This window comes from Limibacillus halophilus, from assembly GCF_014191775.1.
In the GTDB taxonomy this organism is placed as follows: domain Bacteria; phylum Pseudomonadota; class Alphaproteobacteria; order Kiloniellales; family CECT-8803; genus Limibacillus; species Limibacillus halophilus.
The window spans coordinates 173015-228971 of sequence record NZ_JACHXA010000002.1 but is presented as its reverse complement, the minus strand read 5'-3'; the positions used below and the strand labels follow the sequence as shown (position 1 = coordinate 228971).

Sequence of the window (55957 nt, the reverse complement as noted above, 5' to 3'; positions counted from 1 at the left end):
CATGGGCGAGTTCTTCGGGGCGTTGAACCGCACCAGCGGCGCGACGCTAGCCAGTGCTCCGGTCGGCGCAGAGGGACTTGGCAATCTGCTCGACCTGATCGCCGATGGTACGGTTTCCGGCCGTATCGCCAAGGAGGTCTTCGAGGAGATGTGGGACAGCGGCAAGAGTGCGGCGAACATTGTCGAGGAAAAGGGCCTCAAGCAGATTTCCGACACCGGTGCATTGGAAGCCATCGTCGAAGGTTTAATCGCTGAGAACCCGGAACAGGTTCAGCAAATCAGGGACGGTAATCCCAAGGTGGTCGGCTGGTTCGTCGGCCAGGTCATGAAAGCAACGCAAGGCAAAGCTAATCCCGGTCTCGTAAATCAGATTCTGCGCCAGAAACTGGAATTATAGGCCATGGCCGCGGAGGTCGCGCCGACAGGGGCGGTCGAGCCAGGACCGCAGGTGGGGCGTGAAAACCCCTGGTCCGCCGTCCTTTGGATGGTGGGTGCGTTGCTGTCCTTTTCGGCCATGGCCATTGCTGGTCGGGAGATATCCAAGGAGCTGACCACGAGCCAGCTCATGTTTTATCGCTCGATCATCGGCTTTGCGATGATTCTGATCGTCGCTCTGGGCACCCGGCGCGGGCTTGCGCAGTTCAGGACGCGTCATCTAAAGACTCACCTTCTGCGCAACCTACTGCACTTCGTCGGGCAGTACGGCTGGTTTTTCGCGATTGTTTATATTCCGCTCGCGGAAGTCTTCGCCATCGAGTTCACCTCTCCACTGTGGGTCGCTATTTTGGCGCCCTTCGTGTTGGGGGAGCGGTTTTCGGCGCTCCGTGGGGTTGGAATTGTTGTGGGATTCGCGGGCATCCTGGTTATCACTCGACCGGGGTTGGAGTCCGTCAATCAGGGAACAATTGCCATGGTGATCGGCGCCATAGGCTTTGCCGCCTCGACTCTCGCCACCAAGAAGCTCTCTGGGTCCGAGACAGCACTGACGATCCTGTTCTATATGGCTTTGATCCAGGCGCCCATTGGCCTGGTGTTGTCGCTGGATGGTTTTGCGTTCCCGAGCACGCTGGTTTGGGCTTGGTTGGTCGTCGTGACTTTCTTCGGCCTTTCAGCCCATTTTTGCCTCACCCGCGCCTATCGACTTGCGGAAGTCACCTTCGTGGCGCCCATGGATTATCTGCGCCTGCCGTTAATCGCTCTGGTGGGAATGCTGCTGTACGGTGAGCCGGTCGAAATCTGGCTGCTGATCGGCGGCGTGTTGATCCTGGCGGGCAATTATCTCAACCTCCGGGCACGGCGGAACGGGCGATAGGATAGCTTGGCGATGTCGGACCATACCAAGGGGTACTTGCTGGGTGTTCTGGCGGTGATTGCCTTTAGCATCACGTTGCCGGTTACGCGCCACGCCGTGCAGTGGATGGATCCTTTTTTCATCGGCCCTGGCCGGGCGACTCTGGCGGCACTTCCGGCAGGCTTGCTTTTGCTGTTGACCCGGCAACGGTGGCCACGCGGGCGGCAGTGGCCCTTGCTTGTCGTGACGTCGCTCGGCGTCGTCGTTGGATTTCCTTACCTAAGCGCTTGGGCCATGGAGCGCGTACCCTCCGCTCATGGTGGCGTGGTGTTGGGCATCCTACCGCTGGCGACAGCGGTATTCGGCGCGCTTTTCGCGCGTGAGCGACCGTCTTTTGGCTTCTGGTTCTTCGCGTTGCTGGGCAGCATCCTGGTGGTGTTCTTTTCGCTCAAAGAGGGCGGTTGGAATTTCCAGTGGGCAGACCTGGCTCTGTTGGGTTGTGTGGTTTCCGCCAGCGTCGGCTATACGCTTGGTGCCCAGTTGTCCCGTACCATGGGCGGATGGCAGGTCATTTCCTGGTCGCTGGTCATTGCTCTGCCGGTGATGGCGCCCCTGGTCGGCATTCAGAGTGGTTGGCGCTTACCGCAAGCGCCTTTGAGTGCCTGGGCCAGCTTCTTCTACGTGACATTTATCAGCCAGTTCCTGACGTTCTTCATTTGGTATCGGGCGCTGGCCTTGGGTGGGATTGGCCGCGTCGGCCAGATTCAACTGTTGCAGGCGTTCTTCACGTTATTCTTTGCCTGGCTGTTCCTGGGCGAGCGGATTGGCCTCGATGTCATTGGTTTTGCCCTTGCCGTTGTCGTCTGTGTTTATGCCGGCAAGAAAATGCCGGTGCGCGAAGAAAAGGCCGTCTCGCACGATCTTTTAGAAGTCTCAGGCGGGCACGACGCAAAAGAGAAGGCGTGAGAGTCCTGAGACCCCCACGCCCTCTGTCTTGAAGCAGCGGACTACTGTGGTGGTCGCGCCTTTACCATCAGCAGGCTGCCCAGCAAATGCACGCTGCCGATCTGCTTGGAGAAGGAATTTTTGATCGTCAGCGTCTCCAATCCCGGCACCGCATCCTCCAAGCGCTCGAAGTTAAGCGCCAGAACATTCATGGCACGGGTTTGCTGATTGCTTTCCAATCCAACGCCTTCGGCGATACCGCCGCTGGGAACCAGGACGATACCTGCTTTAGCGCCGGCGCCGTCCGATTGGGCGTTGAGCCAGGGTTTTAACTTCAACCGATCGCCATTGCTCTTGGCGCCTCTTGGCTCGCTGTCCCTGATATCAAGGACGATGGTTTCATCGTTCAGATAGGCGGTACCCACCTCGTTTTCCGCCGTAGCCGCGGACATATCGACAGGCCATGCGATCAGGCCCGCGTCCTGGAACAAAACTCCATAGAGCACATCCTGGCCGATTATGACGATACCGGTTGCGCCAAGAAATGCGTCTTGCTCGGCCGCTGCGGAGGCATCGGATCCGCTGCTGCTGCCGTCGGTGCCGTTCGATCCGCTGCTACCCGAACCCTTCCCGGAGCCTCCGCCATCAGGCGGTGGTGGCGGCGGTGGCGGCGGTGGTGGCGGCGGATTCCCTGGTGGTGCCGGTGGCGTACCCGTTGGTTGATTGGGCGCTTCGGGCGGTGTCGAGGTGGTCGGCGTACCGCCATTGGACTCCGGCGTGCTCTCGCCGTCCTCGGTTTTGCGCAGAGATTCAAAAGGGTTCGTTGTATCTCCACCACCGCCGCCGCCATCGCCCCATGCCAAGGGCGGCAAGCTCAGTGATAAAGCAAGCAAAAGAAATGGCACAAGTAGCCACGTTCGTTTCATAGGAATGACCCCCCAATACAGGTTAGAAATGACCGCTTTTTGCGGCTCTTCACCTTTTGGTAGGGGCAGTATAGCCCAATTTTCCCCTTGCACAGAATCCGGGCCCCCTCACAAGCGGTGAGCCAATCACGCTCTTGTCAGACAAAGAGGTTCTTTGATCTCTCGGATAGTGACCCTATATGCCACCGTGACGTTGGAAACAAAATGATCCGGAAGGGACGAAGAATGATCGATCTCTACACTTGGCCGACTCCCAACGGCCATAAAGTGCACATTATGCTCGAGGAAACGGGGCTGCCCTACAAGGTCCACCCGATCGACATCGGCGCGGGCGCCCAGTTCGATCCCGAGTTCTTGAAAATTAGCCCGAACAACAAGATGCCGGCGATGGTGGATCCGCAAGGGCCCGATGGCCTTCCGATCAGCCTGTTTGAATCGGGAGCCATGCTCATTTATCTAGCCGATAAGTCTGGGCAGTTTCTCTCCCATGAGCCCCGTAAGCGCTATGAAGCACTTAGCTGGTTGATGTTCCAAATGGGTGGTGTTGGTCCGATGTTGGGCCAAGCGCACCACTTCCTCCAATATGCCCCGGAAGACTTGCCGTACGCCAAGCAGCGCTATGCCAACGAGGCTAATCGTCTCTACGGCGTGATGGATCGTCGTTTGGCTGAAGCCCCCTACATAGCGGGTGCCGAGTACAGCATAGCCGATATCGCGATTTGGCCCTGGACGCGTTTCCCCGAGCGCCAGAACGTCGATCGCAATGATTACCCGAATTTCCGTCGTTGGTTCGACGAGATTGCCGAACGGCCCGCCGTACAGCGCGGCGTGCAAGTGCTGTCCGAAAGCCGTCGGGAAGGGTTTGACGACAAGGCGCGTCAAAACCTGTTTGGGGCTGCACAGTACCAACGCCGTTAGGTGTCTTTAAGGGGCGTCACGACAAGGCGTGTCGATTGCCCGGCGCGATCAGGCCTGAAATCGCTTTGCGTTGTGCCGTGCTTATAGGGCGCCCCAAAAAGACCTGCAGGTCGTCGATAAAAATCTCGCGGTTGCGCGTCGCCTTCTCGTAGCTCACCCAGTATTGCGGATGAGGCACGTCAACCAGAAGGTTGATCATACGCTGCTGATAGGCGAGCACCTTGCCCAGCACGGTGTCCATTGACGGCATGTCGCGCCTGGAACCGCCACCCAGTCCGGTTCTTGATAGTTTGTAACGGCTTACCGTCGTTGCCACTACGTCGCGAAAGAGGGCAATAATCAGCGGGTTCCCAATTTCCGGCAAAACCGCATCAAGGTAAAAGGCGGACATGGGATCTTTCCATCCCCAGTGTTCGTGCTCGCGGTCACGTCGCCGAACAAGCTGGCGTATCGTCTCCAGCCTTTGGGCCCGCTCGGGATGGGCCTTCTTACGTAAAACGGAGATGGGGCGCGAAGCCTCCAGGAAATCCTGGTCCTCGTGGTTTGCCGGATCGAGGCGGCGGCCCATATTGTAGCCGAGTTGACCGAGGATCGCGGACATCATCGACGTGCCGCTGCGTCCAGGACCTAGCACGATCACGCACTGCTGTGCCGTTTGCCGGTCCGGCAGGTTGTGCCGGATGCCGACGTCTGAAATGCAGGCTTCCCCAGTCGCGCCCATGGCGCCCCCCCACGGATTACTTGACGAGATTGTTGCTTCTTTATGTCGCTGAAAAGCCTAGCGGTCCTGTCTTGGCTTCGTCAATGTGCGGAGGCAAACTGCAAGCTGCGCCGATCCTCCAAGAAAAGGCTTCTAGTAAATGAGCACCGGTCGTGACGCGGCCTTGTGGTCATCCTCGCCCTATCAGAAAATAGGCCGCCGATTTTGAATGAAAGCGAGTCCCATGCCCGGATCCAAGTCCTATGACACTGAAACCCTCGTCGTCCACGCCTTGAACAGTGTTGATCCGGCAACCCGGTCGGTCGTGCCGGCCTGGCAACCGAGCACGACTTTCGTCAGGGACGAGGCCTACGAACCGCTGAATAACCGCGTTTACGGACGTGATCAGGGCGTAACGCTGCAACAGGCCGAAGCCGTCCTGGCTCGTTTGGAAGAGGGGGCGGACGCTATGCTCTTCGCTTCAGGAATGGGCGCTGCGACGGCGGTGCTGCAGACCTTGCAACGCGGGGACCGGCTTTTGGTGCAACGAGTCATGTACTGGACACTGCGTGACTGGCTATTGGACCTGGGCGAGCAGTGGGGCTTCGAAGTCGATTTCTTTGACGCAGCGGGTGGACTAGACGCTTTGGAAGCCGCGCTGCGTCCCGGCGAGACCAAGCTCGTATGGCTTGAGGTGCCCGCCAACCCGACCTGGGATATTGTCGATATCGCCGGAGCGGCAAGGCTCGCACACGAAGCTGGAGCGAGGCTGGCGGTTGATTCAACCATTGCGACACCGGTTCTGACACGTCCGCTCGGCCTCGGCGCGGATATCGTCATGCACTCGGCGACAAAGTACCTGGGAGGGCACAGTGATATCCTGGCGGGTTTGCTGGTAACGGCGAAGAAGGATGACCAGTGGAGCCGCATGCGCAGATTGCGCCTGCTCGGTGGTTCGCAACTGGGAAGTTTTGATGCCTGGCTGCTGATCCGCAGCCTGCGCACCCTTTTCGTGCGCGTGCGCCAAAGTAGTGCAAACGCTTTGGCCGTGGCGCGGCACTTCGACGGCGACCCGCGTTTGGAGGATGTGCTCTATCCAGGCCTACAAAGGCACCCGCAGCACGAAATTGCCAAGCGCCAGATGGATGGCGGGTTTGGTGGAATGCTGTCACTGCGCGTCCGGGGCGGGTTCGAAGGCGCACAGCGCGTCGCGGCGAACTGCAAGCTGATATTACGGGCAACCTCGCTTGGTGGCGTTGAAAGCCTGATCGAGCACCGGGCCGCGGTCGAAGGACCTGATAGCCCGATCCCGCAGGACCTGTTGCGCATCTCTATCGGTATCGAGCGGGTCGAGGATCTTATTTCGGACCTGGATCAAGCATTGTAGGACTTGAACCGTAATTGCTTGATCGTCTTTGTAGTCACTCGATAGGGTGCTTTGGGGATTTTGCAATCTTGAGGGCCTTATGGCGTTGTTGTCCGTTTCGGACCTGGCTTTCTTGGGTCATGGCCTCCAGCGGCCCGAGTGCGTATTGGCGCATAGTTCGGGCCTTTTGGTCGCGCCTGACTGGACGGACGGCGGGGGTATCACGCTGTTGACTCCCGATGGGCGCCAAGCCCGCCATTTGGCGAGGGACCGCGCGGACAACCCTTTGCGGCCCAACGGCATCGCTTTGGAGGCCGGCGGCAACATCCTGATTGCTCATTTGGGGCAGGAAGAGGGAGGTGTGTACCGCTTGCGGCCCGATGGTTGCAGCGAGCCAGTTCTAGTGGAACTAGACGGAAAGGTTCTGCCGCCGACCAACTTCGTGACCCGCGATCATCTAGGAAGGCTTTGGGTCACGGTCAGCACGCGTGTAACACCGCGCGCGGCCGACTACCGCGCGACGGCGGCAACGGGCTTCATTGTGCTGCTGGATGACAAGGGGGCCAGGATCGTCGCCGATGGTTTGGGGTACGCCAACGAATGCTTGTTGTCGCCGGATGGAACGCGCCTCTATGTGAACGAGACCTTCGGTCGCCGCTTGACAGCTTTCGATGTCACCGAGGACGGCGTCTTAACCAATCGTCGTTGCCTAGTTGAGTTTGGAGATGGCACCTTCCCCGACGGTCTGGCCTTGGACGAGGCAGGCGGCATCTGGATTGTGAGTATCGTATCCAACCGGGTGATGCGCCTGACGCCCGACGGAAAGCTGGAGACCATCCTGGAAGACAGCGACCCGAATCATTTGAACTGGGTAGAGGCGGCCTATCGATCGGCAAACATGGATCGACCGCATCTGGATGGCGTTGTCAGCAAGCGGCTGCGCAACATCTCCAACCTCGCATTTGGTGGCAGGGATCGCCGGCATGCCTACCTCGGTTGCCTGCTGGGTCAGTCGATTGCCTGTTTTCGCTCGCCTTTTGCCGGCATCGCGCCGCCGCACTGGGACCTGCCGCTAGGGCAGCTTGCGAGTTTGTTGCCGACCACGGGAGCCGCCGATGGGTAGTCCGACTAAAGTTGCTGTCATTGGCGCGGGCTATTTTGCCCGGTTTCACTACGAGGCTTGGAGCCGAATGGCGGATGTCGAACTCGTCGGTCTTTGCGAGAAGGACGCCCAAAAGGGCGCGGAAGTCGCGGCGGCCTATGGCGTTTCAGGCAGCTACGGCGACCTGGACGTTCTCCTGTCGCAAGCGCGACCTGATCTCGTCGACATCGTCGTGCCGCCGTCGGCTCATCTCGAGGTGATAGCGAGGTTGGTCGAGGAAGACTTGGCCATCTCGTGCCAGAAACCCTTTTGCGGTGGCCTTGAAGGAGCACGGAAGGCCGTGGCGCTGGCCCGGAACAGGGGTAGAGTGCTTGCGGTGCACGAAAATTTCCGCTTTCAGCCCTGGTACCGGGAGATCAAGCGTCTCTTGGATGACGGGTTGCTTGGTGACGTCTATCAGGTGAGCTTTCGTCTGCGTCCAGGGGACGGGCAGGGACCGGAAGCCTACTTGGACAGGCAACCTTATTTCCAGCGGATGAAGCGCTTTCTAATCCATGAGACAGCCATCCATCTGATTGATTGCTTTCGCTTCTTGCTGGGTGAGCCAAGCGGCCTCTTTGCGCGTTTGGCACAGCTCAATCCCGCTATTGCTGGGGAAGATGCCGGGTTCATCGTCTTTGAATTCGGGGACCGCGTTCGGGGCTTGTTCGATGGCAATCGACTGGCAGACCACATTGCCGAAAATCGCCGCCGGACAATGGGGGACCTTTCGATCGAAGGCGCGAAGGCCAGTCTGCGTCTGGACGGCGACGGCCGTATATGGCTCCGCAGCTTCGGAAGCAATCGAGAACAAGAGCACGGTTACGCTTGGGATGATCGCGGCTTCGCTGGAGATTGCGTTTATGCCTGCCACCGTCACTTGCTAAACCACCTACGCGAGGGCACACCCTTGGAAACGGCGGCCGAGCATTACCTTATCAACCAGGCGATCGAGGAAGCCGTCTACCGCTCCCACGAGGAAGGGCGCTGGATCAAGGCGCGGGAGTGGCAGAGCATCAGATAGCGGGAGTCAGGATTAAGGGGTCGATGCAGAATTGCCAACCTCGCCAGTGCTCCCCGGAAATCGCTGTCACTGACCACCTGTTTCTCCGCAGATACACGAGGCTGCAATCGCCGGATGAAATGCAAGACGACCGGTTCGGTGAACCGCAAAGGTGGCTGATGGATCTGATTAGGTTTACGGATTAAACCGTGAAGGCCAGGATTCGGCTGATATGGGCAAAGGGGCGCTGGCTCTGGGCGCGCCAAGTGTTGAAGGCCTCCTGCGCTGCGTGCCGCTCCCGTTTGGACGTGCCTTTTCCGGTAATCACCCGCTCCCTTTGGAGGGCGGTCAGGACGTCCTTGGACAGAATGAAGCCATCCTTGCCGATATCGCGCAGGAATATCTGCAGCGTGACGCCGCCGAGCCGCGAACCGTTCTTCTCGAAGTAATCGAGCAGTGCGATGTACTCCTCGTCCGGCGTGGCCGCTATGAAGCGAGCGGCACTGCCGTGCTCCCTGGCAAGGGCGACCAGTAGATTCGCATTGTCGCGAACCGACTGTATCTTCTTGAAATGACGGACGACACGTGGGTCTCGGGTTAGTGCGTCCAGGTCCTCATCGGATAGAAATGCGCAGTGATTGATGTTGAAATCGTTGAAAGCTGCTTCGTGGTCGGGCCATTTCTTATCGACCACGGACCAGTTAAAGCCGGCCTGGAACACGCGGCGGCTCATGGCGGACAGCAACCGTGAATCCTGTGTTTCCTCCAATGCGTCACGTGGTGTTGGCGGCGGCAATAGCGCCTCTAGCGCTTCGGCGCCGCCCTTGCGGTTGGCGGCGGCGTCCCAAAGGTCGTTAAATGACTGCATGGTCTCGTTCTCCTGGCCCCGATTCACAGGCGGTCAATGCTTTTGCTGCATACTTTGAGTGCCGTCTGCCTCGCGGCAATATAATAAGCGGCGTATCAGGGGGAAGGAACTATGTTCGTCAAACTCGCTTTAACTTGGCGGGCAAGAACTCGTTCGCGGTACCAGACATAAACACCGCTGGAAACCACGACGCCGGCGCCTACGAAAACCCAAATGTCGGGTCGATCATTGAAGAACAGGTAGCCCGCCAGCGTCATGGGAATGAGCTGAAGGTAAGTGAGCGGTGCGATGGTTGAAGCGGGCGCCAGACGGTAGGCGATCGTCAGCAACTGATGGCCAAGCCAGCCCCAAAATCCGATGGAAATGAAAAGCGCCCAGTCGAGGTTGGTCTGCGGCCATTCCCACTGCAGCAGGGCGAAGGGGGCTATCATAACCGTTGCCAGCATGGCGGCATAAAACTGCTGCGTTGCTGTTGCGTCGACCCCCGCCAAGCGCCGCGTCTCGATCATATAGAGCCCCGCGCACACAGCCGTGCCGAGTGATAGGAAAGCGGCCCAGTGAAAGCTCTCAAAACCCGGGCGAACCACGATTAAAACGCCGCCAAACCCAACGATTATGGCCACCCATCGACGCAGGCCGACCTTCTCGCCGAGTAGGGGAATAGAAAGTGCGCAAACCCAAAGCGGTAATGTGAATGCGATGGATGCTGTGGTTGCCAGCGGAAGGTACTGAACAGCGGTAAAGTTAAAAAGCGTGCTGCCAAGCAGCATGGCTGCTCGCCAAAATTCACGCTTAGGCGCTTTGCTTTTCCAGAGTGCCGAGCCGTAGACAGGCAAAAACAAAACGACCACGATGACGAAGTGTCCGAGGTAGCGCACGAAGGCGACCTCGATAGGTGGCAATGTTTGCACCAGCCATTTGGCCGAGGAATCGATCCCTGTGAAGCAGGTGATGGCGGCAACGAGAAGAAGCATTCCGAGGAAGCGTTTCTCTTCGCGTGGTGCAATGGTGAGCGCGCGCATCCGTTAGCTCGGAAAGACGCGATTTAACTCGCCGACCTGCGCGGCGGTCAACAGGCGGGTTGGCCGGCCTTCCAGCAGGAAATGCAATTTGGCCGTTTCCTCAAGTTCCTCCAGGGCCCAGATGGCGTCCTCAAGTGAGCGTCCTGCGACAACCGGACCATGGTTTGCAAGTAAGACGGCACTGTGATCAGTAGCGGTTTCCTGGACGGCTGCAGCCAGTGCCGGATCACCGGGACGGTAGTAGGGAACCAGCGGTAGCTTGCCAATTTTCATCACGCCGTAGGCCGTGATAGGCGGCAAAAGGTCGGTTGGATCGGCGGCCTGGAGGCATGACAGGGCAACCGAGTGCGTCGAGTGACTATGCACGACTGCTTGGGAATTGGACCGGGCCTGGTAAACGCTGACGTGCAGGAACGCTTCCTTGGAGGGCTTGTCCCCGGACAAATGCCGACCGCTCAGGTCGAGCTTTGCTATGGCGCCGGGGTCCAGGAAGCCCAGGCAGGAGTTGGTCGGTGTGACGAGGAAACCATCCTCCAGGCGCACGGAAATGTTCCCTGAACTGCCATGCAGATACCCGCGGTCGTAAAGCGACTTTCCGAAGATCGCCATTCTTTCGCGCAGCAAAGACTCAGTCATGGCATGACCTCAAAGGCTTTCTCGAAGAAATTAGGTCCGCCAAAATTGCCGGACTTGAGCGCAACAGCCAAAGGGGGGTCCGTCAAGCTAACCGTGGCAGGTACGCCAGGCGCTATCTCCGGACCGATACGCAAGGCTTTCAATCCCAGTGCGCTGACGACGGCGCCAGAAGTCTCGCCGCCAGCCACGACAAGCCTGCGTAGTCCGCGTTCGACGAGACCTTGCGCAATCTTGCCCAGAGCTTTCTCTACCAACTCTCCCGCCTCCATACGCCCAAGCTTTTCCTGTGCCGCCTTGACGGTCGCCGGTTCGGCGCTCGCGGCAAAGACGATGGGGACATCTCCCAGCTTGTCTTCTGCCCAGTTCAGCGCCCGCCCGACCAATTCTTGGCCTCTGGCCAAAGCGAGAGGGTCGATGCGGAAAAACGGATAGCGCCCGCTAACATACTGCAGTTGGCCCAAGGTTGCCTCGGAACAGCTTCCCGAAAGGATCGCCTGAGGTCCAGAAACGGCCGGGAGAGACGAAGTGGAGTCCGGAAGGCTCAATCCCGCTGCCCGGAAGTTGTCGGCCAAGCCCATAGCAATCCCCGATCCGCCCGTCAGTAACCGACAGCCCGCTTGAGCGTGACCCAAGGTGATCAGGTCCTCATCGGTGAGGGCGTCGCAAATGATAAACTCGATGCCTTGCTGTCTGAGCTCTCGGAGTGTGTCCCTAACGGCCTTGCTGCCCGCGCGGACAGTCTGGTGCGCCAAAAGCCCAACCTTGCGCTTGGTCTGCAGCTGCAAGAATCGCACGAGATTTGCGTCGGTCATCGGTGTCAGCGGGTGGTTCCGCATCGAGGACTCTGACAACAGGGTATCCCAGATGAAGAGGTGTCCTTGGTAGAGGGTGCGTCCGGCGCCGGGGAAGACCGGGCAAAATGTCGTGAAGTCGGCATCCAACCGATCCATCAGAGCTTCGGCGACCGGGCCGATGTTGCCGAGCGGCGTGGAATCAAAAGTGGAGCAATACTTGAAAAGGATCTGGCGCGCGCCGCCGGCTGTCAACCAAGTCTGTGCAGCGAGGCTGTCAGCCACAGCTTGTTCCGCCGGCTGGGTGCGCGACTTTAGCGCTACCACGATTGCTTCCGCATCAGCGGGGGCCGCACTGTCAGGGCCGGGCAGGCCGTTGATCTGGACGGTTCTCATGCCGCTTTTGACGAGCGTATTGGCCAGATCCGTCGCGCCAGTGAAATCATCCGCAATGCAGCCTAGGAGGAGCGGCATAACTATTGAGCTCCAACTTGTTGCAGCCAGCGTAATCCGGTCAGCGTATCGGCTCTGGGTTTATACTCGCAGCCGATCCAACCGTCGTATCCAAGGCGATCGATCAAGGCGAAAAGGTAACCATAGTTGATTTCGCCAACGGTCGGCTCATGACGTTCCGGCACCCCGGCAATCTGTATATGCCGGATTAGATCAAGGTTGGCTTCAAAACTCCTGGAGAGATCTCCGCCCATGATCTGGGCGTGGTAAAAATCGAACTGCAAGCCTAAGTTCCCGGCGCCTGCCGCATTGATTACCTGTCTGGCGTCGGCCGGGCGTGGGATTAGATAGTTCGGTACATCCCGGTTGTTCAGGGGCTCCACCACGACGGTTATGCCCTCCTTGCCCAACATCTCGGCGGCAAAACGCAGATTGCCGGCATAGGTCTCCAAGTAATGCGCCCGGTCCGCGTCCGGTGGGCAAATTCCCGACATGACATGCAGCGTCTTGCAATTGAGCGCTTTTGCGTAATCCAGAGCCAGGCCGACGCTATCTTGAAATTCCTGTTCGCGGCCCGGAAGCCCTGCGATCCCGCGCTCACCGGCAGCCCAATCGCCCGGGGGCAGATTGAAGAGCGCCTGGGTCAGCCCGCGTCCATGAAGCATATCTGCGACCTGCTGGGGCGAGTGGTCGTAGGGAAAGAGAAATTCCACTGCTTCAAAACCCGCATCCGCTGCCGCGGTGAAGCGGTCGAGAAAAGGATGCTCATTGAACAGCATTGTTAGGTTTGCGGCGAAGCGGGGCATGGCCTCTCCTCAGCATTTAAAACGATTTAAATTCAGCTTTGGAGGATAACCTGTAAGCCCTCCAAAGCAGAGTTTCTTTTTCAGGAACCTGCCTTGTGCAGTTTGCGTATCAACGTATCCAACGCGCCAAGAAATCGCGAGCGGTCAGCCTTGGTGAAACTACGCCCGCTCCCCATGGCCGCGAGTGGGTTTGCGGCGCGGAGGTCGGCCATCAGGTCGCGCATTGCCATCGCATTGCCGATGTTGTTCTGAGTAAAAGGCTCACCGTTGGCACGCAGGGCGCTGCCGCCTTTGCCTATGCAGACCGCCGCAAGCGGTGTGTCCTGCGTGACGCAAATATCTCCCGGTTCAATCCGGTCGGCAATCCAACGATCTGCTGCATCCGGGTCAGCTGGAACGATGATCGTCTCGACCAGCGGCGAGGGGTCGGGCCGGATACCGCCATTGGATACCATGAACACCTGCAGTCCATGGCGTTCGGCGATACGCAGCGCTTCGCGTTTTACCGGACAGGCGTCGGCGTCGATGAAGAGTCTGGTCATCAGTCAGTTGGATCCTTTCGGCGTGTTGCAGGCTTCCTGTAGTGCTTTGTTTTCTATGTTCTCGCAGAGCGCCTTGTCCATGCCTTGTTCGAGTACCAGAAACGAATAGCAGGTGTCCTTGACCAAGGGCTGTTCCACCGTCGCGCAGAGCGCCGGGTTTCTGTTGGCTACTGCCACACCCGACACACAGGCTGCGCGCAGATGGGGCCGCTGCGCTTCTTCAGCCTCGATCAGGCTGCAGGCTGCCGGCGCCTCGTTGTGTTCGGCGTACAGACTGATGCAGTTGAATCGGATTGAAGGCTCAGGACTTTCCAGGCAGACCGCGGGGTTGCCTGCCGCTTCCGCTGCCTGAATATAACAGGAAAGCCGTTGCGTCAGCATGGCGCCGCTTTCGCACTGGGTCTTGCCTCTGCCGGACATCGGGAGAAGCAGACTGGTAAGGGCAAAGATAACGGCCCATGTCCTCAAGACACGCATGCCGTCAATACTAGCAGGGCATCTCAATGCCTCAACTTCGGATCATGCCTTTGTGATCTTACGACGCCTTTTGAATTCCCGGCTTTATTGCATAGGATGGATGATGATTTGCGACGATGATTTTATCCGCGGCCTACCGAAAGCCGAGTTGCATCTGCACCTGGAAGGCAGCCTTGAACCAGACCTCTTGTTTCAACTCGCTGCGCGCAATGGCGTGGAGATCGGCTATGACACTGTTGAGTCCCTGCGGGCTGCCTACAGTTTTGAAAGCCTGCAGGACTTCCTGGACCTCTATTATCAGGGTATGTCGGTTCTGCTGACACAAGAGGACTTTCACGATCTGACCCTTGCCTACATGACGCGGGCCGCTGAGGACGGCGTCCGGCATGTTGAAGTTTTTTTTGACCCGCAGGCACACCTTGACCGAGGTGTAGCGTTGAAAACAGTCCTTGATGGGATCGAGTCCGGTTTGGCTGAGGGGAAGCGTGCTTTTGGAATTTCCAGCGGCTTGATCCTCTGTTTTTTGCGGCACTTGGACGAGGCAAGCGCTCTGGCGGTTCTGGAGCAGGCCGCGCCCTATAGCCATCGTCTGTTAGGGGTCGGGCTTGATTCTTCGGAGAACGGGCATCCGCCGAGCAAGTTCAGCCGTGTTTTCGCGCGCGCAGGGGCTATGGGACTCAAGCGTGTTGCCCATGCCGGAGAGGAGGGGCCTCCGGACTATGTTTGGCAAGCTCTGGATCAGTTGGGGATCGACCGGATCGACCACGGCAATCGGGCGCTGGAGGATCCGCTGTTGGTGGAGCGTCTGCGCCGAGACCAGATGGCGCTGACGGTTTGCCCGCTGTCCAACCTGAAGCTCAAGGTGGTGCGCGATATGGCGGAGCACCCCTTGCGGCGGATGCTTGATCTTGACCTTCAGGCAACCGTAAATTCCGACGATCCGGCTTATTTTGGGGGGTATGTCGCCGACAACTACCGAGCGGTCCAGCAGGCGCTTGGTCTAAGCCGGGAGCATCTGGCCAAGTTGGCCAGGAACTCCTTTACCGCGTCATTCTTGGACAGAGCGGAAAAAGCCTCGGCAATCGCGTCGTTGGAAGCCTATTGCCGGGCACATGGTGTCCGGTAGCGCCCTAGACCAACGCCTGCAGCGCATCATCGTCACCAAAAGAAGCGTCCATCCGGGACAAAGAAGCCGGGGGGGTGTAACTCGCCAGGGCAATGCTGTTACTGCCTTGATAGTCCGAAGCGGCCACGGTCGTATCGTTGAACTGCAGGAACTCGACCCATACCAACGTGTCGGTACCGTCACTGCCATCCAATACATCGGTGACCGTGAGCGTATTTCCGCTACCGGCGATTGAGTACTCCGCGATGTTGCCTTCGAAGATGGCTGTATCAATGCCGGAGCCACCGTCAATAAAGTCGTTTCCACCGCCGCCCATGATCAGATCATCGCCGGAATAGGCATAGAGATTGTCATTGCCGTCGCCGCCGGACAGCAGATCGTTGCCGGAGTCCGAATGAATGGTATCGAGCCCGATGCCGCCATAGAGATCGTCGTTGCCCGTCAAGCCGAAGAGCATGTCATTGCCGTTGTTGCCGACAAGCAGATTGTCTGCGCCGTTGCCTACGAGGCTGTCCGCACCGGAGCCGCCTTCCGCGCCCTCTATCAAGACGTTTGCAGCGATTGTGAAGCCGCCGACGATTCCTTGCGCCGCGGAAACGTAACCGCCTGCGTTTTCTCCGCTCAACGGTGCCGGGCGCAAATCAATCACGACATTGAGGTTTGTGCCGTTGGCGGTAATCGTGTCAAAGCCGCCGGTATCCCAGATCGCAGCCCAGAAGGTGCCGGACGCATTGACGGTTGGCAGCGTGTAGATATCGGAGCCGGAGGCGTAGGTGGTGTTGGCACCATAGATCGCCTGAACAGCGGCGATGTCGAGCGCCATGGGCGTGCCCTCGTAGCCGTAGTTCAGGTTTGAATGGAACGGGAAGCGCGTCTCGAAGCCGGTGTTATAGGACATCGTCGTGAAGACGCCCTGGTTCAGGTCGTAGAGCCCATAATCGCCAAAGGGTGACGAAACGCCCGGGAACACCGTGCCGTCAGCCGCGGGGCCGCCGTCATGAGGGTGTGCCAGGCCTAGCCCGTGGCCAATCTCATGGATGTAGGTCACAAAACCATAGCCGCCCTGTGCGAGGCCTAATTCGGTCCAACCGGTGCCCTGATAATTGAAAACGCCGTAAAGCGGCTCGCCCACATCGAAGCCGGGAATCTCATGCCAGCCCAGGGTTCCGCTCGCTCCTTGGTTGTCTGTGACCCAGTACCAGATATCGGAATTGGCCGAACCTCCATTTTCAACAAAATCAATATTTGCGACGGCTTCCCAAAGCGAGAAAGCAAGTTCGATGCCGGCGATCTCGTAACTGTCCCAGACCTTGCCGGTGCTTGGGAACACGTTAAACGGATCGTTACCGCTTTGCAGGTAGTAGGTGATGCTCACAGTGCCGCCATCGCCGTCGCTCCAGGCGCCACCAGCGATCAAACTATCCAGCCAGGGGTTCCCCGTGGGCGCGCCGTCGATGTTGCCGGTAAAAGCCATTCTGATCCAACTCCATCAATATCTATTCCGAATTGTGCATTTATCGGCATCTATTTTTGGGTATTTTGCCACGTATTAAGCGGCGCGTGGCAGAAAGAAAATTTAAAATCGGAATTTTTCTTATTGTTCAATGCTTAGAGAGAGATCAACAGGCAGTTGCCATGAAACGCGGGCTGTCAGTATCCCAGGGTTTGGGTAGGGACAAAAATCTCATGTTCGCCAGGAAGGCCACGCAGTGGGAAAGATCCGATGGATTGCAGGGGTACGTGGCTGCTTTTGGCAAACTCGATTGAGGTGAGCACGCGATGTTCAACTTCCTTCGTCAGGCTTTCAATGCGTGCGGCCTTGTTTGCGGCAGAACCGATCACGGTGAACTCCAGGCGTTCTGGTATGCCGATGTTGCCGTAGGTAAGCTGTCCCAAGTGGAGTCCTATGCCGTAGTCTAAGGGTGCACCTCCAGCCGCTACCCGCTTGTCGTTATAGGCTTTCATGCGAACCTCGGCTTCGGCCGCAGCCATCAAGGCTTCTTCGCAAACCCTCTGCTCGTCGGCTTTGTCATTGGCCAAAGGGAAAACTCCGAGCACCGCATCGCCAATGAAATTAAGCACCTCTCCACCGTATTCGACGATGGGGCGCACCATGCATTCGAAAAAGTTGTTGAGTATCTCCAAGAATTCCTCGGCGGGCATGGACTCGGCCAGCGACGTGGATTGCCGTAAATCACAGAACCAGATGGCGGCGGTTATCAGTTCCGCGTCACCGCGCTTCACCAAACCTCTCATCACACGCTCTCCGGTGTGGCGGCCCAGATAGGTTTGAAGGAGGGTATTTGCCATGCTCCTGGCCGCATAGACTTCGAACAGCCTGCTAAGGACCGGCAGAATTTCGTGCAACATACCAAGATGAGCAGTTGAAAAACCGCCCACTTCTCGGGTCGAAAGGGTCAGTACATTGATCTGACCATCCGAAAACAACATGGGCATCGCAGCGTAGTCGGTCATGCCTTCCTTATGCAATTGGTGCAAAATGCCAAAATCAAGCATCGGATTGGCGCCTTCAAGGCGCCTTCGAATGCCGCCGGCGCCGTTAAAAATCGGCACCAAAGGGCTGTCGAGAAAGACCGGGCTGGAGAGCGTATCATGGGTTAGTACAAAAGAATTGATGTCTGGCTTGTCGTCACGCCAAACAAATGCACTCCCGATGAGAAGTGGGTGTAGTGTTCTGAGAAAGACGGAGAGGCGAGAGATGGGCATCCCGTTAGCACGCATCATCTCCGCCAACGACCGCGTTAATCGACCAGGACCGCCAGCGTCCCAACCTTCGTGCAGAACCCAATCAATGAAGGGTGTGCCATGGCTTTCACGTACATTGGGTACGTTCTGAAAATCGCCATCCTCGCTGTAACTGGCGCCCAGCTTTTGCAGATAGAATGACAGGTATCCCTTTATGGCGTCGGCTTCCGGCAGCGGATTTTCGTAGCTCCAGACAGCGTTCTCGACCTCCTTGTTTCCGACGACCAAGGTCCAGTACGACGCGTTTCCTTTGAAAGGACAATGAGTGCGATGGCGGCTCCGCTTCATCAAGTCCATGCGGACGTCGTCGCGTGGAAAATAATAAACTGGAGAAAAATGCGCTTCCCGATAGCGAATCGCACGGTCGCTTTCGGCGACTACCACGCCGTTGAATTCGAGCTTGATTATGTGTCCTGCTGGTTCGGCGACGATGGCATAGTCGTGCTTGCCACCCTTTGGGCCGCCTTCACTGGGAGGCATTGCGCCCTCCTAACCTAATCGCAGGTTAACTGTAGCGTGAGGTCTTTATCTTAGCCAGTCGAATTGGGAGAAGGACAAGGAGGCATTTGGGTCCAGGCATTGAACATAAATACCGTTATCTCTAACTTACGCGCCCACCAAACCTGCTTGTCTTGCCTCAAGTAACGGGCTTCGCTTTATGTATGAGTATTCACTCTTGGCGCTGGCCGCTTTTTTTGCTGGAGTCCTCAATACCGTTGCTGGTGGGGGCACTTTCCTGACGTTCCCGGCACTCGTCTATGTCGGAGTTCCGCCGGTTGCCGCCAATGCAACCAGCGCTGTTGCCGTCTTCCCCGGATACCTTGGTGGCGCGTTGGGCTTCATCCGCGAGTTGAAGGCGGTGGATCGTCGTCTCCTCCTGAAGTTTGTCGGCATGACCTTGCTCGGCGGGTTAGGGGGCTCGCTTCTGCTTCTTGTTTCATCGAACGAGGCCTTTTCGATCGTGGTGCCTTTTTTGCTGCTGCTGGCCACAGGGGCCTTTGCATTTGGTGACAGAGTTCAGGATTGGTCGCGGAGCGCCAAGTTTGCTTTGCGCCCGAACGGCGGCGTTGCAATGACCTTGGTGTCAATCTACGGCGGGTACTTCAACGGCGGCCTGGGTATTGTGCTGTTGGCGCTCTTCTCGTTATGGGGAATGCGGGACCTAAATCAGATGAATGGCTTGAAAAATGGCCTTTCATTCGTCCTTTCGGCAATCTCGGTCACGACTTTCGCCGCCGCAGGTATTGTCGCCTGGCCGCAGGCCTTGGTCATGATGGCGGCGGCAATCGCAGGCGGTTACGCGGGCGCACCCCTGGCACGGGCTTTGCCCAAGGCGGTCGTGCGCGGCGGCGTTATCTTAATTGGTCTCGTGATGAGCGGTGTTTTCTTTTTTCGGCTGCTTTTGGCTTAGGAGTGACGGTGGAAGCCGCGGCTGTCGCTGGGGGCTTCGTCGCGATCCTGCAAGCCATAATCGCGAACAACCGAAGCGATGCGCAGACGATAATCCTTGAAGATGCGAGCGCGACCCTTGGCCTGCGCCATCCGGTGCTCACCCATGTTACGCCAAGCCGAAAGCGCCGCCTCGTCGCGCCAGAACGACAGGGACAAAACCTTGTCCGGCGTTGTCAGACTTTGAAACCTTTCGATGGAGATAAAGCCATCGATGCCGTCCAGCAATGGGCGCAGTTCGCCCGCGATATCCAGATACTCCTGCCGATAGTCCGGGTGGGGGAGAACTTCGAAAATAACCGCAAGCATGAATCACAATCCCTTTCGTATCCGGTTCCAGATTACCGATGAGAATAGCAGCTTGTTGTACGTCAATGGTACGTTTATGATTGAACTATGAAAGAAGGTCCCGATATTTCCCGCGTCGCGGCGCTGATAGGTGACCCAGGGCGGGCGAACATGCTGACGGCTCTCATGGACGGCCGGGCGCTGACGGCCAGTGAACTGGCTTTCCAGGCAGGTATCTCCAAACAGACGGCAAGTGCACACCTGAGCAAGCTCCTGGATGGAGGATTGCTGGCACGGGAGATACAGGGCCGCCATCACTACTATCGCCTTCAGGGGCCTGAGGTTGCAGGCGCCATTGAAGCCCTGATGGGCGTGGCGCAGAAGCATTCCGGCAGGCGTGTAAGAACCGGTCCCAGAGACCCGGCACTTAGGAAGTCCAGAGTTTGCTACGACCATCTGGCGGGGGAGATGGGCGTTTTCTTACACGATACAATGATGGAGCGGGGGTGGCTGGTCACGGACGGCGATGCCTTGAACGTGACCGCATCCGGCCGCGCGGCCTTTGCTCGCTTTGGAATCGATATTCAGGGTTTGTCGGCGCAGCGGCGGACGATGACTCTCAGTTGTCTCGATTGGAGCATGCGTCGGCATCATCTCGGCGGCAGCTTGGGGCAGGCCTTGCTGGCGGGCATTCGCGCCAGAGGCTGGGCCGAGCGCATCGAAGGCACCAGGATCATGCAGTTCTCTCAAACAGGAGAACGTAACCTCAAGCACTGGCTCAGGTCCGGCTGAAAAGGCGTTAGGGTTGTTCCGAGCCTGGGGCCTTGGTTGCCCAAATCGCACCGATGAAGAGTGCCTTTGCGCGCGGGAGAACCAACAGTGCGAGGACAAGCGCAAAAGCGGGCCAAAGTGCCATCGAAACCCAGTCGGGCCACGTTCTGTCGCTTTCAAACGCTAAAATGACCGGCCCAGCGATATGGCCCACGATCAGAATCGTCAGCCATGGTGCTGCATCATCCGACCTGATATGCCCGAAGGCCTCGTGACATACCGAACAGGATTCCACCGGTTTCAAGTAGGTTGCGAGCAGCCTTCCCTGCCCGCAGTTGGGGCAACGGCCGATTAGGGAACGCCAAAGTGCGGGAAACAATCTTGGCCGATGGCGATCATGGGTCTGTCGTAACAAGGAGTAGGACTTTCAACAGAAGTAAGTGAGAGCGGCATTATAGGCTCCAGGAGCGCTGGCGCTATCGCTATTGCCGCAATTTGCCCGTTGCTTCTAGGTGCATGGTCTTTCCAGGCATTGCTGGTTATTCTCCTGCTGGGAGGAGATCCATGGGGCGTCGGCTTGCAGCCATCTTTGCTGGTGATGTGGTGGGATTTTCGCGCCTGATGGGCCTGGACGAAACCGGGACGCTTGCGCGTCTCAAGCAGGTACGCAAGACAGTCGTGCAGCCAAAAATCGATCAACATCACGGGCGGGTCGTCAAGTTGATGGGCGATGGATTGCTGGTCGAGTTTGGCAGCGTTGTTGATGCGGTTACCTGCGCGATCGAAATCCAGCAGACTCTTACAACCCAGGAGCAATCGCAGCCGGATGAACGGCAGATTCGCCTGCGTATTGGCGTTAACCTGGGGGATATCATCCTGGAAGGGTCCGATATCTATGGCGACGGCGTGAACATCGCCGCACGCCTCGAAACGCTCTCCAATCCCGGTGGCGTTTGTATTTCAGGCGCGGTTTACGAGCAGGTCCATCGTCAACTGCCCTTTGGCTTTGAGGACGGTGGTGAACAGGCACTGAAGAATATTGACCGGCCTATCCGGGTTTGGCGGTGGCTTCCCGATGCAGCTTCGATTGCAGCTGCGCTTCCCCTATCGGCTGGGCTCGCAAAGCGGCCAGATAAACCTTCGATAGCCGTCTTGCCTTTCGACAATATGTCCGGCGACCCAGAGCAGGAGTTTTTTGCCGATGGCATGACGGAAGATATCATCACGGCCCTATCGCGGATGCCTTGGTTCTTTGTCATCGCGCGCAATTCCAGCTTTACCTACAAGGGTCGCTCGATGGACGTGAAGCAGGTATCCGCCGAGCTTGGCGTCAAATATCTGCTGGAGGGTAGCGTCCGCAAGGCGGGTGAACGTCTCCGGATCACCGCCCAGCTTATCGACGCGACGACGGGTAATCATGTCTGGGCCGAGCGATTCGACCGGATGCTTGCCGATATCTTCGATGTGCAAGACGAGGTGACGGCATCTATCGTCGGCGCGATTGCGCCGGAGTTCCTTTTGGTCGAAGCACAGCAAGCCAAGCGCAAGGACGCCTCCCAGCTTGATGCCTGGGAATGCGTGATGCGCGGGCGTGCGCACCTCTGGAAACTGGGGCGTCGAGATGCTAACGAGGCGCGATTGTTGTTTGAGCGGGCGATATCCCTTGTTCCAAGTGGCGAGTTTGGCATGAGCGATCTAGCTCTCGTCCATTTTCTCGAATCCTATTACCGCTGGAGCGATGATCCCGCGACATCGTTGCAGGCTATGGCATCGACAGCCAAAGATGCCGTTGCTATCGATGATACGGATCCCTGGGCGCTGACAATCCTATCCTGGTCAAATGTGGTGACGCACCAATGGGACGAGGTGTTGCCGCCGGTCGAGCGGGCCATAGACTTGAGCCCCAACTTTGCCTCGGCAATTGGGATCAGAGGGGCGGCGCTTGCCCTGCTTGGAGAGGCCGAGAAGGGAATTGATTCTATTTCCCAGGCTATCCGCCTCAGTCCCCGCGACGGGATGGTGGTATTCTGGCTTATGGGACTTTTTTGGGCCTACATGAGCCTTGAGCGTCACGGGGAAGCAGCGAGTACCGCCAGGCAAGCAATTCGGCTAGCACCTCGAAACCCAACCTTTCGCCGGCAGTTGGCTTCGGCACTGGCTTGGCAGGATCGCATGGAGGAAGCACGACAAGCGGTTGAGGATTATCGCACCCTCGAACCCACTCATACGACCGCTGATGCCGCGATGGTGCCTAGCAAGATTCCCGCTGATATCGAGCGTTTCGTGGAAGGGTTGCGACGGGCGGGTTTACCAGATTCCTTATCTTGAGCATCTTAGATTTGAATCAAAGCGCGTCGGTTTAATTCCCTGCACGATCGTCAGACCTAAACTTTGCGCCAGGTTCTAGGCGCGAAGCATTTGATGGGTTTCATCCTAATTGATCAGGCCCTCCTCAGCGGCTGGAAATAGCCGCCAGGTCCGGGCGCTTTCGTTGGATGGACGCCAAAATCAAAGGTATGCAAGCCGCGGTGACCGCCACCCAGACTGCGGAAAGCAACATGACCCGATCCATTGAAATCCCCTGGTCTAAAAGGAGCCCCATCATAGCGGGCCCCAATGCAGTCGAGAAAACCATGAACGATGAGGTGAGTGCCCTGATCGATCCCAGATGGGCGAGGCCGTAGAGTTCTGCCCAAAGGGCCGTTCCAATTGTGTGATTGAAGCCGACAGTAATACCGACGAGGAGCATCAATGCGTGGACGATCCACGGGTTGCCCGATAGCGAAACCAACAAAAAGCCAAGCGCCATCGGCCAAAGAGAAAAGTTCAGTAACCAGCGCGCGTTACGTCCGTCGATCAATCTTCCACCGATCAGACCGAAAGTCGTGGTCGCAATGGCGAAGGTCGTGAAGCCGGAGGCAAAAGCGCTTAGCTCCCAACCCTTCTCATTGACGAGGACGACTTGGTGGAAAAATAGCCCGGTCCCCAAGCAGGGGGCTGCGAACACCACGGGCAGAAGTAGGTAAAAGCCGGAATCTCGAATGACCTGCGTGCGAGTCCAGCCCTGGCTTTCTGCCAAGCGTTCCGCATCGCTTGGTTGCGGCTCTGCGCCACTGCGGGGCTGCCGCGGCTTTGTTGCAAGCCATGATGAGAGCGGTAAGACGACGAAGAGGCAGACAAGGGCATAGGCAAGCCAAGACTCGCGCCATCCGATCCAGGCCATCAAGCCGACGGCGATCAATGGGAAGAAGGCTTCGCCAGGGGCGTGCCCCATAGCCGCGATGGAAAGTGCCTTTCCTCTGTTGCGATTGAAGTCGCGTGCCATTGCCGTCATCGACGCATGGCTCATTAGACCCTGGCCGAACAACCTTAGAAGGAGCAGCGTCAGGTATAGAAACAGCATTGACTGGATATAGGCTTGGGCATACATCGCCAGACAGGCAACGGCCATTCCGACCAGCACGGCGCCTGTAAAAAGTACCCGGGGCAAATCGTCGACCAGCTTTCCGACCTGTATCATGAGGGCGGCACTGGAAAGCGTGGCAAGCATGTAAAGCAGGCCGTATTCACCCGGCGTCATGTTGTACAGAACCAAGATCTGACCGCCGTAGACAGCGATAAAAGCGGTCTGTCCGAAGGTGGAAAACAGCGACAACATGAAGCCGTAGGAAAGGCTGCGATAGTTGCCGATGATGAATTGCAGATAAGCCAAAGTGATTCGGTCCGAAAAAGATCAATTAGGTAATGTCGCCAACAAATTCTGCCCCAAAGTCACATAGCGGCGCGACAGATTGGCGCTATAGGAGGGCGCTGGCAAGCCGGAAGCGCAGCCCTTCACTAAACGGCGATTACCGATTGCGGGCCGCAAGGATTCTTTTGATCAGGTATCCAGCCACAACCATGGCCACAACGATAACCAACGTAATTGCGACGCCCGCGCCATCGATCTCCCGTACCGACATTCCCAGATGCGCAAGCAGGAAACTCATTGGCACGATGCCGACCAGTGTCGCTATGAAAAAGCGGTTGAACTCCAAAATCGAGAGCCCAGCCGCATAGCTGATAAGATCAAATGACAGGAACGGCAGTATCCGCGATACGAGAACCGTAGCCATCAAGGTGTTTTGGTTTCCCAAAAGTGGCAGAGTTTCTGCCTTGCTGACAAAGGGGTGGAGAACGCCGTTTCGGAAATGGCGCGCGACCAGAAAAGCGATGGTTGCTCCTAGTTGCGCCCCGAGCACGATATAAAATGTACCCCAGTACATTCCATAGAGCGCCCCTGCAGCAAGGGCAACGGGCGCGCTGGGAAGAGGGGTTATGACCACGGCGACGGCGATTCCGAAGACAATCAGCGCGGGTCCCCCCGCGCCCAGTTCCTTCACGGCGCTCTCGACGCCTTCGCTACGCACGAAGAAATCTACAATTCCGCTATGGTCCAGGATGTACCAGCCGAGCAGGAGAAGTCCCAACACAAGGGCATGCTTGAGCCAAAGCAGCCCTTTTGACGATTGGCGACTTTCATTGCTCGGCGTCGGGTCGGACGTGCTCATGAGATGAGCCTGTCTTTTGTGCAATCGGTCACTTGCGACGAAGCGAGATGTCGGTTGGTAAAGAGAGTGACCTGACTGCGGGCCTAAACCTTCCGCTTACCGGAAGATAGGGAAGCAACAATTATACATGAAAACCCCTTGACCTTCCAGTTAGTGGAAGGTCCATGTTCAAGCGTAACTGACGTATGAGCAACCCTTTTGATCGCGCTATCACGGCGATCACACTAGAGGCGGAACATGCAAGAGCACAACCAACACCACGCCCATCACACCCATCAGGGCGACTGCTGTCACAGCAAAACCGAGGGTGAGGCGCCAAGCGTTATCGATCCCGTCTGCGGTATGAAAGTTGCATTGGGAAAGGGCAAACCGAGCTTTACCCATGAAGCGCAGGACTATCATTTCTGCTCGCAGCGTTGCCATGACAAGTTCTCGGCTGATCCAGAGCACTTCCTTTCGGGTGCTCATAAAAAGGCCGCGGCAGAGGCCCCTAAGGGCACGCAATTTACCTGCCCGATGCACCCGGAGATCGTTCAGGATAAGCCGGGAGATTGCCCGATCTGTGGCATGGCGCTTGAACCTATGGGTATTCCCACCGGCGAGGAGGGTCCCAATCCGGAGTTGGTCGACTTCAAGCGGCGCTTCATTGTCGGCGCGGTTCTGACGCTGCCGATCCTTTTGCTGACCATGGGTCCGATGCTCGGACTGGGGTTCCTACGAGACATGCTCGGCGAACGCCCGGCTCTGTGGGTGGAACTCGTGCTGGCCACACCGGTGGTGCTCTGGTCTGGATGGCCATTCTTCGTGCGGGCCGTCAAATCCCTCATTAGCCGTAATCTCAACATGTTCACGCTTATCGGGATGGGCGTGGCCGCCGCTTATGGCTTCAGTATCGTGGCGGTGTTGGCACCGGGAATCTTTCCGGCTGGCTTTCAGGACGCCCATGGAAACGTCGGGGTCTACTTCGAGGCCGGCGCGGTTATCGTCGTGCTTGTCCTGTTAGGGCAGTTGCTGGAACTGGGCGCGCGCGAACGAACCGGCACGGCCATTCGGGCCTTACTGGATCTGGCCGCCAAGACCGCGCGCATCATCCGGGAGGACGGCCGTGAAGAGGAGGTGCCGCTCGAAGAGGTCAAGGTTGGTGATCGGCTGCGCGTTCGTCCGGGTGACAAGGTGCCAGTCGATGGTGTCGTTATTGAGGGGCACTCTTCCATCGATGAGTCGATGATATCCGGTGAACCCTTGCCCGTCGAAAAGGCGGAAGGGGATCTCGTAACCGGTGCCACAGTTAATGGAACTGGGAGCTTTATTATTGAAGCAAAAAGAGTTGGTTCCGATACTGTATTAAGCCAAATTGTTAATATGGTCGCAGAGGCCCAGAGAAGCCGGGCGCCCATTCAGAAGCTAGCGGATTCCGTTGCTGGTTACTTCGTTCCGGCGGTGGTCGCCGTTGCTGCCATTGCGTTCGTCGCTTGGGCGGTTTGGGGCCCTTCACCAGCCTTTGCTTATGCCTTGGTCTCAGCAATCGCGGTGCTGATCATCGCCTGCCCATGCGCCCTGGGACTTGCGACGCCGATGTCGATCATGACGGCCACTGGGCGTGGTGCTCAGGTCGGCGTATTGATTAAGAATGCCGAGGCGTTGGAGCGATTCGCAAAGGTCGATATCCTGATCGTCGATAAGACCGGTACGCTGACGCGCGGCAAGCCCATGCTGACGGCAGTGGTGCCGGAGGCAGGGTTTGAGGAAGGCGAAGTTCTCCGTATCGCAGCGAGCTTGGAGCGTGGATCCGAACATCCGCTGGCCGAGAGCATTGTTGCTGGTGCCGAGGAACGCGGATTGTCGCTTGCCAAGGCAGAGGACTTCCAAGCTGTGGTCGGCAAAGGCGTTCGCGGCGTTGTCGACGGCAAGGCTGTTGCGCTTGGCAATGCGAAGCTTGTCGCCGAAATGGGATTGGACAGCGCACCGTTTGCAAATGCGGCCAACGCCCGGCGCGATGAAGGCGAGACCGTCATGTTCGTTATCATCGATAATGTCATCGCAGGGCTTGTGTCGGTTGCTGACCCGGTCAAGGAGACCACGCCGGAGGCCCTGAAGGCGCTTCACGCGGAGGGATTGCGGATCGTTATGGCTACCGGTGATAACGAGCGCACGGCGCGTGCCGTCGCCGCCAGGCTTGGAATCGACGATATTCGGGCCGACGTCATGCCAGAGGATAAGGCGCGCATCGTCAAGGAACTCCAGGCCCAGGGGCACAAGGTCGCCATGGCGGGCGACGGCGTCAACGATGCGCCGGCTTTGGCCCAGGCCGACGTTGGAATCGCCATGGGCACGGGGGCCGATGTGGCCATCGAAAGCGCTGGCTTCACACTGGTCAAAGGCGACCTGAACGGCATCGTCAGAGCCCGGCGTCTGGCCTTGGCGACGATGCGCAATATCAAGCAGAACCTCTTCTTTGCCTTTATCTACAACGCTGCGGGCGTACCGATTGCCGCAGGGATTCTCTATCCCTTCCTGGGGCTGTTGATATCGCCGATGTTCGCCGCCGCCGCCATGAGCTTCTCGTCGGTTTCAGTCGTGGGCAATGCACTTCGCTTGCGGGGGGTTAAGTTGTAACAGGGCAGGGCGTCCGCACACCGCCTTTCGTTGACAAGGCTCTGAGAAGCAAATTACCGTGAATTTTTGTCGCAGCACTCGCTGCGGGGCATGGCCGCAACGCATTATTCGCTGCGGCTTTTGTCTTGGACCTATCGTAACGGGCATGAGTTGCCTTTACGATGTCTTGTCGGAGGCTATAAACGTGAACTTTCTATCCTCGTACTCATCGCAGCTCCTCAGCGTTCTGCGCATTATGTCCGGGCTTTTGTTCTTGCAGCACGGCACGACAAAGTATCTGAGCATCCCTGTGAGCCCTATGAACGATGTGCCTATGGCGTCTATGGGCGGCGCAGCGGGTCTGTTCGAACTGATTGGCGGCGCTCTGTTGGTCGTTGGTCTGTTCACCCGGCCGGTGGCTTTCGTTCTGTCCGGCCTTATGGCTGTCGCGTACTTTTATGCTCATGCGCCGCAGGGCTTTTACCCGCTTCTCAACGGTGGTGAGCTAGCGGCGCTTTACAGCTTCACGTTCCTCTACATCGCGGCCGCTGGCGGTGGCGCATGGAGTATCGATTCCATGCGGAGCTCGAAGTAGTCAGTCAACCAAACGGCTACAAACATTCCAGGAATGCGAGCGGTGGTTGCCAGCCTGCCGCTCGCTTTCTGAATTAAAGTTTGGTCGCTAATCCTTCCCGATACCGAGCATCTGCAAAAGTGCCAACTCAAAGACAATAGTTACATTCGAGTGGGTGAATGGCTTATTCTTGGGGCTTGGGGAGTATCCTTAGCCTGAGGGAGGCCGGGATGGCAGCTACCGTTTTTGACAGATACGGCGGCTTCGGCTTTGTTAGCAAGGTCGTTCTGGATTTCTACGATCGGGTCGGGGATTCAGAGATTCTGGCCCCCTATTTTGCTAGTTCAGACATGAAGGTCTTGATCGATCATCAGACCAAGTTCATTGCTTCGCTGATGGGCGGTCCGGCCTCCTACACGGATGAAGTCTTGAGGCGTGTGCATCTCAACCTGTCAATCAGTGACGAGGCTTTCGACGAGATGGCCGCAATCCTTGAGGAGACTTTGGAGGATTTCGAGTTCGATCCGGCCGATGTCCACAACGTGATTCATGAAATCAAGAAACGCCGGCACGTGATTGTGACCAACTGACGAGGAGCGGTGCGGCGTCATGGACTTGGATCGTTTTAACAAGTTGCTGCTGCAGTCCGTGGGGGTTGGCCTTGCCGTCTTTGACCGCAAAAGCCTTGATTTAGTCTTCCTCAATGATCGTATGGATCACTGGTTTTCCGAGCAGACTGGCGGCGCACGAACGCTGGAAGGTTTCTTTCCGCAGCTAGATCGCGAGAAAATGGAAAAGCGGTTGGAGGCGGGCCGGGCGTTCACCTTTGCAAGTGAGGTCCAGCGCGGAACTCGAAAGATATCATTGGCCGTCGAGATAACGCTGCGCGAGACCGACTCCCTATCGGTCTTGATGTTGGAATGTCAGAACATCACTAAAATTCGCGAGCTGGAATACATGATCCAGTCCTACTCCTCGATGATTGAGAAGCAGAACCGCGACTTGCGCAAGGAGAAGGAGCGGGTCGAGAAGGTGCTGCTCAACATTATGCCGAAGACGGTTTACGAAGAATGGCGTCAGTTCGGTGTGACCACACCGCAGCGCTTCGAGGATTGCTCGTTGTTGATGCTGGACTTCGTAGGCTTCACGGAAATGGCCATTACGGAAGACCCGCCAGCTTTAATTTCCGAATTGAATGATATCTTCACGGCCTTTGATCGCATCGTCGAGCAGTTCGGATGCGAGCGCCTGAAAACGATAGGGGACGCTTATATAGCGGTCTCGGGGATACCCGAAGCGACGCCCGACCATGCAAACAATATTGCCGGTGTCGCTTTGCGCATCGTCCATTTCCTGCGTCGCCGCAACGAAACCCACAGCCAAAAGTGGGCTTGCCGTATCGGGATCAATAGCGGCCCGGTAATTGGGTCGATCGTCGGCATCCAGAAGTACGTCTATGATGTTTTTGGCCCGGGAATAAATTTGGCTGCGCGGTTGGAAACACAGGCCGACAGTATGGAGATCATTCTCGCTGAGGAAATGCGGCAGAAGTTGACCGATGGTTTCATCTTCGAGGAGATAGGTGAACGAGAGTTGCGCGGGTTTGGTAAGAAGCGTCTCTATCGCCTCTTGGGGAGTGACGAAATCCGTGTTCATGAATCTGACAGAAAGCATTGGTAAAACAAATAATTACCTCAAAATATTAATGTTATATATTAATCTTTTCCTCCTTGAATAGGTTTTGCCGCGTAGGCGCAATCGGCGACGCTTGCAGTGTCTGCTGCCCAGTTGATGGGACTCCATGGGCGCTTATGCATTTTTCTGATCTGATATCGCAAATTTCCTGAATGCGAATTGCTAACTGTTGCACCAATAATCCCCCCACTTTCGTTATCAATTGGAGGGAGGCGCGTTCATTGCGCGCGGGTTACATGGACGTAGGTTCAAACTTTCACATCGATCAACAACCTGGTTATCAGTTTACCTTGAGGCCCGGCCAACCAAATGACGCGGCGGCCTGCGGGAAGATCTGCTATCACGCATTCAAGGCAATCTCGGAACGCCACGATTTTCCGCCTGATTTCCCTTCAATAGATGTTGCGCAGGGACTTCTCGACTACACGTTAAGCAATCCGGCGATCCGTTCGGTCGTCGCTGAAATGGCGGGCGAGGTTGTCGGCAGCAATTTCCTTTGGATAAGCGAGACGGTTGCCGGCGTGGGACCGATCACGATCGATCCGGCTTGCCAGAACGTAACGGTTGGCAGGCAGTTAATGGACTGGGCGCTGGACACGGCCCGCGACGCCGGCGTCAACAGCGTTCGTCTTGTCCAGGCAGCCTACCACAATCGCTCGCTAGCGCTTTATACGAAGATGGGCTTCGTCGCGCGCGAACCGCTCTCGACGATGCAGGGGTCCGTGCCAAGAGTGGCGATTCCAGGTTACAAGGCACGCGCCGCGTCAGAAGCCGATGTTGCGGCCTGCACGAGGCTCCATCAGAGCCTAAACGGCTACAGCCGTGAAGGCGATCTGCGTAATGCCATCGCTCAAGGCACCGCTATGGTGGTCGAGCACGATGGCCGTATCTCGGGGTATACCACCCAGATTGCTTTTTTTGGCCATGCGGTTGGCGAGAGCAATGAGGATATTAAAGCCTTGATCTGCGCTGCGCCCGAGTTTGCGGGGCCGGGCTTTTTGCTGCCAACGCGGAACACGGCGCTTCTTCTATGGTGTCTGGAGCAGGGCTTGAAAATCGTTCAGCCTATGACCCTGATGAGCCAGGGCTTTTACAATGAGCCATCAGGGGCCTTCATGCCTTCGATTCTTTACTGACCCCTGTCGGGTGGGGCCATCTTCTTCTGCCGAAGCTCGGCAATCGCGTTGTCGGTTTTTTGGAGGTGGCCCAGACCCATGCCCCGGAGGACGTGGTCGGCCTTGGAGAACTGGATGTTGGCGTAGGTGGTGATTTCCACCCGGTTGCCCCAGGGGTCGAGAAAATCGAGAAAGCGCCCGCCCAGCAGTTCAACGCCCATCTTTTCGAGAGTCCGTCGCACCTGATCCTTGTCATCCACGGCGATCCCGAAATGCCGGTTCGCGTCAGGTCCTTGGGTTCGGCCCAACGCAAAATTGATAAACTGATCGCCGAAATAGATGAAAGCCGCTTTCTCGCTCTTGCTTTCGATTTCGAAGTCGAGAAAGGCACCATAGAACGCGAGCGCCTGATCAATGTCGCCGACTTCAAGGGCAACATGGTTGATGCCTACGGCTTTGGCCTTGCGATCTTTGGTCTCAGTCACCTTTTGGTCCTCCTCGTCGATGAAGCATAGTGTGTGAACCGCGCTAAGTCCTGCTAATCATAGAATTTGTAGGTGGTGATGAGGAGCGGAGTCTGCCACCAGGACATCGGCGACGATCAAGGCCTGAAATTCAGATATTGGATTGGTCTTCTTTCTGGTGCCAAATTGCACATTTTCCAAGGCTTTCCCGCGATCCTCAGGGAGTGAAGGTAGGTCGCTTAAATGCCGCTGTTACCTTGGAACTTGGACTTGATAGGACCGAGGCGTTCTTGCAGGCTGGTCGTTCAGGGCTTCTCGCGTGAACCGTAACGGACCGAAATCCCCGGCACAGCGATGTTGGCCACGCGAGGCGACCTATCCTTAGGAGGGGTAATGTCTTTCATAAGCGTAATTCCAGAAGAGCAAGCAACCGCGGCCACATCCCAGATGTATAACAGAGTGCGAGACAGCTTCGGCTACCTGCCAAACATGGTTAAAGCCTTTTCACATCGACCGGAGGTGATGGCCGGCTGGAACGAATTGCTTAACAGTATCAAGCGCAACATGGATGAACGGCGCTATGAACTGGTCACCGTTGCAGCCGCTCTAGAGCTTCGAAGCTCCTACTGTATGCTGGTACATGGATCCGTGCTTGCCGAACGCTATTACGATACGCCGCAGCTTCAAGAGATTCTGGAAACGCCCGATGCTTCCGTCCTGAGTGCTGCGGACGAAGCGATAATGGAGTTTGCGCGCGCCGTTGTGCGTGATGCGTCAGCGATCACGGAGGAGGATGTCGCAGGATTGCGCAAGCATGGGCTCTCGGACCCGGAAATTTTCGACATCGCATCGGCAGCTGCCGTCAGATGTTTTTTCAGCAAAACCCTGGATGCGTTGGGGACCTTGCCGGACAAGGCCTACAACGACTTGGACCCGACGCTTCGGGAGGCGTTGGTTGTTGGCCGCGGCATCGAGACATAGCTTCAAGTGCGGTTATCGGCTCCCGGCACTGTTCGATCCAATCTCAATCGGTGGCTTAATTTGTTCCGACCTATAATTCCCGGCGACACGCAGATGCCGGAGCGCGCGTGAGCGGTGTTTCCGGCAATCAAGCCCCGGGGAATTTGTTGCGGGTGCGGTTGGCGAAACTCACCAATGACAGCATGACCGGCACCTCGACAAGGACGCCGACGACGGTGGCGAGGGCCGCGCCCGAGTTAAGCCCGAACAGGCTGATTGCAACAGCAACCGCCAGTTCGAAGAAGTTGGACGTACCGATCATCGCACAAGGGGCGGCGATGCGGTGGGGCACCTTGAGGGCGTAGGCGGCGCCGTAAGCGAGCGCGAAAATGCCATAGCTCTGGATCACGATCGGCACGGCGATCAAACCGATGACCAGCGGCCTGTCCAGAATGACATTGCCCTGCAGCCCAAACAGGATCACCACAGTCGTGATCAACCCGACCATGGACCAGGGTTTAATGCGGGCGGTAAAGCCGGCGATACGTTCGGGCGTACGGAGCCTTCTACGGGTGAGCAACCCGGCGAGCAATGGCATAACCACGTAGAGCAGCGTCGCCAAGACCAGTGTCTCCCAGGGGACTGAAATTTCCGTAACGCCAAGCAGGAAAGCGACGATGGGCGCGAAGGCGACGATCATGATCAGATCGTTCACCGAAACCTGCACCAGCGTATAGGTTTCATCACCGCGCGTGAGCTGGGACCAGACAAAGACCATGGCCGTGCAGGGGGCCGCTCCTAGCAGAATCAGGCCCGCTGTGTACTGCGCGGCATCCGCAGGCTCGATCAAGGGCGCGAAAATATGGTCGAAGAACAAGACCGCCAACAACGCCAAAGTGAAGGGTTTGACCAGCCAGTTCACCGTCAGCGTGATGAGCAGTCCCTTCGGTTGCCGGGCAACCCCGGCAGCTGCCGCGAAGTCCACGCCAACCATCATCGGGTAGACCATTGCCCATATCAGGACAGCCATCACGAGATTGATCGACGCGAATTCCGCCGCCGCGATGGCCTCGACCAGCCCGGGCGCGATGCTGCCAAGCAGTAATCCGCCCAATATTGCCAGACCCACCCAGAGGGTTAGCCAACGTTCGAAGATACTCATGGCCGGCGTCGCGGGCGCGGTCGTGTCTGTCATGAAAAGTATTCCGCAGTTGCTGTTGGTTCAGGAAGTGGGGGCGCTACTTGCTGTTTCGGCAAGGTCAATATCCTGGAGCTTCTGCTTAAGCGAAAGCCTGTCCAAAGAAGCGAAAGGCAAGCTCAGAAACAAGGATATCCGGGTTGAAAGCATTTTGTAGGCCATTGAAAAGGCAAGGCGCCGTTCCGCTTCACTGCCGGTCACAGCGGCCGGGTCCGGTATGTCCCAATGGGCGGTCATCGGCTGGCCTGGCCAGACCGGACAGGTCTCGGCGGCGGCTTGATCGCAAACCGTGAACACGAAGTCCATCTGCGGCGTATCGGGTAGGGCGAACTCGTTCCAGTTCTTCGAGCGCAGTCGCGCCGTGTCATGGCCGAGACTTTTGAGAAGGTCGATCGTGTAGGGATGGGGCTCGCTCTTGGGGTTTGAGCCTGCGGAAAAAGCACGAAAATGGCCCTTGCCTTCGGCGTTCATGATTGCTTCTGCGATCAGGGAACGGGCTGAATTCCCGGTGCAGAGAAAGAGTACGTTGTAAACCCTGTCGGACATGGTCGGCGGTTCCCTCAGCAGGCGCAGGCAATTTCATCGATCAGCGGCTGGCACATCTCCGCGCGGCCGCCGCAGCAATCGCTCAGCAGGAATCCAAGCAGGCCTCGTAATCCATCCATATCGGCGTAATAGCGGATGGAGCGTCCTTGCCGTTCGTTGCGCACCAGCCCGGCATTCAGCAGTACCGAAAGATTGGCCGAAAGCGTGTTCTGCCGCACGCCAAGGGACTCCCCGATCTCACCCGCCGCCATGCCGGTCGGGCCGACCCGGATCAACAGGCGGAATACCTCAAGACGTGTAGCTTGGCTAAGAGCGGCAAAGGCCGCGAGTGCTCGTGTATCTTCCATATATCATGAAATATTGAAATATATGAAGACTGTCAACAACCAAAGATAGGGGCCGCGCAGGAGGCCGGCGAGCGTAGCCAGATGCAAGGACAACGCCTTCCTAATTGACGATATAGCCAAACTCCAGCAGATCGATCGGCGGCAGGACGATTCAACCTGAATGAAATAAAATGCCTCCCTGGGACGTTATTAAAGATAACAAGGGAGGTGGAAATGCCATTCGACAATGAAAAACACCAAGGAATCAGTGAATTTTTTGCCCGCAATCCTGAAGAGGCCGATCGCGAATTCTTCGGTCGTATTGCTCACTCAGATCGGCGCGGGTTTCTAGGCGGTGCTGGCTTGGCTACCGTGGGAGCGATGCTCGGCCTGAGCATTCCGTTCCATCGCAATATGCCGCAAGGATTGATACCTGCAGCCTTCGCTGCAGAAGACGTGCTGGTTGGCAAGGACGGATTAACCTTGCTCAATGACCGGCCAATTAACGCCGAAACGCCGCCTCACTTCCTGGATGATGATATCACGCCGACAAATCGGCATTTCATTCGCAACAATGGTATACCTCCAGAAGACGTCGACCCCGCATCTTGGACGCTCACAGTTGACGGTTTAGTCGACCAGGAGATGACCCTTTCCATCGACGACCTCAGGAATCAGTTCGAAGTCGTCACGATGGCTCTCGTCATAGAATGCGGCGGAAATGGCAGGGCATTTTTCAATCCTCCGGCGAAAGGCAATCAATGGACGCTGGGTGCGGTCGGCTGCTCCAACTGGACAGGCGTGCGGTTGAAGGATGTCCTGGAGAAGGCCGGCGTCAAATCAAACGTCGTTTATACCGCCCACTATGGCGCCGACGGGCACCTTTCGGGAGATACCAGCAAGCTGCCGATTTCGCGGGGAGTCCCGATTGCCAAGGCGCTGACCGACGACGTCCTTATCGCATTTGAGATGAATGGCGGGGCACTGCACCCACAAAACGGCGCGCCTTTGCGCCTCGTTGTACCAGGATGGCCCGGATCCTGCTCGCAGAAATGGCTGACCCGCATACAGCTTCGCGATCAGGTCCACGACGGGCCCAAGATGACCGGAACTTCCTATCGCGTCCCCAATCGTTCGGTTGCACCTGGAGAGGAGGTTGCAAAGGAAGACTTTGTAATTATCGAACGTATGCCGGTCAAATCGCTCATCACATCTCAGGAGAATAACAGTGAGATAGGCCAGGAGATCGAGGTCCGCGGTCACGCCTGGTCCGGGGACCGGACGGTCGACCGGGTTGACCTTTCCATCGACTTCGGAGCGACCTGGCTGACAGCGGAGCTGGACGCTCCTGTTAACTCCGGGGCCTGGCAGAACTGGCGCCAAACCGTGACCTTCCCGAAGGCCGGTTATTACGAGGTTTGGGCCAGGGCAATGGACAGCGCCGGGGTCATGCAGCCTTTCGCAATCGATTGGAATCCGAAAGGTTACCTGAACAACACGATGCACAGGGTCGCCTTGCGGGTTGGATGAACGCTCGCTTGCACATTTGACGTGTGGAATAGAAAGGCCTTGCAGGAGTGGAGAATGGAATGATCTGTCGTCTTCTGATGACGGGAATACTACTTGGCGTCCTTCAATTGATCGCAGGTGCGTCAAGCGCCCAGAATGATCTGGATGCCAGGCTAGCCGCAGCCGATCCGGCTACAGGCGAGAAGGTATTTAGAGCCTGCAAGGCCTGCCACACCATAGATGAAGGAGGCAAAAATCGTGTCGGCCCAAATCTTTGGGGCATTATTGGGGCCGACGTCGCCGCTTCCAAGGATTACGCAAATTATTCAAAAGCACTGCGGGATCTCGGCGGATCGTGGACTATGGAACGACTGGACGAATTTTTAGCCGACCCCCGCAAGTTCGTAAAAGGTACGCGTATGACATTCACTGGTGTTAGTGAGGCTGCTGCGCGCGCGGATCTCATTGCCTATTTGAATGCAAGCGGGCCAACACCGACTTCCTTCGGTTCAGGACAGTTTGCTCCGAACGAACAAGATTCCACTACAGCGCCAACAGAGCTGTTTGGCGTTCTAGTCCCGGGAGCGGGGGCAGAGGAGACCTATTACAACTGCACCGCCTGTCACTCTGAGAGGATTGTGGCTCAACAGGGTCTTTCCCGGGATAACTGGGCCGAGCTGCTGGATTGGATGGTTGAGGAACAGGGTATGAGCGAACTGGACCAGCAGACGAAGGCAGTGATCCTAGACTATCTCTCAAAGAACTATGGGGAAGATCGACCTAATTTTACCAACTAAGAAATCTAGTTGCGCATCTCAGGCGCAAGATGCTGTCGATTCAGCCATTGCAACCTGGAGGTCCCTGTTGCTCCGGCCCGTCTGGGTGGCCGACTCTAGGTATGCAGCGATCATATTGAAGCGCCCACGGTCCATCGTATCTGAAATCAGACTGAAGCGTGCTTCTTCGGTAGTCCACTGACGCCACAGCAAATTCTCTGCTTGGTCCGAAATATCCTCATCAATTTCCAGCTTCTCGACCAGCAATGTCAGCCGGCAACCATTCTGGCCACGATAATGCATGGCTATGAAGGCCGGGTCTTCGGATGCGTCGACCTTCAATTCCATTAACTCAAGTCTCGCGATTGAGAGGTCGGGCGGCGCTATAAAGCCCGCCCAAGCGCCAAAAGCCGCATTTGATACCTGCGGTTGGTCCTGACTATAAGAATTAGCGCTGAATTTTGCGTGCCAGTCTGCGGCGGTATTGCTTGCCAAATCTACCTGAAACGTCCTCAATCCGAATATCGAAATCCCAACGACAACAACAATCCCTGCTGCAATTGCGCCGACGCGGGACAAGGATCGCAGACGCGAAGAGGTTGGGGGCGCCGCCAGTGGCTGCGTACGGCCCAGTGTCAATTTCACTGTCTGAATACGCTCCAAGGCGGCCGCTAGATCGGGCTCTTGCTGAATTCTAGCTTCCAAAACCATCCTCTGCTCTGCCTTGAGTTCATCATCGGCATAGCTGTTAAGAAGGTTCCAGTCTTTGTCAGTCGTCATTCGCTCTTGTTCTTTCGAGAATCGTTAAGACCGGGAATATGAGCGCCGTCTATCAGGGCTATCAGAGTGCGCCTTGCCCGGCTGACCCGGCTCATGACGGTACCCGACGGCACGTCTAGTACAGTCGCGGCCTCCTCGTACTTCATACCCAGCACGTCCACCAAAAACAGAATCTCGCGCTCGGGCTGTTTCAACTTTCCGAAAGCGAGACGGGTCAAGGTATCGTTGAGTGTGTCGCTCTGTTGATTGTTTATCTCAATCAAGTAACGGCCCAACCCTTCGGAAAATTCCCGCCGCACTTTTCTTTTCCGGACTTCATCTAGAAAAAGATTGCGAATGATTCGAAACATCCATGGCCGAAGCGCATTGAGATTATCTGGGTGTCGCCGAGCAGAGAGCGCCCTTTCTACTGAATCTCCCACCAGATCCTCAGCGTCGTTGCGATCACGTGCGATCGATTGAGCATATGCCATCAAATCGGGAAGTAGCCGCTTTATGCCGTAGCGCAAATCCATCAATTATTGGGTCCAGCTGATCAAGGGAACCATCATCAATTAGGTTTTCCATCCTGCTTTATCGTCAGCTTAGTTGCAGTGGTATATGGCCCTATCGGAGAATAACAGAGAAACTAACGCTGGTGTCAGACGAATTCGAACTCGGTTCAGTATACTCCAGCCGAGTCGAGCGTCAGGCAGTGATGAGGCTTCGCCATTCTGCAAGTGCAGCCCCATATGATCGAAGTTGATCGGTCACGATAACCTCGGGCCGACCGTGCTTGCGCAGTGCTTTCCTTAGGAATTTCAACGCAGCTTTCTTATCGCGCCTCTTCGTCACGAAGGAATCCAGGACCTCGCCTTCGTGATCGACGGCGCGCCACAGGTAGTGCGTTTCGCCGTCGATCTTAACGAACACCTCGTCCAGTTGCCATCGCCAGAGGTTTAACCGCATGCTTTGGATCCGTCGCTTACAGATCTCAGAGGCGAACATCGGTCCAAAACGGTCCCACCAGAAACGCACCTTCTCGTGGCTGAAATCAATCCCGCGTTCGTGAAGGAGATCCTCTACATTCTGAAGTGAGAGAGGAAACCGAATATACATCATGACCGCTAGGCGGATGATCTCTGGGCTCATCTCGAAGTATCGGAATGGGCTGCGTTTTGTCATGTGCGCAGGTAGGGAACGGCACAAGTCCTCTCAACCCAAGTTCTTCTGACACTGCCGTTTCTTCTGACAATACCCGGGCGATGCTTTGCTAATTGACGATATCGGCGAATTCCAGCAGATCAATTGGCGGCCAGACTCCCACTTCCTTGGCAAAGCCGAGGTTCACGGTGAGCGCGAAGTTCTGCATTCTCGCGACCGGCAGGTCTCCCGGTTCGGCGCCGCCGACAAGAATGGCTTCGGCTTGCTGCCCGGCAAGCTGGCCGATGTCGTAGTACCGTGCCGCGACTGAAATTAAGGCGTTGCCGTCCCGCACCATCTCTTCATAGGGGCTAATAAGCGGAAGGCCCGCCGCTCTGGCGGCGGCCCCAAGCACGGCGGCATTAGACCGCAGGAACGAGGAACTGCCGACGTACACCGCGTCAGCACCTGCATTCTTTAACCGCCTGACCGCAGGGCCGATGTCTTCCGGCAGCGGCGAACCGTCTGGCCCCAGTTCGATTTCGAGGTCGACCAGCGTGACACTCATGCTCGGAAGCAGTTCCGCTAGTTCGTCGCGCTTGACGACCGAATTCTTCTCGTTCTTGTTGTAGAGTAACCCGAGGGCGTCGATCTCCGGCAAGAGGCGACGCAGCGTGTCTACGTTCACCTTCTCCGGCACCCGGTTGTAGGTGCCTGTGATGTTCTTGCGTCCAGTCGCGTCCAAATCCGCGACGATTCCAGCGCCGACCGGATCGGCGACGATCATGAAGACCTGCGGGATGTCGTGGTTGAAAGCTGGGTCGTCAAGCGTGGCAAGCGTGCCCGCCATTTCAAGCGTGACGCTCGTCCCCCAGGACACGATCAGGTCCACCTTCGCCCTTCGGGCCTCGTTGAGAATTTCCGGTACGCGCGCACGTTCACGCCCGGCATCGAGGTACCGAATCACAATTTCCGGTTCGAGGCTCTGGAGATAGTCAGTGGCGCCTTGGCAGGCTTCCTCGCAGCCCCGCCAGGTGGCAATCAACACCTCAAGAGGTTTGTCGCTCTGCGCCATGCTTCGGGAAGCGCCAACAAGGATCATCAGCGCCAACAGAACAATTCGCCGCGTCGTCATTTCCCCGCCGCCTCCTTGCTGACCCCGGCACGAGAAATGATCGCAAAAACCGCTAGCCCTGACAATGTCAGCGCGCCAAGCGTGGTGAACACGACCGCAGGGTGATCGGGAGAGGCGGTAACGCTGGCCACGAGAAAGGCGACAACCGCACCCCCTCGCTCAATCACCCGGAGGTGGTCAATTCGCTCGGGGTGACTCTCCGCGACTTCGTTGACAAGCGCGAAGATTGGTGCGCGGAGCATGGCGTGGCCTACCCCGATTACCGCTACCGCGACAATGAGACTCGTCGAGCCATCCAATGCCCCGGCGATCAGCAGGGCTAAGCCCGAGATCAGCGCCCCGGCGCTTGCGGCCATTCCGGAACCGGTCGTCCCCAGGAAATGGCCGACCAACGGTGCAACGAAGACCGCGCAGAGATAGTAAAGCATCACGACCCGGGCGGTCATCGCCGCGTCAAAACCCGCTGACGACAGCAGAAGTGGAACGAGGTACCAGATCACCATCGCCGTGGTGATGCTCAATGGGACAGCCAGCCCGAATGCGATCGCTGCGAAGGTGCGGCCTTCGTGAACCTGCGGGGTGCTGGATTTTCTGGGTGTGGACGGTGTGGTGCCCGACCCGGACAATGCGCAATGCGCGGTGCTCCCTGCGATGATAACAACGACCGCGCCAAGCAAGATCGCCGCGGAATAGCCGACTTCAAAGGCGGCGACGCCACCGATAATCGATCCGGCCAGAACCCCTCCGTAGAGCGCGCTGTTGATGGACGCTTGGGTCCGTGCCGCTTCGGCGCGTCCGCCCGCCCACAGAGCATGGAGCGAACACGCGGTGGCGGCGATCGTATATCCCACGGCAACAAGCATGCGTCCGGTTGCTGCTCCGAGGACACCGGAAGACTCCGCCATGAGCGCAAGACCGGTAACGATCGGTATGACGGACCAGAGGAAGGCGCTGCGCGGTCCGAGATGACGAACGAGCGGCCCTGCGAACGGGGCAACCGTGGCCGCGGCCAGAAGGTAGGCGACAAGCGGCGCGGCGGCGGCGGCGGCCGGCGACAGCCAATCCCAGCGATGGAGATCCCGCGCCATGACCGGCAGGAAAGAGGCCGTGGTCTCGGTGCCGAGCGCAAGAAGAAACAGTGGCATGCGCGCCATCAATGGTGAAGGTATAGCCAGATGAGGCGGCGACACTTCGCGGCCGGCGAGGTGTCGTGCCCGGTCGTTCAACCGTGCGGCCAGCGCGCTGAGCGGTCCGCCAGCCGGTATTGAGACGATACGATCGAAGCGCCCCTGACTCTGCTCCTCCAGAAGCGCCGCGACCGCGTCTCGCGGTAGCCAAATGCTGCGTGCGGCGAGGAGGAGAATGACTTCCACCCCGATCACGACGATTGCTAGCGCCACGATGGCGATGTCGAACAGAACATGCAGTAACTGGGTCTCGAGCAACCTGGGATTTTCGGTCAGGACAATCTCGGCGGCTACAACGCTACCGACCAGAACCGCAAAGCGGTACGTTCGGGCATCCGTTCCGGGCCGGTTCGACGGTGCCGCGCTCGCGGCGGCATCCGAGATGTCGAGCGCGCTCGTTCCGTCGCGCGTGAGGATTTGAACGCTCTGGACCTCGGGAAATTTTTTGACGATATCGGCAACTCTTTCGTCAAAGCCCGCGACAGCGTCCAGGGGAATGCCTAACTCGAGTGGGCGCTGAAGATCAGCGCGCAAAAGCATGCCGAGCAGCTGCATGCGTTGCTCCAACTCTGGTGCGACGGCCTGATCGAAGGCCCGAAATGTCACGGTGGAGAACATGCCAATCGTCATGGTGACAATGACAATCAGAGCCAGTGTAAGGCGTATTCTCACATTACGATGCGTGGTGGGAACCGGGCCGTTCATGTCTGGGTGTCCCGCACTGCGCGATAGCGCTGGTCGGCCTCGCGAATCGCATGTTCGATCGGCGTTGGCTCTTCTGAGTCGGGTATGGTAGGGCGGCCTCGCCAAAGCCATTGGTCGGCCTTGGTGGCGGCGTCGACATATAAATTGTTGATCGAAATCTCGGGGCCGAGAACCCACCGGATCGCCCATGCGGTCAGCACGCTGGCAACGATGGAGAAGAACAGGGCGGCCGTCGCAAGGCGGCCTGCCATCGCCCACACTGCAGTGCGGGCATCGATGCCGGAATATTCCAGAAGCAGGCTCCCGGCAACATTGCCGCTGCTATCCCAAAACCTGACGACACTAAGAAAATCTTGCCCTTCGCGGAGGGCTACCTCGGTCTCGTCGGCGCTTTGGATTCGGGCGATGACGGCCCTGGAGAATTCGGGATCGCGCGGCTGCGTGCTGACTACGATATTCCCCTCGACGTCGAAGAGGTGCAGTTCCAGGATCGCCGGGTCGGTCTGTCGTGCACGCTCGAGCAGGGCGTCGAGGCCCCTGACGCTTGAAAGCCGTAACCCGATGGCGGCGGCGGAGGCCAGAGGCTCTGAAGCGCGCTCGACAACGACCACCAGTCGCTCCTGTTCCAGGCGGGATCGGATCTGGTCGAACTGGAGCACAGTGAGAACCACGAACGCAATAAGCGACACCAAGTTGATGCCGACACCAGCAAGAACAAGTCCTCGATATGCAGCCGCATTCCATATCATGCTGGACGTTAGCCGCCTGATTTGTGCTGTGTCTATCTGGAAATGGATACTCTGGGGCCGCCAGAGGAATTCAAACTCGTCTCAGAATGCCTCAGCAATGGCGAGCGTCAAACAGAGAGAAGACCGCGCCGTTCGGCGAGAGCAGCGACAGGGTTTCGCTTGAAGGTAGCTCGCGAAACTGGCGCAAAATGGAAGTCTATAAAGGAGACGGGGGTAAGTGGCGGTGCCGTCAGACTAATTCGAACTAGTCTCAATATGCCCCAAACATGCCGAGCTTCAGGCAGCGAGAAGGCCGCGCCACTCGGAGAGAGCGGCGGCGCGGTTCAGCTTGAATATAGTACGAGAGGAAAGGCTGCGTTCTGTGTTGAAGTGGTTGTAGACGGAGGCATGGATGGCGGTGAATTGCTGCAAACTTCGCATCTGCCTGAAGCGAAGTATCGCGCGCTCTCGTCGTCGGAAGGGCAGATGTGAGTTCTCTGCTCGGTTGTTCAGCCAGCGGCCACATACCTGGCGAGCTGCGGTCCCAATATCCCTGAGTGCCGCACCGTACGATCTCAGCCGATCTGTCACGATAACTTCGGGCCGACCGTGTTTGCGCAGTGCTTTTCTTAGGAATTTCAACGCAGCTTTCTTGTCTCGTTTCTTTGTCACGAAGCTTTCCAGAACCTCGCCCTCGTGGTCGACGGCTCGCCACAAATAGTGCTGCTCACCGTTGATCTTCACGAAGACCTCGTCCAGGTGCCATTGCCAGAGGCTTGACCGCATGCTCTGGATCCGTCGCTTGCGGATCTCCGCGGCGAACATTGGACCGAAGCGCCGCCACCAGAAACGCACCGTTTCGTGGCTGATATCAATCCCACGCTCGTGAAGAAGATCCTCCACATTCCGTAATGAAAGTGGGAAGCGAATATACATCATGATCGCTAGGCGGATGATCTCGGGCGACGTCTTGAAGTAGCGAAAGGGGCTGCGTTTGGTCATGGCGAGACGCTACGAGATAGCCCGACCTAGCTCAAGGCGATTTGCTCTGACAGAGCCCTCAGGATTGCGAACAGGGTAAATTTCAAGTTGAACCTGTAGCGCTGTGGGACGCGCGCAGGTGTCCGGCGATTTCGTGAACAGCCACAATTCCGATACCGATCGCACTCAACCAGAGGTCGGGTACAATCGCAAGAATACCGGAAAAAATGAATACCGCGCGTCCGATAAGACCAAGTGGGCGGAGGAAGTATCCCATCAACCCGGCGCTCACGAAAATCAGCCCGGCGATCGTCGTCAGCAAGGCCGTCAGGAAGCTTGTGACGGTCGCATCCACCAAAATCATGGCCGGTTGAGTAACTATGACGAAAGGAACGATGAAGCCGCTGATCGCGATGACAAAGGCATAGAGGCCCGTCTTCATGGGATTGGCCTTTGCGATGCCGGCCGCTGCGTAGGCCGCAAGGCAGACGGGCGGCGTGATGTCGGCCAACACGCCGAAATAAAATACGAAGAGATGTGCAGAGATAACCGGTATGTCGAAGTTGTTCACTAGGATCGGTGCAGCGATCGATGCGGTCACGATGTAGTTCGCCGTTGTCGGCAGTCCCATCCCGAGCACGAAGGAGGCCAGCATCGTTAGCAGCAGCACCGGAAGGAAAGCTCCACCCGATAAGGCAAGGACATCCTTGGAAATACCGGCACCCAGACCGGTCTTCGTAACTGTTCCCGCGATAATCCCAGCTGTGGCGCAGGCTGCGATGACGGGAAGTGCGGTACGCGCTCCTTCTTCGCCGAGACTTAGGAGTTCCTTCAGACTGAGCCGGGTTTTTTTCCGAACTATGCTAACGAGAAGCGCCGCAATGATCCCGGTGAAGGCCGCGAACGTCGCCGTGCGACCGATTAGCAGGCACCCTACGATTGCGACGAGAGGGATGATGAGATGTAGGTTCTTCCGGATTTCGCGGCTGTCCGGCAGCTCCTGCCGCGACAGGCCGCCGATCTTCATCTTGGCAGCGAAGAAGTGAACAGCCGCAAAGACGCCGATGAAATAAAGGAGCGCTGGAACGGCCGCCATGACCATGATGTCATTATAGGCCACACCCGTGTAGGCGGCCATGATGAAGGCCGCAGCCCCCATGACCGGCGGCATGATCTGGCCGCCTGTCGAGGCGGAGGCTTCGGTCGCGCCGGCGAATTCGGGCTTGAAACCTGCGCGCTTCATCATCGGGATCGTGAAGGATCCGGAGGCAACCGTGTTGGAAATCGAGCTGCCCGACACCATGCCCTGCAAAGCGCTGGCGAAGACGGCTGCCTTCGCGGTCCCGCCCGTGAAACGCCCCGTGGCAAGGAAGGCGAGATCACCGAAGAACTCTCCGATGTTGGTTTTGACGAGAATCACGCCGAACAGCAGGAAGAGATAGATGTAGGTTGAGGACACCTGGATCGGGGTTCCGAACACACCACTGGTCGTCAGATAGGCGTCGGTAACCATCCTTTCCCACGAGATGCCGGGATGCGCGAAGACCGGCGCGAAGTTGCCATAGACGGAGTAGAGAATGGCCACGATCGCAATCAGGACGATCGGCAATCCGACGCAGCGCCGTGTCGCCTCGAGGACAAGAACTATCCCGGTCAGCGCTACGAGGAAATCTGTTTCGGAGTATCCGATGATCAGCGCACGCGTGACGAGCCGGTCATAGTTGAAGATGATATACGTGTTCACCGCCAAGGCGACCAACGCCAGCATGAAGTCTAACCAGGACGGCCTCCGCCGTGCATCGGCGCCGGGCGAGAACGGAAATAGCATGAAGACGAGGGAGACTGCCAAACCGACGTGAATTGCACCCTGGATCTGCGAAACATAGGTCCCGTAGAGGCCGGTATAGAGCTGAAAAAGCGTCAATCCGCTGCCCAACAGGATCACCGACCATTGTAACACTTTGGCCTTGAATCCCGGACGCTCGGGTCGTGAAGTTTGCATGGCTGCTTCCCTGGTGGATTTATCCGGCGCTTTCCATACGGCGAACCGGGTCTTTAAAGCCGGACCTCGTGACGCCGGCGCCAGGGCGATGGCGACGGACGGCCGTGTGCAGGCCGTCCGTCGCGCGGGCTTTTACTTCGAAACGCCCTTTTCGTCGTAGTATTTCTGCGCGCCGGAATGCAGCGGCAGCGGCCCTTTCGCCAGCAGCGCGTTGTTGATCGAGATATTGTCCTTGGACTTCAGCGTCAGCTTCCCGTTGCTTTCGTAGACCGACTTGGTGATGTCGTAAGCCAGCTCCGGGCTGACCTGGGTTTCTGACGCAAACAGGCAGGACCAGTCGGAAATGGTCGGGACGTCTTCCGAGGTGAAGTCGTAGGCCGCGCCCGGAATGGCAAATTCAGCAAACTTGGTTTCGGACAGGAGCTTGGACATCGCGTCGGGCTCGATCGGCAGCAGTTTGGCATCACCGATGGAAGCCTGGACCTGCAGAAGACCGGCGTAGGGAATCGTCTGCATGTCGATCACGACGTCTACGTTGCCATCCTGGAGCTTGTCGCGCGCGTCATTCGACCCTTCGGCAAGCGCGGTGTAGGACCCTTCGGCCAGGCCATTGGCCGCCAGGACCGCCAGCGATGCGAGCTGGTTCGCCGATCCAGGAGAGCCAATCGCTACCCGACGGCCGGTTGCATCCTTCAGGCTGGTGATGCCGGACCCTTCGCGCGTGATGATATGCAGAGCATAGGGTTCGAGGCAGCCCAGAAGGCGGACATTGTCAACCTTGGCGCCCTCGAATTTACCTTTGCCCTCGAAGACAGCGTAGGCCGTGGTCGCCTGCGCCAGGCCAAGCTGGATTTCGCCCTTGCCGATACGGATGAGGTTGTCGACCGAACCGCCCGTCTCGACCGAGGCCACCTTGGTGCCCGGAATGTCGGCCTCGAAGATCGAGGCGTATTCGGCGCCAAGGGCGAAATAGCTACCGCCAGGCTGGGCGGTGCCCAGTTGAAGGTCAGTCCGATAATCCGACTGGGCGCTCGCGGGTGCCGCGACCGCAATGGTTGCGCTTAGAAGTGCTGCGCCGAGGCCAAGTTGTTTCGTCATTTCAGTACTCCCTGTTAGGATTGGTTGCTATTTACCGACCAGCCGGACGTCGACTGGATGGATGGCGTCGCGGCTCGCAATGACCGGATTGATGTCGAGTTCGGAAAGGCCGTCCAATCTGGAAACAGCCTCGGACACTGACGCGATGAAGGCCGCTAGTTCGGCGGTATCCACCTTTTCGAAACTGCGGAATCCGTCGAGCAACTTCGACACCCGCGTCTCCGCAATCATGCACATGGCCTCGGCCGGTGTGATCGGTGCCGCTCGGAAGGCCACGTCATCGGCCGCCTCGACCAGAACGCCGCCCGTGCCAAACAGAACGACAGGCCCGAACACCGGGTCGTTGATCGCGCCGACGAACAGTTCGACACCGCTCTTGACCATTGGGGCGACCAGATAGCCGAAGTCGATGACGGGCGGGGTTTGGCCGGCCATGGACTCGCTGATCTGGTTTGCGACATCTGCCGCCGTCTCGACCGTGACACCAAGGTGCACGCCGCCGACGTCCGACTTGTGAACGACCTTGCTACTGTCGACCTTGACTGCGCAAGCCGTCCCGATATCTGCGATTGCAGCCCTGACCGACGCGGCATCCGTCGCGGCCGACCAAGTGCCTGTCGACACCCCGAGCCCCTGCAGGACCCGGCGCGCGACACTTTCCGGCAAAAGGCCGCCGGGAACCTGAACTCGGTTGGTCCCGCCGGCGCGTTCCGGCGCGTCCCCGAAAGTCTGAGCAAGCCATTGCGCTCGCTTATAGAGCGCACTTGCCCCTGCGACAGCCACGTCGATCGACGGAAAAACCTGGATGTCGCCGCGGCGCAGCGTGTCATGATTGTCCGGCTTGCGGTCCGCGTAGCAGCTGTGGAACACCAGCGGCACGTTGATGGCCTTCTGAACCGCCACCAGTCGTTCGGCGGCCTTGTCCTCGGCGGGCAGGAACGAATCGTCGAACCGGATATGGTACGCACCGAACAGCCCGTTCACGAGGACAAGCCCGACGGAGGGATCTTCGGCAAGGATCTCGATGCAATCGGCGAAGACGTCCGCATAGGCATCCGCCGCGCTCGCCACGTCGATCGGGTTGCCGACGCTGGCCCCTAGCCCCAGTACCGCGCGCAGCCTGGCCTGCGTGGCGTCTGACAGGTCGGACAGGGGCAAACCTGCGCGCGACAGCGCATCGACGGCCAGTGTGGCGTGCCCGCCGCCGTCGGCCAGGACTACCACGCCCTTGCCGACATCCGGCAGCTTGGCCGTTGCCAGAAGCGCTGCAACCGGCAGAAGTTCGTCCGACCGGTCAACAAGGGTCACACCCTTTTGCCGAAGAACGCTTGTCGCCACCGCGTCCGCTCCGGCAATCGAGCCGGTATGCGACAGCGCAGCTTTCTGTCCTTCGGCCGACCGGCCACCGCGCAGCATGACGATCGGACAAGTCCGGGCAACGCGATCGGCCGCATCGAGGAACCCTCGGCCATCGGGAAACCCTTCGCTGTAGATTGCAATGGCGCGCGTCGCATCGCGGGCAGAGAGCGTCCCGATCAGTTCGGCATAGCCCGCGTCGGACTGGTTGCCGAGCCCGGCGATCAGGTCGAAGCCCGGACCGTTGATCGACCGGTTGTCCTCGACCACCGACAGGATCATGTTGCCGCTCTGGGTCAGAACGCTGACCGGCCCGGCCGGCGGCAACTCCGGCAATCCGATCAGGTCCGCAAGGACGGTGCAGTTCAGCATGCCCGAGGTATTCGGCCCGATGATGCGGACACCGCTTTCCACGAGCGCGGCCTGCAATTGCCGCTCGGCCTCCGCCCCTTGGTCTCCGCGCTCACGGAAACCGTGGGCTAGCACGACTGCACCGGCGACACCGCGCTGCCCACATTCGATCAGAATGTCAGCCACTTCTTCTGCCGGACGCACGATGACAGCTACATCCACCTGATCGGGAAGCTCGGCAATGGAGGTGACGACAGGAACGTCGAGAATCGACCCACCACGCGGATTGACTGGATAGATCGCATGGGCATACCCGGCCTTCTTCAGCGCCTTGATGATTTGATACCCGCGCTTGTCTGGATTGGCCGAAGCGCCAACAATCGCCACCGAATGCGGTTCGACTAGTCGGTCGAGCGCGGTTCGGCCGCCCGCAGTCGGGGCGGGTCGCCCGTCGGCTTTATCGATGCCCGGCACCGCCGCCGTGGCGTCGTCCTCGAGTGTTCCCAGAGCCATGGTTATTTGCCCTCGAAAACCGGGGCCCGCCGTTCAGCGAACGCTGTCACGCCTTCCGCCCAGTCACGGCTTTCCATGATCTGGAGAAGATCATCCGCTTCCTGTCGGAAAAGCCGTTCCGGTGCATCGGGGAAGTTGATGGCACCTTTCAGCCTGGCCATTGGCAGGGGCGCGTTCTTTACCAGGATGTCGACCAGTTTCTGGGTCGTGGCTTTCAGATCGTCAAGCGCGGGAGCGAAGTTGACCAACCCCATGTCCAGGCATTCCTTGCCGGTGAACCGGTTGCCCTGCAGAAGAAGTCGCGTCGCGTTCCGCAAACCGACGAGGCGGGGCAGCCGTTCACTGACGCCCCCGCCGATATAGGTGCCAATCGACACCTCAGGGAAGGACATTTGCGCGTCTTCGGCCATGACCAGGAAGTCGGCAGACGTCGCGATCTCGGCCCCGCCGCCGATGGCGTAGCCATGAACCTCGGCAATCACAGGCCTTTTCAGGCGCTGGATTTTCTCGCAAACACCCTGGCCAAGCATGATATAGGCTTCGCGCTGTTCGCGGGTCCGTTCCCCCGACTTATGGGCTTTCAGATCCGCACCGGCACAGAAGGCGCGACCGTTGCCGGACAGCACTACGCAGCGCACGTCGGGATTTTCGTCAGCCAGGGTCAGGGCATCCAGAGTTTGCTGGTAGAGCGCCTCGTTTACGGCGTTCATGCGCTCGGGGCGGTTAAAGACGATGCGCAGAACTTGCCCATCAAGGGTCGTGAGAACTTCGGACATGAGTGACTCTCGTTTGGAATTTGCAACAATTTTGCGAAGATTTTGTTGCCCGTCCAACATTATTTCGATAACAATCAATCGCAAATGGACATAAATCTTTCTCTACGACATCTGCGGGCATTCGTCGCGGTTGCTGACTGCGGGGGCTATTCGGCCGCTTCACGGCAAGTGAACCTCGCTCAGTCAGCTTTGAGCCGGACGATCAAGGAAATTGAGGACGAGCTCGCTGTCAGTTTGTTCGACCGCACGACACGACGGGTGTCACTGACCGCAGCGGGCGAGCAGCTCTTGCTTAACGCGCGAGAGGCTATCGCTTCCTTCGATGGCGCGTTCTTGCGTTTCCAGCACTATCGTGAGGGCCTGAGCGGTACGGTCAGCCTCGCGGCTTTGTCCTCTGTGGCATCAATACTGCTCCCCCCTGTCATTTTCGAATTCCAGTCGCTCAGGCCGAATGTCCGAGTCTCTCTGGAAGATGGCTTTGCCGGTGAAGTTGTTGACAGCGTGATGCAGGGACGTGTGGATTTTGGCATCACGTCCCTTCCAAGGAAAAAAGGGCGCCTGATTTGCGAGAAGATTGCAGCCGATACCCTGACGTGCATTTGCTCCTCCAGGCATCGATTCGCATCGAAGCGCTCAATCGAATGGCGAGATATTGAGGGCGAAGATTTTGTCTCTTTCGCGTTGTCCAGCAGCATCTTCGAAGTGGTCGAACAAGGCCTTCGTTCCGCGGACGTCAGCCTTGGCAATATCACAAAGGCACGAGACATCGGGACGGTTGCCGGTCTGGTATCATCAGACCTCGGAATCTCTGTGGTGCCGAGCCTTGTTCTGCCAATGATGCAGTTCTGCGAATACCGCGGGATGCCGTTGAGCAATCCTGTGGTCGAACGGAATATCTATCTTATTTACGATCCGGAAACCCCGATGCCGCCCGCATCGACCTTCCTGATGGACTTGCTCCGGCGAGGCCCAAGATCAAAGTTCAAAATTCCTAATGGGGTCCGTTGGATCGACTACCCTGACGGGAGTTGTCAGGCTAATTCGAACTAGTCTCAGTAAGCCTCGGAAGTGGCGAGCGTCAGACAGCGAGAAGACCGCGCCATTCTGCAAGTGCAGAGGCACGGTTCAACTTGAAGATGGTTCGAGAAGAAAGGGCGCGTTCTGAGTTGAAGAGGTTGTAGACGGAGGCATGAACGGCGGCGAATTGCTGCAAACTTCGCATCTGCCTGAAGCGAAGCATCGCACGCTCCCGTCGTCGGAAGGGCAGATGCGAGTTCTCTGCTCGGTTGTTCAGCCAGCGGCCACATACCTGGCGATTGATGTTGCCGACCTCTTTCATGGCGGCCCCGTAGGATCTCAGCCGGTCGGTCACAATGATCCTAGGCTGGCCGTGCTTGCGCATTGCTTTTCTTAAGAATTTCAACGCAGCTTTCTTATTCCGCCTCTTCGTCACGAAGCTTTCGAGGACCCCGCCCTCGTGATCCACGGCGCGCCATAGGTAATGTATTTCGCCATTGATCTTCACGAACACCTCGTCCAGATGCCATCGCCAGAGGCTTGATCGCATGCTCTGGATCCGTCGCTTACGGATCTCTGAGGCGAACACTGGGCCGAACCGCTGCCACCAGAAGCGCACCGTCTCGTGGCTGATATCGATCCCGCGCTCGTGGAGAAGATCCTCGACGTTCCGTAACGAGAGTGGAAAGCGAATGTACATCATGACCGCCAGGCGGATGATCTCGGGCGACGTCTTGAAATAACGAAAGGGGCTGCGTTTGGTCATGGTCGGACGCTACGAGATCGCCCGACCTTGCTCAAGGCGATTTGCTCTGACAATGGAGCTGTCAGACTAATTCGAACTAGTCTCAGTATGCCCCAAACATGCTGAGCTTCAGGCAGCGAGAAGGCCGCGCCACTCGGAGAGAGCGGCGGCGCGGTTCAGCTTGAATATGGTACGAGAGGAAAGGCTGCGTTCTGTGTTGAAGTGGTTGTAGACGGAGGCATGGATGGCGGTGAATTGCTGCAAACTTCGCATCTGCCTGAAGCGAAGCATCGCGCGCTCTCGTCGTCGGAAGGGCAGATGTGAGTTCTCTGCTCGGTTGTTCAGCCAGCGGCCACATACCTGGCGATTGATGTTGCCGACCTCTTTCATAGCGGCCCCGTAGGATCTCAGCCGGTCGGTCACAATGATCTTAGGCTGGCCATGCTTACGCATTGCTTTCCTTAGGAATTTCAACGCAGCTTTCTTATCTCGTCTCTTTGTCACAAAGCTTTCAAGAACCTCGCCCTCGTGATCCACGGCGCGCCATAGGTAATGTATCTCGCCGTTGATCTTCACAAACACCTCGTCCAAGTGCCATCGCCAGAGGCTTGACCGCAGGCGTTGGATCCGGCGCTTGCGGATTTCGTTAGCGAACATTGGGCCAAAGCGGCTCCACCAGAAGCGCACCGTTTCATGGCTGATATCGATCCCGCGCTCGTGAAGGAGGTCCTCTACATTCCGAAGTGAGAGTGGAAACCGAATATACATCATAACAGCCAGGCGGATGATATCGGGGCTGGTTTTGAAGTATCGGAATGGGCTGCGTTTTGTCATGAGCGCAGGGTAGGGGGCAGCACAAGTTCTCTCAACCCAAGTTCTTCTGACAATCCCCCTATATCCACTGGACATGGCCCGCGCAGCGAAAAAGGTCAAAGAGATCCAGGAAGATACGATCTTCTATGATAGTCTCGCCCAAGGTCAACAATTGTTCCTTGATGGTGAAATAACAATGGCCGTGCTGACAAGTTCTCGCGCCACTTTAGTCTCTCGGGATACTGATGGTCGGGTTAAGATAAACTGGAGCCAAGGACAACTCTGCCCAGTGTCCTGGCCAATCATCAAGGGAGGTCCGGGAGGAAAACAGAACGCATTAAAATATATAGCATTCGGGCAAGATCCAGTATTGCAGTCGAAACTTTTTGAGACTATCGCCTATAGCCCATCCAACCCAGCTGCTATGGAGCATGTCGCTGCCGAGTATCGCCAGGACGACCCGTTTGCCCATTTCAGTCAGCTGTATTGGCGTGACGAGGAATGGTATGCGGCGAATTATGGATCAATGATCGACTCGATCCTGGAGACCATTGCCTGATCGGCCTCCCAAGTTTCTCGATAACTGCCTCCCTGTGACACTCGTCCGCCGCACCTAGTGTGGCGGACCCCCTTTCCAGGCAAGCCAGAGGAAGGTGCTGTCATACGAAATCTGAACTGCTAATCTCACTAGCAGACGCGGCCATAGCAGCGATGGGTTGCGGCTGGACCACGAATTCTGGGAGGTGTCAGACTAATTCGAACTAGTCTCAGTATGCTCCAGCCGAGCTGAACGTCAGGCAGCGAGAAGACCGCGCCATTCTGCAAGTGCAGAGGCACGGTTCAACTTGAAAATGGTTCGAGAAGAAAGGGCGCGTTCCCGTGTTGAAGAGGTTGTAGACGGAGGCATGAACGGTGGCGAATCGCTGCAAACTTCGCATCTGTCTGAAGCGAAGCATCGCGCGCTCCCGTCGTCGGAAGGGCAGATGCGAATTCTCAGCTCGGTTGTTCAGCCAGCGGCTACATACCTGGCGAGCTGCGGTCCCAATATCCCTGAGTGCCGCACCGTACGATCTCAGCCGATCTGTCACGATAACTTCGGGCCGCCCGTGTTTGCGCAGTGCTTTCCTCAGGAATTTCAACGCAGCTTTCTTATCCCGCCTCTTCGTTACGAAGCTTTCCAGAACCTCGCCCTCGTGATCCACGGCGCGCCATAGATAATGTATCTCGCCATTGATCTTCACGAAGACCTCATCCAGATGCCATCGCCAGCGGCTTGACCGCAGGCGTTGGATCCGTCGCTTGCGAATCTCAAAGGCGAACATCGGTCCGAAGCGGCTCCACCAGAAGCGCACCGTTTCGTGACTGATATCGATCCCACGCTCGTGAAGAAGATCCTCTACATCCCATAATGAAAGTGGGAAGCGAATATACATCATGACCGCCAGGCGGATGATCTCGGGCGACGTCTTGAAATAGCGGAATGGGCTTCGTTTGGTTATGACCAGACGCTAGAAGACCGCCCGACCGTACTCAAGGCGATTTGCTCTGACAAAGCCCTATCCGCTTCTCAATATCGATCTCTATCGGTGCAATTCTGCTGTCCAAGAATTAACTGCGGAATCAAGAATTCGCCATATTATTTAAGCCACAAGTCAGAAAGCAGAAGTGCACCAATTGGTTCGACCAGCACTTAGGCCGAAATTGGGCCATCCGTGTATCTACCGAAACCGTATTCGGTCATGGCCACGCCAGTTTTCTTAACACCGTTTTCGATGAATGTAATGTTTCCATACCGCTGCATGATAACCATGTCACTCCCATCGCCGATCAGTGGCAGCTCCCACATTCCCAATTCTTCAAACTCGACCCGCACATCACGTTCGCCAATCTTGGCATAAACGGTGTTTTGTTTATGTGACGAGCGCTCTTCGTCAGCGACGGTGATGGAGCCGTCTTTTTCGACCATTTTGAAGTAGTCGTACTTTTTGTAAGCGAAGACTGCATCGGCCGACCACACGGCGATCTCACCGTTGTCAATTAAGCCGTGCAGGAACCGGTAGCCGGTATAGCGCGGTGCGTAGGTCCATTCGACGTGCTTGCAGTACCCCTTTGCTGGGTAGGTTGTGCCTCGGAATTCAACCGTTCCAGTGATGTCGGGTAAGTGCAGAACCTCGTCATTGTTTTCGGAAAAGGTGTCCATCCAGGAGAGGGAATGGATCGGCTTACCACGGGCGATGAAACCGTCCTCACCGTTTGCGGCACGTGCTTCAACGACAATTTCGCCATTTTCGTCGCGGATATCAATTACGTCGCCATTGATATCGAGGTAGGGCGAATCCGATTGTGTCCAGGGCTTATCACTCTTGCAGATCTCGCGGACGCCGCCGTCATAGATCCACCCCGCCATCACGCTAAGTTTTGGCGCGCGACATGCCAATCTGACCGAGAACATTCGTCCTGCTGCGAAGAAGTGATACTGCAGGCCGACGTTGTTGATAAACCGGAAGGCAGGGCGGCGATTCTTTTCAATCATTTCTAGGACCTCGTTGATGGACGTAATGTATTTTGTGCTCAGTACCGTTGTGCGGACGAGAGCGTAATTTTACGATGACGGATGTCGGTGAATATCCACGAATTGACTGATAGAGATGTGCATAGTCGTCAGAATCGGTCAACTCTGGCATCTTTTCTGTCCTGCAGTAATCAGGGTGGATCACGGAAATGGCAGGCGACGGCATGACCGCCCACTCCCTGACGCAAGGCCGGTGTCTCTTCGCGACATCTTTCCTTTGCGATCGGACAGCGAGTATGGAACGCGCAGCCAGGCGGTGGATTGGATGGGCTTGGCACATCGCCTGTAAGAATGATCCGTTGGCGTCCCTTCTTGACGGGATCAGGAATTGGTACTGCAGACATAAGCGCTTCTGTGTAGGGGTGCTTGCAATTCTGGTAGATTTCGCGGGTGCGGCCGATCTCGACGATTTTGCCGAGATACATAACTGCTATCCGGTCGGAGATAGTTTCGACCACCGCCAGATCATGTGAGATGAACAGGTACGACAGACCACCTTCGGCCTGGATATCCATCATAAGGTTGATGATCTGCGCTTGGATCGAAATGTCGAGCGCCGAAACCGGCTCGTCGCAGATGATCAGCCTTGGCGATACGGCGAGCGCCCGCGCGATTGCGACGCGCTGACGCTGCCCCCCGGAAAATTGATGTGGAAACTTGTTCATTTGTTCGGGCCGGAGGCCGACTTTGAGAAACAACTCCGCGACCCGATCCACGAGATCGTTGCCTGACGCAAGATGGTGCGTCGACAACGGCTCGGCTACGATCTGTCCCATGGTCATGCGCGGATTCAGCGATGCATATGGGTCCTGGAACACCATCTGCATCTCGCGGCGCAGAGGTCTGAGAGCTCCCTCGGAAATACTTGTCACGTCGTTTCCGTGAACAATAACCTGGCCGCTAGTCGGATTGAGTAGGCGTAGAATCGTCTTGCCAACTGTAGATTTGCCACAGCCGCTTTCACCGACGACTCCTAGAGTCTCGCCCTGCGCCAGATCAAAAGAAACCCCATCGACGGCTCGCACGTGACCGACAACGCGGTTGAATACGCCGCGGCGGATCGGGAAGTATGTCCTAAGGTCGCGAACGGAGAGCGCCGTAATGCTCTCGTTCTTTACTAAGGTGGCCATGTCACCTGTCATCGTACAACTCCTTTGGCGCCCTGCGGGTGCCAACAGGCACACACATGATCGGCGGCTTGCCGCTCGAAGGGAGGCATTTGAACTGCGCAGAGTTGGTCGGCGTAGGCACATCGCCCTACGAACGGACAGCCGGCGGGCAATTCGTCGAATGGCGGCACTGTGCCAGGGATCTCTCGAAGCTTATTTTTATCCTCGCCTAGCGACTGGCCGAGTCGTGGCAATGACCCCAGAAGTCCGCGTGAGTATGGATGGGTGGGCCTTTCGAAGAATTCTTGCACCGACGCTTCTTCGACCTTGTGGCCGGCGTACATCACGACAACCCGGTCTGCATTCTCTGCGAC

56 protein-coding genes and 2 pseudogenes (2 of these 58 cut by a window edge) are annotated in these 55957 nt (G+C 57.5%); 22 read left to right on the top strand and 36 right to left on the bottom strand.

Going from position 1 to position 55957, the window contains the following annotated elements; all coding sequences use genetic code 11:
• The 3 genes in view from gatB to FHR98_RS04215 are tightly spaced (at most 12 nt apart) and all read left to right on the top strand, a layout consistent with a single transcriptional unit that may run on beyond the window.
• Positions 1-397, top strand: partial view of an Asp-tRNA(Asn)/Glu-tRNA(Gln) amidotransferase subunit GatB gene (gene gatB / locus FHR98_RS04225; protein ID WP_183415392.1) — the 3' portion only. Its footprint begins 1058 nt before the window's first position; the window shows 397 of its 1455 coding nt (coding positions 1059-1455); its start codon lies beyond the left edge, outside the window; the stop codon is at positions 395-397.
• A gap of 3 nt (positions 398-400) precedes the next feature.
• On the top strand, positions 401-1312 hold the full coding sequence (locus FHR98_RS04220; RefSeq protein WP_183415391.1) for a DMT family transporter: 912 nt from the start codon (positions 401-403) through the stop codon (positions 1310-1312).
• A gap of 12 nt (positions 1313-1324) precedes the next feature.
• Positions 1325-2257, top strand: coding sequence for a DMT family transporter (locus FHR98_RS04215; RefSeq protein ID WP_183415390.1), 933 nt, complete (start codon positions 1325-1327; stop codon positions 2255-2257).
• 41 nt (positions 2258-2298) lie between these two features.
• Here FHR98_RS04215 and FHR98_RS04210 read toward each other — a convergent pair whose 3' ends face one another.
• Entirely contained in the window at positions 2299-3162 is an 864-nt protein-coding gene (locus tag FHR98_RS04210; protein WP_183415389.1) for a hypothetical protein, read from the bottom strand.
• A 225-nt stretch (positions 3163-3387) separates the two neighbouring features.
• Here FHR98_RS04210 and FHR98_RS04205 point away from each other — a divergent pair, with 225 nt between their 5' ends.
• Positions 3388-4080: a glutathione S-transferase N-terminal domain-containing protein gene (locus FHR98_RS04205; RefSeq protein ID WP_183415388.1), complete on the top strand. Its 693-nt coding sequence runs from the start codon at positions 3388-3390 to the stop codon at positions 4078-4080.
• 16 nt (positions 4081-4096) lie between these two features.
• Here FHR98_RS04205 and FHR98_RS04200 read toward each other — a convergent pair whose 3' ends face one another.
• On the bottom strand, positions 4097-4801 hold the full coding sequence (locus FHR98_RS04200) for a sulfotransferase (RefSeq protein WP_183415387.1): 705 nt from the start codon (positions 4799-4801) through the stop codon (positions 4097-4099).
• 223 nt (positions 4802-5024) lie between these two features.
• Here FHR98_RS04200 and FHR98_RS04195 point away from each other — a divergent pair, with 223 nt between their 5' ends.
• The 3 genes from FHR98_RS04195 (at position 5025) to FHR98_RS04185 (ending at position 8311) form a co-directional block, all read left to right on the top strand.
• Positions 5025-6167 carry a trans-sulfuration enzyme family protein gene (locus tag FHR98_RS04195; protein WP_183415386.1) on the top strand — a complete coding sequence of 381 codons (1143 nt, stop codon included), beginning with the start codon at positions 5025-5027 and terminating at the stop codon, positions 6165-6167.
• 79 nt (positions 6168-6246) lie between these two features.
• Entirely contained in the window at positions 6247-7269 is a 1023-nt protein-coding gene (locus tag FHR98_RS04190; protein WP_183415385.1) for an SMP-30/gluconolactonase/LRE family protein, read from the top strand.
• Positions 7262-8311: a Gfo/Idh/MocA family protein gene (locus FHR98_RS04185; RefSeq protein ID WP_183415384.1), complete on the top strand. Its 1050-nt coding sequence runs from the start codon at positions 7262-7264 to the stop codon at positions 8309-8311. The genes FHR98_RS04190 and FHR98_RS04185 overlap by 8 nt, the downstream gene beginning before the upstream one ends.
• 181 nt (positions 8312-8492) lie before the next feature.
• On the opposite strand, the gene FHR98_RS04180 is transcribed toward FHR98_RS04185, so the two are convergent.
• The 7 genes from FHR98_RS04180 to FHR98_RS04150 form a co-directional block, all read right to left on the bottom strand.
• Positions 8493-9158 carry a DNA-3-methyladenine glycosylase I gene (locus FHR98_RS04180; protein ID WP_183415383.1) on the bottom strand — a complete coding sequence of 222 codons (666 nt, stop codon included), beginning with the start codon at positions 9156-9158 and terminating at the stop codon, positions 8493-8495.
• Positions 9159-9253: 95 nt separating this feature from the next.
• The gene (locus tag FHR98_RS04175; protein ID WP_183415382.1) at positions 9254-10132 is read right to left on the bottom strand and encodes a DMT family transporter; all 879 of its coding nucleotides are present in this window, start codon (positions 10130-10132) and stop codon (positions 9254-9256) included.
• 51 nt (positions 10133-10183) lie between these two features.
• Complete coding sequence (otnC, locus tag FHR98_RS04170) at positions 10184-10816, bottom strand: 3-oxo-tetronate 4-phosphate decarboxylase (protein WP_183415381.1); 633 nt, start codon at positions 10814-10816, stop codon at positions 10184-10186.
• A complete protein-coding gene (gene otnK, locus FHR98_RS04165) occupies positions 10813-12081 on the bottom strand; it encodes a 3-oxo-tetronate kinase (protein WP_183415380.1) in 1269 nt (422 codons plus the stop codon). The genes otnC and otnK overlap by 4 nt, the downstream gene beginning before the upstream one ends.
• Before the next feature lie 2 nt (positions 12082-12083).
• Positions 12084-12866 carry a 2-oxo-tetronate isomerase gene (gene otnI, locus FHR98_RS04160; RefSeq protein WP_183415379.1) on the bottom strand — a complete coding sequence of 261 codons (783 nt, stop codon included), beginning with the start codon at positions 12864-12866 and terminating at the stop codon, positions 12084-12086.
• Between the two features lie 80 nt (positions 12867-12946).
• Entirely contained in the window at positions 12947-13408 is a 462-nt protein-coding gene (locus FHR98_RS04155; RefSeq protein ID WP_183415378.1) for a YaiI/YqxD family protein, read from the bottom strand.
• Positions 13409-13411: 3 nt separating this feature from the next.
• Positions 13412-13885, bottom strand: a complete 474-nt coding sequence (locus FHR98_RS04150; protein ID WP_183415377.1) for a hypothetical protein — start codon at positions 13883-13885, stop codon at positions 13412-13414.
• A gap of 103 nt (positions 13886-13988) precedes the next feature.
• Here FHR98_RS04150 and FHR98_RS04145 point away from each other — a divergent pair, with 103 nt between their 5' ends.
• A complete protein-coding gene (locus FHR98_RS04145) occupies positions 13989-15011 on the top strand; it encodes an adenosine deaminase (RefSeq protein WP_183415699.1) in 1023 nt (340 codons plus the stop codon).
• Positions 15012-15015: 4 nt separating this feature from the next.
• Here the strand turns inward: FHR98_RS04145 and FHR98_RS04140 are convergent, their stop codons facing one another.
• Both FHR98_RS04140 and FHR98_RS04135 read right to left on the bottom strand, forming a co-directional pair.
• Positions 15016-16485 carry a M10 family metallopeptidase C-terminal domain-containing protein gene (locus FHR98_RS04140; RefSeq protein ID WP_183415376.1) on the bottom strand — a complete coding sequence of 490 codons (1470 nt, stop codon included), beginning with the start codon at positions 16483-16485 and terminating at the stop codon, positions 15016-15018.
• 176 nt (positions 16486-16661) lie between these two features.
• Positions 16662-18257, bottom strand: a complete 1596-nt coding sequence (locus FHR98_RS04135; RefSeq protein ID WP_183415375.1) for a DUF427 domain-containing protein — start codon at positions 18255-18257, stop codon at positions 16662-16664.
• A 178-nt stretch (positions 18258-18435) separates the two neighbouring features.
• On the opposite strand from FHR98_RS04135, the gene FHR98_RS04130 reads away from it, so the two are divergent.
• Positions 18436-19188, top strand: a complete 753-nt coding sequence (locus FHR98_RS04130; protein ID WP_183415374.1) for a sulfite exporter TauE/SafE family protein — start codon at positions 18436-18438, stop codon at positions 19186-19188.
• Here the strand turns inward: FHR98_RS04130 and FHR98_RS04125 are convergent.
• On the bottom strand, positions 19185-19535 hold the full coding sequence (locus FHR98_RS04125) for an antibiotic biosynthesis monooxygenase family protein (RefSeq protein ID WP_183415373.1): 351 nt from the start codon (positions 19533-19535) through the stop codon (positions 19185-19187). The two genes, FHR98_RS04130 and FHR98_RS04125, sit on opposite strands and share 4 nt — an antisense overlap.
• Before the next feature lie 87 nt (positions 19536-19622).
• On the opposite strand from FHR98_RS04125, the gene FHR98_RS04120 reads away from it, so the two are divergent.
• Positions 19623-20306, top strand: coding sequence for an ArsR/SmtB family transcription factor (locus FHR98_RS04120; protein ID WP_183415372.1), 684 nt, complete (start codon positions 19623-19625; stop codon positions 20304-20306).
• 7 nt (positions 20307-20313) lie between these two features.
• Here FHR98_RS04120 and FHR98_RS16775 read toward each other — a convergent pair whose 3' ends face one another.
• Positions 20314-20589: a DUF983 domain-containing protein gene (locus FHR98_RS16775; RefSeq protein ID WP_221205721.1), complete on the bottom strand. Its 276-nt coding sequence runs from the start codon at positions 20587-20589 to the stop codon at positions 20314-20316.
• Positions 20590-20849: 260 nt separating this feature from the next.
• On the opposite strand from FHR98_RS16775, the gene FHR98_RS04110 reads away from it, so the two are divergent.
• Complete coding sequence (locus tag FHR98_RS04110) at positions 20850-22613, top strand: adenylate/guanylate cyclase domain-containing protein (RefSeq protein WP_183415371.1); 1764 nt, start codon at positions 20850-20852, stop codon at positions 22611-22613.
• A gap of 124 nt (positions 22614-22737) precedes the next feature.
• On the opposite strand, the gene FHR98_RS04105 is transcribed toward FHR98_RS04110, so the two are convergent.
• Entirely contained in the window at positions 22738-23997 is a 1260-nt protein-coding gene (locus FHR98_RS04105) for an MFS transporter (protein ID WP_183415370.1), read from the bottom strand.
• A 136-nt stretch (positions 23998-24133) separates the two neighbouring features.
• Entirely contained in the window at positions 24134-24835 is a 702-nt protein-coding gene (locus FHR98_RS04100; RefSeq protein WP_183415369.1) for a TVP38/TMEM64 family protein, read from the bottom strand.
• 237 nt (positions 24836-25072) lie between these two features.
• Between FHR98_RS04100 and FHR98_RS04095 the strand changes: the two genes are divergently transcribed.
• The 5 genes from FHR98_RS04095 to FHR98_RS04075 all read left to right on the top strand — a co-directional run bounded on the left by FHR98_RS04095 (position 25073) and on the right by FHR98_RS04075 (position 30835).
• The gene (locus FHR98_RS04095) at positions 25073-27451 is read left to right on the top strand and encodes a heavy metal translocating P-type ATPase (protein WP_183415368.1); all 2379 of its coding nucleotides are present in this window, start codon (positions 25073-25075) and stop codon (positions 27449-27451) included.
• A gap of 184 nt (positions 27452-27635) precedes the next feature.
• A complete protein-coding gene (locus tag FHR98_RS04090; RefSeq protein WP_322091209.1) occupies positions 27636-28025 on the top strand; it encodes a DoxX family protein in 390 nt (129 codons plus the stop codon).
• A 209-nt stretch (positions 28026-28234) separates the two neighbouring features.
• Positions 28235-28594: a truncated hemoglobin gene (locus FHR98_RS04085; RefSeq protein WP_183415366.1), complete on the top strand. Its 360-nt coding sequence runs from the start codon at positions 28235-28237 to the stop codon at positions 28592-28594.
• A gap of 19 nt (positions 28595-28613) precedes the next feature.
• Entirely contained in the window at positions 28614-29684 is a 1071-nt protein-coding gene (locus tag FHR98_RS04080) for an adenylate/guanylate cyclase domain-containing protein (protein WP_183415365.1), read from the top strand.
• A gap of 236 nt (positions 29685-29920) precedes the next feature.
• Positions 29921-30835: a GNAT family N-acetyltransferase gene (locus FHR98_RS04075; protein WP_221205720.1), complete on the top strand. Its 915-nt coding sequence runs from the start codon at positions 29921-29923 to the stop codon at positions 30833-30835.
• Here FHR98_RS04075 and FHR98_RS04070 read toward each other — a convergent pair.
• Entirely contained in the window at positions 30829-31299 is a 471-nt protein-coding gene (locus tag FHR98_RS04070; RefSeq protein WP_183415364.1) for a VOC family protein, read from the bottom strand. The genes FHR98_RS04075 and FHR98_RS04070 overlap by 7 nt on opposite strands.
• Positions 31300-31671: 372 nt before the next feature.
• Here FHR98_RS04070 and FHR98_RS04065 point away from each other — a divergent pair, with 372 nt between their 5' ends.
• Positions 31672-32259 carry a carboxymuconolactone decarboxylase family protein gene (locus FHR98_RS04065; RefSeq protein ID WP_183415363.1) on the top strand — a complete coding sequence of 196 codons (588 nt, stop codon included), beginning with the start codon at positions 31672-31674 and terminating at the stop codon, positions 32257-32259.
• A 127-nt stretch (positions 32260-32386) separates the two neighbouring features.
• Here the strand turns inward: FHR98_RS04065 and arsB are convergent, their stop codons facing one another.
• The 3 genes from arsB to FHR98_RS04050 are packed head-to-tail and all read right to left on the bottom strand — an operon-like array spanning position 32387 to position 34329.
• The gene (gene arsB, locus FHR98_RS04060) at positions 32387-33433 is read right to left on the bottom strand and encodes an ACR3 family arsenite efflux transporter (protein ID WP_246377433.1); all 1047 of its coding nucleotides are present in this window, start codon (positions 33431-33433) and stop codon (positions 32387-32389) included.
• A 27-nt stretch (positions 33434-33460) separates the two neighbouring features.
• Entirely contained in the window at positions 33461-33982 is a 522-nt protein-coding gene (locus FHR98_RS04055) for an arsenate reductase ArsC (protein ID WP_183415362.1), read from the bottom strand.
• A gap of 14 nt (positions 33983-33996) precedes the next feature.
• The gene (locus tag FHR98_RS04050) at positions 33997-34329 is read right to left on the bottom strand and encodes an ArsR/SmtB family transcription factor (RefSeq protein ID WP_183415361.1); all 333 of its coding nucleotides are present in this window, start codon (positions 34327-34329) and stop codon (positions 33997-33999) included.
• A gap of 213 nt (positions 34330-34542) precedes the next feature.
• Here FHR98_RS04050 and FHR98_RS04045 point away from each other — a divergent pair, with 213 nt between their 5' ends.
• Positions 34543-35838 (top strand): sulfite oxidase, encoded by a 1296-nt coding sequence (locus FHR98_RS04045; protein WP_183415360.1) that lies wholly within the window; start codon positions 34543-34545, stop codon positions 35836-35838.
• Between the two features lie 59 nt (positions 35839-35897).
• Positions 35898-36614 (top strand): c-type cytochrome, encoded by a 717-nt coding sequence (locus tag FHR98_RS04040; RefSeq protein ID WP_183415359.1) that lies wholly within the window; start codon positions 35898-35900, stop codon positions 36612-36614.
• Between the two features lie 18 nt (positions 36615-36632).
• On the opposite strand, the gene FHR98_RS04035 is transcribed toward FHR98_RS04040, so the two are convergent.
• From FHR98_RS04035 to FHR98_RS04000, 8 genes and pseudogenes are all read right to left on the bottom strand, one after another.
• Entirely contained in the window at positions 36633-37373 is a 741-nt protein-coding gene (locus FHR98_RS04035) for an anti-sigma factor family protein (RefSeq protein WP_183415358.1), read from the bottom strand.
• Entirely contained in the window at positions 37370-37888 is a 519-nt protein-coding gene (locus tag FHR98_RS04030) for an RNA polymerase sigma factor (protein ID WP_183415357.1), read from the bottom strand. The genes FHR98_RS04035 and FHR98_RS04030 overlap by 4 nt, the downstream gene beginning before the upstream one ends.
• Positions 37889-38084: 196 nt before the next feature.
• Positions 38085-38504: pseudogene (locus FHR98_RS04025) on the bottom strand (IS6 family transposase); the annotation flags it as partial.
• Between the two features lie 121 nt (positions 38505-38625).
• Entirely contained in the window at positions 38626-39630 is a 1005-nt protein-coding gene (locus FHR98_RS04020) for an ABC transporter substrate-binding protein (RefSeq protein ID WP_183415356.1), read from the bottom strand.
• Positions 39627-41522: an MFS transporter gene (locus FHR98_RS04015; protein ID WP_183415355.1), complete on the bottom strand. Its 1896-nt coding sequence runs from the start codon at positions 41520-41522 to the stop codon at positions 39627-39629. The genes FHR98_RS04020 and FHR98_RS04015 overlap by 4 nt, the downstream gene beginning before the upstream one ends.
• On the bottom strand, positions 41519-42271 hold the full coding sequence (locus FHR98_RS04010; RefSeq protein ID WP_183415354.1) for a hypothetical protein: 753 nt from the start codon (positions 42269-42271) through the stop codon (positions 41519-41521). The genes FHR98_RS04015 and FHR98_RS04010 overlap by 4 nt, the downstream gene beginning before the upstream one ends.
• Before the next feature lie 276 nt (positions 42272-42547).
• Entirely contained in the window at positions 42548-43252 is a 705-nt protein-coding gene (locus FHR98_RS04005) for an IS6 family transposase (RefSeq protein ID WP_183415353.1), read from the bottom strand.
• An 82-nt stretch (positions 43253-43334) separates the two neighbouring features.
• On the bottom strand, positions 43335-45233 hold the full coding sequence (locus FHR98_RS04000; RefSeq protein ID WP_183415352.1) for a TRAP transporter permease: 1899 nt from the start codon (positions 45231-45233) through the stop codon (positions 43335-43337).
• Between FHR98_RS04000 and FHR98_RS03995 the strand changes: the two genes are divergently transcribed.
• Positions 45232-45393, top strand: coding sequence for a hypothetical protein (locus tag FHR98_RS03995; RefSeq protein ID WP_183415351.1), 162 nt, complete (start codon positions 45232-45234; stop codon positions 45391-45393). The two genes, FHR98_RS04000 and FHR98_RS03995, sit on opposite strands and share 2 nt — an antisense overlap.
• On the opposite strand, the gene FHR98_RS03990 is transcribed toward FHR98_RS03995, so the two are convergent.
• The 3 genes from FHR98_RS03990 to FHR98_RS03980 are packed head-to-tail and all read right to left on the bottom strand — an operon-like array spanning position 45366 to position 49327.
• Positions 45366-46331, bottom strand: coding sequence for a TAXI family TRAP transporter solute-binding subunit (locus FHR98_RS03990; RefSeq protein ID WP_183415350.1), 966 nt, complete (start codon positions 46329-46331; stop codon positions 45366-45368). The two genes, FHR98_RS03995 and FHR98_RS03990, sit on opposite strands and share 28 nt — an antisense overlap.
• Positions 46332-46358: 27 nt before the next feature.
• On the bottom strand, positions 46359-48551 hold the full coding sequence (locus FHR98_RS03985) for an acetate--CoA ligase family protein (RefSeq protein WP_183415349.1): 2193 nt from the start codon (positions 48549-48551) through the stop codon (positions 46359-46361).
• Positions 48552-48553: 2 nt separating this feature from the next.
• Entirely contained in the window at positions 48554-49327 is a 774-nt protein-coding gene (locus FHR98_RS03980; RefSeq protein WP_183415348.1) for an enoyl-CoA hydratase/isomerase family protein, read from the bottom strand.
• 84 nt (positions 49328-49411) lie between these two features.
• Here FHR98_RS03980 and FHR98_RS03975 point away from each other — a divergent pair, with 84 nt between their 5' ends.
• Positions 49412-50377, top strand: a complete 966-nt coding sequence (locus tag FHR98_RS03975) for a LysR family transcriptional regulator (RefSeq protein WP_183415347.1) — start codon at positions 49412-49414, stop codon at positions 50375-50377.
• Between the two features lie 28 nt (positions 50378-50405).
• Here FHR98_RS03975 and FHR98_RS03970 read toward each other — a convergent pair whose 3' ends face one another.
• Both FHR98_RS03970 and FHR98_RS03965 read right to left on the bottom strand, forming a co-directional pair.
• Complete coding sequence (locus FHR98_RS03970) at positions 50406-51110, bottom strand: IS6 family transposase (protein ID WP_183415346.1); 705 nt, start codon at positions 51108-51110, stop codon at positions 50406-50408.
• Between the two features lie 108 nt (positions 51111-51218).
• A complete protein-coding gene (locus FHR98_RS03965; RefSeq protein ID WP_183415345.1) occupies positions 51219-51923 on the bottom strand; it encodes an IS6 family transposase in 705 nt (234 codons plus the stop codon).
• Positions 51924-51996: 73 nt separating this feature from the next.
• Here FHR98_RS03965 and FHR98_RS03960 point away from each other — a divergent pair, with 73 nt between their 5' ends.
• Positions 51997-52461, top strand: a complete 465-nt coding sequence (locus FHR98_RS03960) for an extracellular solute-binding protein (protein WP_183415344.1) — start codon at positions 51997-51999, stop codon at positions 52459-52461.
• 234 nt (positions 52462-52695) lie between these two features.
• On the opposite strand, the pseudogene FHR98_RS03955 reads toward FHR98_RS03960, so the two are convergent.
• The 4 genes and pseudogenes from FHR98_RS03955 to FHR98_RS03940 all read right to left on the bottom strand — a co-directional run.
• A pseudogene (locus FHR98_RS03955) lies at positions 52696-53338 on the bottom strand (IS6 family transposase).
• A gap of 254 nt (positions 53339-53592) precedes the next feature.
• Positions 53593-54435: a hypothetical protein gene (locus FHR98_RS03950; protein ID WP_183415343.1), complete on the bottom strand. Its 843-nt coding sequence runs from the start codon at positions 54433-54435 to the stop codon at positions 53593-53595.
• Positions 54436-54605: 170 nt separating this feature from the next.
• Positions 54606-55616 (bottom strand): ABC transporter ATP-binding protein, encoded by a 1011-nt coding sequence (locus tag FHR98_RS03945; protein ID WP_322091208.1) that lies wholly within the window; start codon positions 55614-55616, stop codon positions 54606-54608.
• A protein-coding gene (locus tag FHR98_RS03940) for an ABC transporter ATP-binding protein (RefSeq protein WP_183415342.1) crosses the window boundary here: on the bottom strand, positions 55613-55957 show its final stretch. It continues 645 nt past the right edge of the window; only the last 345 of its 990 coding nucleotides appear in the window; its start codon lies beyond the right edge, outside the window — the gene reads right to left on this strand; its stop codon occupies positions 55613-55615. Before FHR98_RS03940 ends, FHR98_RS03945 begins: the two co-directional genes overlap by 4 nt.

Bases quoted from the DNA above. Each gene is read 5' to 3' on its own strand.
- FHR98_RS04210 (WP_183415389.1), bottom strand. From the start codon at position 3,162: ATGAAACGAACGTGGCTACTTGTGCCATTTCTTTTGCTTGCTTTATCA.
- FHR98_RS04095 (WP_183415368.1), top strand. From the start codon at position 25,073: ATGCAAGAGCACAACCAACACCACGCCCATCACACCCATCAGGGCGAC.
- FHR98_RS04020 (WP_183415356.1), bottom strand. From the start codon at position 39,630: ATGACGACGCGGCGAATTGTTCTGTTGGCGCTGATGATCCTTGTTGGC.
- FHR98_RS04175 (WP_183415382.1), bottom strand. From the start codon at position 10,132: ATGCTTCTTCTCGTTGCCGCCATCACCTGCTTCACAGGGATCGATTCC.
- FHR98_RS04000 (WP_183415352.1), bottom strand. From the start codon at position 45,233: ATGCAAACTTCACGACCCGAGCGTCCGGGATTCAAGGCCAAAGTGTTA.
- FHR98_RS04200 (WP_183415387.1), bottom strand. From the start codon at position 4,801: ATGGGCGCGACTGGGGAAGCCTGCATTTCAGACGTCGGCATCCGGCAC.
- FHR98_RS04005 (WP_183415353.1), bottom strand. From the start codon at position 43,252: ATGACCAAACGCAGCCCCTTTCGCTACTTCAAGACGTCGCCCGAGATC.
- FHR98_RS03970 (WP_183415346.1), bottom strand. From the start codon at position 51,110: ATGACCAAACGCAGCCCCTTTCGTTATTTCAAGACGTCGCCCGAGATC.
- FHR98_RS04100 (WP_183415369.1), bottom strand. From the start codon at position 24,835: ATGAGCACGTCCGACCCGACGCCGAGCAATGAAAGTCGCCAATCGTCA.
- otnC (WP_183415381.1), bottom strand. From the start codon at position 10,816: ATGACTGAGTCTTTGCTGCGCGAAAGAATGGCGATCTTCGGAAAGTCG.
- FHR98_RS04015 (WP_183415355.1), bottom strand. From the start codon at position 41,522: ATGAACGGCCCGGTTCCCACCACGCATCGTAATGTGAGAATACGCCTT.
- FHR98_RS04130 (WP_183415374.1), top strand. From the start codon at position 18,436: ATGTATGAGTATTCACTCTTGGCGCTGGCCGCTTTTTTTGCTGGAGTC.
- FHR98_RS04145 (WP_183415699.1), top strand. From the start codon at position 13,989: ATGATTTGCGACGATGATTTTATCCGCGGCCTACCGAAAGCCGAGTTG.
- FHR98_RS04140 (WP_183415376.1), bottom strand. From the start codon at position 16,485: ATGGCTTTTACCGGCAACATCGACGGCGCGCCCACGGGGAACCCCTGG.
- FHR98_RS04120 (WP_183415372.1), top strand. From the start codon at position 19,623: ATGAAAGAAGGTCCCGATATTTCCCGCGTCGCGGCGCTGATAGGTGAC.
- FHR98_RS04125 (WP_183415373.1), bottom strand. From the start codon at position 19,535: ATGCTTGCGGTTATTTTCGAAGTTCTCCCCCACCCGGACTATCGGCAG.
- otnI (WP_183415379.1), bottom strand. From the start codon at position 12,866: ATGCCCCGCTTCGCCGCAAACCTAACAATGCTGTTCAATGAGCATCCT.
- FHR98_RS04220 (WP_183415391.1), top strand. From the start codon at position 401: ATGGCCGCGGAGGTCGCGCCGACAGGGGCGGTCGAGCCAGGACCGCAG.
- arsB (WP_246377433.1), bottom strand. From the start codon at position 33,433: ATGACAGACACGACCGCGCCCGCGACGCCGGCCATGAGTATCTTCGAA.
- FHR98_RS03950 (WP_183415343.1), bottom strand. From the start codon at position 54,435: ATGATTGAAAAGAATCGCCGCCCTGCCTTCCGGTTTATCAACAACGTC.
- FHR98_RS04050 (WP_183415361.1), bottom strand. From the start codon at position 34,329: ATGGAAGATACACGAGCACTCGCGGCCTTTGCCGCTCTTAGCCAAGCT.
- FHR98_RS03990 (WP_183415350.1), bottom strand. From the start codon at position 46,331: ATGACGAAACAACTTGGCCTCGGCGCAGCACTTCTAAGCGCAACCATT.
- FHR98_RS04045 (WP_183415360.1), top strand. From the start codon at position 34,543: ATGCCATTCGACAATGAAAAACACCAAGGAATCAGTGAATTTTTTGCC.
- FHR98_RS04215 (WP_183415390.1), top strand. From the start codon at position 1,325: ATGTCGGACCATACCAAGGGGTACTTGCTGGGTGTTCTGGCGGTGATT.
- otnK (WP_183415380.1), bottom strand. From the start codon at position 12,081: ATGCCGCTCCTCCTAGGCTGCATTGCGGATGATTTCACTGGCGCGACG.
- FHR98_RS04180 (WP_183415383.1), bottom strand. From the start codon at position 9,158: ATGCAGTCATTTAACGACCTTTGGGACGCCGCCGCCAACCGCAAGGGC.
- FHR98_RS04185 (WP_183415384.1), top strand. From the start codon at position 7,262: ATGGGTAGTCCGACTAAAGTTGCTGTCATTGGCGCGGGCTATTTTGCC.
- FHR98_RS04030 (WP_183415357.1), bottom strand. From the start codon at position 37,888: ATGGATTTGCGCTACGGCATAAAGCGGCTACTTCCCGATTTGATGGCA.
- FHR98_RS04080 (WP_183415365.1), top strand. From the start codon at position 28,614: ATGGACTTGGATCGTTTTAACAAGTTGCTGCTGCAGTCCGTGGGGGTT.
- FHR98_RS03960 (WP_183415344.1), top strand. From the start codon at position 51,997: ATGGCCCGCGCAGCGAAAAAGGTCAAAGAGATCCAGGAAGATACGATC.
- FHR98_RS04155 (WP_183415378.1), bottom strand. From the start codon at position 13,408: ATGACCAGACTCTTCATCGACGCCGACGCCTGTCCGGTAAAACGCGAA.
- FHR98_RS04135 (WP_183415375.1), bottom strand. From the start codon at position 18,257: ATGCCTCCCAGTGAAGGCGGCCCAAAGGGTGGCAAGCACGACTATGCC.
- FHR98_RS04040 (WP_183415359.1), top strand. From the start codon at position 35,898: ATGATCTGTCGTCTTCTGATGACGGGAATACTACTTGGCGTCCTTCAA.
- FHR98_RS03995 (WP_183415351.1), top strand. From the start codon at position 45,232: ATGGCTGCTTCCCTGGTGGATTTATCCGGCGCTTTCCATACGGCGAAC.
- FHR98_RS03980 (WP_183415348.1), bottom strand. From the start codon at position 49,327: ATGTCCGAAGTTCTCACGACCCTTGATGGGCAAGTTCTGCGCATCGTC.
- FHR98_RS04035 (WP_183415358.1), bottom strand. From the start codon at position 37,373: ATGACGACTGACAAAGACTGGAACCTTCTTAACAGCTATGCCGATGAT.
- FHR98_RS04010 (WP_183415354.1), bottom strand. From the start codon at position 42,271: ATGATATGGAATGCGGCTGCATATCGAGGACTTGTTCTTGCTGGTGTC.
- FHR98_RS04055 (WP_183415362.1), bottom strand. From the start codon at position 33,982: ATGTCCGACAGGGTTTACAACGTACTCTTTCTCTGCACCGGGAATTCA.
- FHR98_RS04205 (WP_183415388.1), top strand. From the start codon at position 3,388: ATGATCGATCTCTACACTTGGCCGACTCCCAACGGCCATAAAGTGCAC.
- FHR98_RS04085 (WP_183415366.1), top strand. From the start codon at position 28,235: ATGGCAGCTACCGTTTTTGACAGATACGGCGGCTTCGGCTTTGTTAGC.
- FHR98_RS03965 (WP_183415345.1), bottom strand. From the start codon at position 51,923: ATGACAAAACGCAGCCCATTCCGATACTTCAAAACCAGCCCCGATATC.
- FHR98_RS04110 (WP_183415371.1), top strand. From the start codon at position 20,850: ATGGGGCGTCGGCTTGCAGCCATCTTTGCTGGTGATGTGGTGGGATTT.
- FHR98_RS04195 (WP_183415386.1), top strand. From the start codon at position 5,025: ATGCCCGGATCCAAGTCCTATGACACTGAAACCCTCGTCGTCCACGCC.
- FHR98_RS03945 (WP_322091208.1), bottom strand. From the start codon at position 55,616: ATGACAGGTGACATGGCCACCTTAGTAAAGAACGAGAGCATTACGGCG.
- FHR98_RS04190 (WP_183415385.1), top strand. From the start codon at position 6,247: ATGGCGTTGTTGTCCGTTTCGGACCTGGCTTTCTTGGGTCATGGCCTC.
- FHR98_RS03975 (WP_183415347.1), top strand. From the start codon at position 49,412: ATGGACATAAATCTTTCTCTACGACATCTGCGGGCATTCGTCGCGGTT.
- FHR98_RS04150 (WP_183415377.1), bottom strand. From the start codon at position 13,885: ATGCGTGTCTTGAGGACATGGGCCGTTATCTTTGCCCTTACCAGTCTG.
- FHR98_RS03985 (WP_183415349.1), bottom strand. From the start codon at position 48,551: ATGGCTCTGGGAACACTCGAGGACGACGCCACGGCGGCGGTGCCGGGC.
- FHR98_RS04065 (WP_183415363.1), top strand. From the start codon at position 31,672: ATGTCTTTCATAAGCGTAATTCCAGAAGAGCAAGCAACCGCGGCCACA.